This window comes from Streptomyces sp. CA-288835 (assembly GCF_050936385.1).
Taxonomy (GTDB): Bacteria; Actinomycetota; Actinomycetes; order Streptomycetales; family Streptomycetaceae; genus Streptomyces.
Genome location: NZ_JBNJMW010000001.1, coordinates 2515501 through 2571564, shown reverse-complemented (window position 1 = coordinate 2571564; position 56064 = coordinate 2515501). Strand labels below are relative to the sequence as shown.

The window sequence follows — 56064 nt, the reverse complement described above, 5'->3', positions numbered from 1 at the left end:
GTAGGCGTACGGGGCTGGGTCGCGCCCTTCAGGGACGCGGGGCTGTGTCCTATCTGCGGCTCCGCCGCGATGGGGGTCCCCCCGCTCTGGGGCCCCCAGGCCCTTAAGGCACTGGGGGAGCAGCCGAGAGTGGGGGAGCGCCAAGCCGCGACGGACCGCAGTCTCCAATGCGCAGTAACAAGACTCGCATAGAAATGCGAAGTCTCGTATAGACTTCCAGATGTCCTTGTAACCGCATGTCTGGAGCGCCCCCATGGCGACAGCCCCGACCGCCCTCGCCGGCCGCCACTTCCTCAAGGAGCTGGACTTCACGGCGGAGGAGCTCCGCGGTCTGATCGAGCTGGCCGCCGAGCTGAAGGCTGCCAAGAAGGCCGGGGCCGAGAGCCAGTACCTGCGGGGGAAGAACATCGCGCTGATCTTCGAGAAGACCTCGACGCGCACCCGGTGCGCGTTCGAGGTGGCGGCCGCGGATCAGGGGGCGTCGACCACATATCTCGATCCGTCCGGCTCCCAGATAGGGCACAAGGAGTCCGTGAAGGACACCGCGCGGGTGCTCGGGCGGATGTACGACGGGATCCAGTACCGCGGGGACAGTCAGGCGAACGTCGAGGAGCTGGCCGCGTACGCCGGTGTGCCCGTCTACAACGGACTCACCGACGCCTGGCACCCGACGCAGATGCTCGCCGACGTGCTGACCATGACCGAGCACACGGACAAGCCCCTGTCGGAGATCGCCTTCGCGTATCTCGGTGACGCCCGCTTCAACATGGGCAACTCCTACCTGATCACCGGCGCGATCCTCGGTATGGACGTCCGCATCGTGGCCCCGCAGGCCTACTGGCCCGCCAAGGACGTCATCGCCGAGGCCCACAGGATCGCCGAGACCAGCGGCGCCCGTATCGCCTTCACCGAGACCGTCGCCGAGGGCGTTGCGGGCGTCGACTTCGTCGCCACCGACGTCTGGGTGTCCATGGGTGAGCCCAAGGAGGTCTGGGACGAGCGGATCGCCGCCCTCGTTCCGTACGCCGTGACGATGGACGTGCTGCGCGCCACCGGCAACGCGGACGTCAAGTTCCTGCACTGCCTGCCCGCCTTCCACGACCTGGGTACGAAGGTCGGGCGCGAGATCCACGAGCGGCACGGCCTGGACTCGCTCGAGGTCACCGACGAGGTCTTCGAGTCGGCGCACTCGGTCGTCTTCGACGAGGCGGAGAACCGGCTGCACACGATCAAGGCGGTCCTGGTGGCGACGCTCGCCTGAGCTCTGCGTCGTTACTCGCTGGGTCCGCGCTGCTGCGGCACCGCCGGCAGCCGGAACCAGACCGCCTTGCCGGACTCCGTGGGCCGGTGCCCGCAAGACGAGCTGAGGGCGCGGATCAGCAGCAGGCCGCGGCCGTGCTCCTGCCACGGGTCCGGGTGGTCCGGGCCGGGGCGGGTGAGACTGCCGGGCGGGGCCGGGTCGGGATCGTGCACCTCGACCTGGCAGCCGGTCGGCAACAGCTGTACGACCAGCTCTATGGGGGCGTCGCCTTTGGTGTGCTCCACGGCGTTGGCCACGAGTTCGGCGGTGAGCAGCTCGGCCGTGTCGCAGTCGGCGGCCTGCTCGATCTCGGCCAGTGCGGTACGGACCAGTGCGCGGGCGACGGGCACGGCCGCGGCGGAGTGCGGCAGCGCGACGCGCCAGGAGGCTGGGGCTGAGGGCTCGTGCAAGGCGGGTCCGTTCATGGAGCAGGAATTCCTGCTTTCAACTATCTGAATAGTACTGCGGTGCCGGCGGTAACGCCCGGCGGGTGTCTTTCTGGACGTTCGGTCTGCTTTCGGGCTGTACGGGCTGTACCCAGATCAACGGCCCGGCTCGCGCGGGAAGTCCCGCTGTTACTGCGCTGTCGCGCACCCGTGACTCCGTGACTGTTGTGTCGAGGCTGCGTCTTGTGGCGTACCAAAACTCACGTATCGAACTTCATGTCGGTTCACGTGCGGAAGCGCGCATACCGACATCCTGGGTTGCCCCGGCCGCCCGCGCTTATTGCGCAGTCCTGACGACAGTCAAAGATGAGTGATAGATTCATGGGTAGTGCTAGCAGCGCTGATCGCCGCCCCCGTCCGAGGAGGCCGCACCTCATGAGTCCCTTCACCGGCTCCGCGACCCGCACGCCCGACTGGCAGCACCTGCGCTGCGAGTACGTCGACGGGGTCGCCACCGTCACCCTGGCCCGCCCCGAGAAGCTGAACGCCCTCACCTTCGGCGCCTACGCCGATCTGCGCGACCTGCTCGCCGAGCTGTCCCGCGAGAAGTCCGTACGGGCCCTGGTGCTGGCCGGCGAGGGCCGCGGCTTCTGCTCCGGCGGTGACGTCGACGAGATTATCGGGGCCACGCTCTCGATGAACACGTCCCAGCTGCTCGACTTCAACCGCATGACCGGGCAGGTCGTCAGGGCCGTACGCGAATGCCCGTTCCCCGTGATCGCGGCCGTGCACGGTGTCGCGGCCGGCGCGGGCGCGGTCCTCGCCCTGGCCGCCGACTTCCGGGTGGCCGACCCGAGCGCGCGCTTCGCCTTTCTCTTCACCCGCGTCGGCCTGTCGGGCGGAGACATGGGCGCCGCCTATCTGCTGCCGCGCGTCGTCGGTCTCGGCCACGCCACCCGCCTGCTGATGCTGGGCGAGCCGGTGCGCGCACCGGAAGCCGAGCGGATCGGCCTCATCAGCGAGCTGACGGAGGAGGGCCACGCCAACGAGGCCGCCCAGGCCCTGGCCCACCGCCTCGCCGAGGGCCCGGCCCTCGCGTACGCCCAGACGAAGGCCCTCCTGACCGCCGAGCTGGACATGCCCCTGTCCGCGTCGGTGGAGCTGGACGCCTCGACCCAGGCCCTGCTGATGAACGGCGAGGACTACGCCGAGTTCCATGCGGCGTTCACCGAGAAGCGGCCCCCGAAGTGGCGGGGGCGGTGACGGTGGCTCCGCCACCCAGAGGGCCCCTCCGGGTCGCCGTCGTCGGCGGAGGCCCCGGCGGCCTCTACGCGGCGGCTCTGCTGAAGCGCCTCGACCCGTCCCGCGAGATCGTGGTCTGGGAGCGGAACGCTCCCAATGACACCTTCGGCTTCGGTGTCGTCCTCTCCGACGAGACCCTCGGCGGTATCGAGCACGCCGACCCCGTTGTGTACGAGGCGCTGCGGGACGAGTTCGTGCGCTGGGACGACATCGATATCGTCCACCGGAACATCCGCCACACCTCCGGAGGACACGGTTTCGCGGCGCTCGGGCGGCGGAGGCTGCTGGAGATCCTGCATGAGCGGTGCCGTTCGCTCGGCGTCGAGCTGCGCTTTCGTACGCCGGCGCCGGACGTGGCGCGGCTTTCGGAGTCGTACGACCTCGTCGTCGCGGCGGACGGAGTGCACAGCGCCACGCGTGAGGCGTACGCGGAGGTCTTCCGGCCGCGGGTGACCACGCACCGCTGCCGCTATATCTGGCTCGCGGCCGACCTCCCGTTCGAGGCGTTCCGCTTCGAGATCGCGGAGACCGAGCACGGGGTTATGCAGCTGCACGGATACCCGTATGCGGCTGACGCCTCGACCGTCATCGTCGAGATGCGCGAGGAGGTGTGGGAGGCGGCCGGGTTCGCGGAGTCGGAGGTGCAGGAGTCCGTCGAACGGTGCGCCAAGATCTTCGCGGACGCGCTCGGCGGGCGGGCGCTGCGGTCCAACAAGTCGGCGTGGACGGCGTTCCGTACCGTCGTCAACGAGCGCTGGTCTCACGGCAACGTGGTCCTGCTCGGCGACGCCGCGCACACCGCGCATTTCTCCATCGGCTCCGGTACGAAGCTCGCCGTCGAGGATGCGCTGGCCCTGGCCGCCTGCCTGGAGGAACAGCCTTCGCTGGGCGCCGCGTTGAGTGCCTACGAGGAGGAACGGCGGCCCGTCGTCGCCTCCACGCAGCGGGCGGCGCGGGCCAGTCTGGAGTGGTTCGAGAACCTGGGGCTCTATCTCGACCAGCCTGCGCGGCAGTTCGCGTTCAATTTGCTCACCCGTAGCCGCCGGGTCACGCACGACAATCTTCGGCTGCGCGACGCTCGCTTCACCGAGAGCGTGGAGCGCGAGTTCGGCTGCCCGGCCGGTACGCCGCCGATGTTCACGCCGTTCCAGCTGCGCGGACTGACCCTGCGCAACCGGGTCGTGGTCTCGCCGATGGACATGTACTCGGCCGTGGACGGCGTACCCGGCGACTTCCACCTCGTCCACCTGGGCGCGCGGGCGCTCGGCGGCGCCGGGCTGGTGATGACGGAGATGGTGTGCGTGAGCCCGGAGGGGCGGATCACGCCGGGGTGCGCCGGTCTCTACACCGGGCAGCAGGCCGAATCCTGGCGGCGGGTCGTCGACTTCGTGCACGCGCAGGCGCCGGGGGCGGCGATCGGCGTACAGCTCGGCCACTCGGGCCGTAAGGGCTCCACCAAGGTGATGTGGGAGGGCATCGACGAGCCGCTGGACGAGGGCAACTGGCCGCTTGTGGCGGCGTCTCCGCTCCGCTATAAGCCGGAGAACCAGGTCCCGCGCGAGCTGACTCGCGCTCAATTGGCCGATGTACGCGAGCAGTTCGCGTCCGCCGTGCGGCGGGCCGCTCGCTGCGGGTTCGATCTGCTCGAACTCCACTGCGCGCACGGCTACTTGTTGTCCGGTTTCCTCTCGCCGCTGACCAATCGGCGTACGGATGCCTACGGCGGGACTCTGGAGAACCGTTTGCGCTTCCCGCTGGAGGTCTTCGATGCGGTGCGCGCCGTGTGGCCCGCGGAGCGCCCGATGACCGTGCGTATCTCGGCCACCGACTGGGCTGACGGCGGCACCACGGCGGATGATGCCGTCGCCATCGCGCGGGCCTTCGCCGCGCATGGCGCCGATGCGATCGACGTCTCTACCGGCCAGGTGGTGGCGGAGGAGCAGCCGGAGTACGGGCGCTCCTATCAGACGCCGTACGCCGACCGGATCCGTAACGAGACGGGGATTCCCGTGATCGCGGTGGGTGCCATCTCGTCATGGGATGACGTCAACTCTCTGATTCTGGCGGGGCGTACGGACCTTTGCGCGCTGGCCCGCCCTCACTTGTACGACCCGCACTGGACGTTGCACGCGGCGGCGGAGCAGGGCTATACGGGGCCCGGCGTCAGCTGGCCTGCCCCGTACAGGGCGGGCAGCCGACGCCCGCAGACGGGGCGTACGGATGCGCCTAAGCAGCGGCTCACGTTGGGGAGTTGAGGGTAACTCCCCAACGTGAGCCCTCCGGGCGGAGGGTTCGACTTCGTTGGCGAGTGCAGGTTGAGTGGGGCTGGTCGCGCCCACGCGGCGGAGCCGCAAATTGATACAGCCCCGCGCCCCCAAAATGCGCCCCACGGGGTGGGGGGTTTCTCTTCGTTGGCGAGTGCGGGTTCGTTGTGGCTTGTCGCGCAGTTCCCCGCGCCCCTGAAAGGGGCGCTCCACCGCACGTGGGTTAGCAGGGCGCCCTATCTGCTGTTGAGCTCGACCACACCTGCCGTCAGCGTCGCGTCTAAAGGGGCGCCCCCGGCACGTGGGCCAGGACGGTGTCCTACTGGAGCTCCACCATCCCCGCCGTCAGCGTCGCCCCATCCTCCGGGTCCATCAGCAGAAACGCCCCCGTCCTACGCGAAACCGCATAGTCGTCCAACGCCAGTGGCTCCGCCGTGCGCAACTTGACCTGACCCAAGTCGTTCGCGGCCAACTCAGCCGCCCCGCCCAGGTCCTTGACGATCGCCTTCACCGTCCGTGTCGTATGCCGGACCAGCACACGGTCGCCCACCCGCAACGGCCGGTCGGCGAGATGGCAGACGTTCGCCGAGACATCCTGCCTCAGCGCGGGTGCGTCCGACCCGGCGGTGAGCATGTCGCCGCGTGACACGTCGAGTTGGTCGGCCAGGCGCACCGTCAGTGACTGCGGGGCGTACGCGACGGGCGCGTCCTCGCCGAGTACGTCCAGGCCCGTGATCGTGGACGTCTCGCCGGAGGGATGTACCGTCACGCGGTCGCCGACACGCAGCGCGCCGGACGCCAACTGGCCTGCGTAGTAGCGGACTTCGTCGTGGCGGATCACGTACTGGACGGGGAACCGGGCCGGTTCGCGCGTCACGTCGCCGCCGACCGGGACCGTTTCCAGGTGCTCCAGGAGTGCCGGGCCCGCGTACCAGCCCATCTGCCTCGAACGGTCCACCACGTTGTCGCCGACCAGGGCCGACACCGGGATCGGAGTGAAGCCAGGCAGGACCAACTCGTCGGCGTGACCAGCGAAGTCAGCGACGATCCGGTCGAACTCCTTCTCCTCGTAGCCGACGAGATCCATCTTGTTGACCGCCAGCACCACGTGCGGCACCCGGAGAAGAGCCGCGATCGCGGCGTGCCGGCGGGTCTGCTCGACGACGCCGTTGCGGGCGTCGACCAGGATGACCGTCAGCTCGGCGGTGGAGGCACCCGTCACCATGTTGCGGGTGTACTGCACATGGCCGGGCGTGTCGGCGAGGATGAACCGTCGGCGGGGCGTGGCGAAGTAGCGGTACGCCACGTCGATGGTGATGCCCTGTTCGCGCTCGGCGCGCAGGCCGTCCGTGAGGAGGGCGAGGTCGGGCGCCTGCTGCCCCCGGCTCTGGGAGAAGCGCTCCACCGCCTCCAACTGGTCCGCGAGAACGGACTTGGAGTCGTGCAGCAGCCGGCCGACGAGCGTGGACTTGCCGTCGTCGACGGACCCCGCGGTCGCGAACCGCAGCGTGTCGATGGCGGCCGCGGCCACCGGATCGGTGAGGCCGGCCAAAGGATCGATGGTGCTGGTCACGGCTAGAAGTACCCCTCGCGCTTACGGTCTTCCATCGCGGCCTCGGACAGCTTGTCGTCCGCGCGCGTCGCGCCTCGCTCGGTGAGTCGGGAGGCGGCGATCTCCGCGATGACGTCCTTCAGGGTCACCGCGTCCGAATCCACCGCACCCGTACAGGACATGTCGCCCACCGTGCGGTAACGGACCTGCCGCTTCTCGACCTTCTCGTCCTCGCGGGGCCCGCCCCAGTCACCGGCGGTTAGCCACATGCCGTTCCGCTGGAAGACCTCACGGTGGTGCGCGAAGTAGATGGACGGCAGGGCGATCGCTTCTCGCGCGATGTACTGCCAGACGTCCAGTTCGGTCCAGTTGCTGAGCGGGAAGACCCGTACGTGCTCGCCGGGCGCGTGACGGCCGTTGTACAGGTTCCACAGCTCGGGCCGCTGCCGTCGCGGGTCCCACTGCGAGAATTCGTCCCGCAGCGAGAACACCCGCTCCTTGGCCCGGGCCTTCTCCTCGTCCCGGCGCCCTCCGCCGAACACCGCGTCGAACCGCTCGCTCTGGATCTTCTCCGTCAGCGGCACTGTCTGCAGCGGATTGCGCGTCCCGTCCGGCCGCTCCCGCAGCTTGCCCGCGTCGATGTACTCCTGCACGGAGGCCACATGCAGCCGCAGCCCGTGCTCGGCCACCACCCGGTCCCGGTACTCGATGACCTCGGGGAAGTTGTGCCCGGTGTCCACATGCAGCAGCGAGAAGGGAATCGCCGCCGGAGCGAACGCCTTCAGCGCCAGATGCAGCATGACAATCGAGTCCTTGCCGCCGGAGAACAGGATCACCGGCCGCTCGAACTCGCCCGCCACCTCACGGAAGATGTGCACACCCTCCGACTCCAGGGCGTCCAGATGGGACAGCGTGTACGCCCGCTCGGGGCTCACGGACGTCACACGAGCCCCCTCTCGGCCAGCACCGCGTATACGGCGTTCGCGGACTCCTCGGGCGTTTCCCCCTGGGTCTTCAGCGCGATGGCCGGGTCCAGCGGCGGCTCGTACGGGTCGTCGACGCCGGTGAGGCCGGTCAGCTGACCCGCGGCCTGACGGGCGTACAGGCCCTTGACGTCGCGCTCGGCGCACACCTCGACCGGAGTGGCGACATGCACCTCGATATACGGCGTCCCGCTCGCCTCGTGCCGTTTGCGCACCGCCTCGCGGCTGTCGGCGTACGGCGCGATGACCGGCACCACCGCCAGCACGCCGTTGCGGGCGAGGACTTCGGCGACCAGGCCGATGCGCTGCACGTTCGTGTTGCGGTCCTCGCGGGAGAAGCCGAGGCCCGCGGAGAGGAAGCGGCGGATCTCGTCGCCGTCGAGCACCTCCACGCGGTGGTTCTCGGAGCGCAGCCGGCCGGCGAGAATGCGGGCGATCGTGGTCTTGCCCGCGCTCGGCAGCCCGGTGAGCCAGATCGTGGCTCCCTGAGCCTTTGCCGTGTGGGTCATACGCGCAGTCCTTTCGGGGCGTCGGCGGTGCCGAGCCGTTGTTCGTGTAGTTCGGTGAACAGGGCTTCCCAGCGCGGGTGTACGGCGTCCGGGCCGTACGAGGCGGCCGTCATCACGGCCGCGACGCCCATCTCCGAACGCAGCGACTCGTCGGCCATCAACTTGGCCATGGCCTGGGCGAGCGCGTCCGGGTCCTCCGGCGGAACCAGCAGCCCGTCCACTCCGTGCGTGAGCACATCGGAGGGCCCGGTCGGGCAGTCGAAGCTCACCACGGGCAGTGCGTGGCTCATCGCCTCGATCATCACCATGGGCAGACCCTCGAAGCGTGAACTGAGCACGTAGAACGAGGCCTTGGCGAGTTCGTCGTCCAGCCGGTCCGTGTGGCCCATCAGGAACACATGGTTGTAGAGGTGGTGCTCCTCGATGAGGGCCCTCAGCTCGGCCTTCTTCTCACCGCTGCCGTAGATCCTCAACTGCCAGTCGGGGTACGTCTCGACGAGCTTCGACCAGGCCTCGATGAGCATGTCGAAGCCCTTCTGCGGGAAGAGCCGCCCGGCCGCCACGGCGATCTTCGCGTGATGGTCGGAGGGGACCTGGTCGAGCGAGTGCACGGCATTGGGGATGCGTACGACCCTGGTGCCGGGCAGCAGTTGCTCGTACTCCTGGCGGTCCCGCTCCGTCAGGACGGCGACCGCGTCGAAGCTCGGATAGGTCTCCCGGATGCGCTGTTGCACATCACGCTTGTGCGTGCCGTGGTTCATGTGCTCCTGGGCGATACGGACCACGCCGCCCGTCGCGTGCCGCGCGGCCAGGAAGTTGAGCGCGGGCCGGGTGGTCACCAGGACGCCGTCGTGCAGCGTGGACAGGTAGGCGATGAGCTGCTCCTCGACGTACCGGTTGAAGTACCGGTAGCCGAACTCGCCCGTGGGGATGTGCTTCCCGGGCCGCTCGAGCAGCCTGCTCCGGCGCCAGTCCTGCCAGCGGCCCGCGACCCCGGGCGGCGGGGTGTACGCGCCCTCCCGCAGGTCGACGACCGTGGAGACCGTCACCCGGGGGTCGAGCGGGAACTGGATGTCCTCGCGGCGGCGCAGCGCACTCACCAGCTCGACGTCCCAGCCCGCTCGCACAAGGGAGTTGGCCTGGTTCATCACCGTGCGGATGGTGCCGCCGCGGCCGTATGCGTGCAAGAGCAGATAGCGGACCTTCGGACGCTTTGGGGCCTCGTGCGCCGTAAGTCGGGGCGCCTGATTCCGGACGTTCATATCGCCTCTCCCGCAAGGGATTCCGGACGGCATTCCAGCGACAGGTTGTCCTTGACCGTGTAGTACGGACGGACACTCAGGCCGCTCACCCGCTGCTCGGGGAACACCATGATCTTCTTCTTGCCGCGGATGTCGTCGAGCTGCCGCCCGACCCGCAACTCCGCCTCGCCATCGGTGAGATGGAGGTCCCACTCCTCAACGTCCCCGCCGGCTTCCGCGTCACGGTCGGCGAGTTCGGAGCGGTCGGCGAGGTCGGCTATGGGCAGCTCGCTCTCGAAGCGGTCGCCCTTCACACGTGCGTCGTAGCGCAGCCGATGGTCGGTCCCGCGCAGCACGAGCAGCAGCCGCCAGCCGTCGGCGCTGTCGACGGCCCGGCCGTGAATGCGGCCCACGAGGCGTATCCGGCCGTCACGCGGCCAGACCTCGTCCACCTCGGCGTGCGGCCTCATGACAGATAACCCCAGGACGTACACATGGGGCGCAGCAGCTCCGGGATCTCGTCGTCCTTCGGCAGCGCACGTCCGGCCTGCACCTGACCGGACTTGATCTTGTCGCGCCAGTCGCCGAGCCCCTTGACCACCTGCGAGTCGTCCTTCTTGCCGTACTCGAGCATCGACGGCTCGAAGTCCACATCGAGGAACCCGCACAGGCTCCGCATCTCCTTCTCGGGATCGGCGGTGATGTCCTCGTAGCGCACGGTGTGGCCGCCGGTGATGCCCTTACGGGCCTTCTCCACGGCCTTCATATAGCGCAGCGCGTCGGCCGCCGCCTCGTCGTAGGTGCGCTTCTCGGGGTCGCCCTCGTGCCAGGACTTGGCGATGGACACCGGGTGGCGGAGCAGGAAGACGAAGCGAGCGTCGGGCCAGCAGTCCTGGATGCGCTGGTAGACGAAGGCGTTGCTCGGCGTCTTCTCGACCAGGAAGTCCTTGCCCGATTTGACCAGTTCACGGTGCAGCACCCGGTCCCACAGCAGATGCTCCAGGTCACCGAGCTCCAGGTCGAGGGCGCTCATGGCGCGCTGCGACAGCTTGCTGCCGTAGTCGACCTCGAGCCGGCGGATGTGCGTCTCGTGCGGGGAGTGCAGTCGTGAGTGCGCGTTCAGGAGCATGCGTAGGAGAGTCGAGCCGGAGCGCACGGGCGACATGATGAAGACCGGCTTCCGCAGCAGTCGGTCCGTCTCCAGGTCCTCGGCCGTGGGGCGTCGGTACACCGGCGTGGGCCGCTTGGCGGATTTCGCCGGTGCGGCCTTCGGCTGCTTCGGTGCGGCGGGGGCGGTGGGCGCCCTGTGCACCTGGAGGCCGGTGGTGGCGGTGAGCGCCCGGTTGAGATTGCGCATCAGACTCATGCGTCGCAAACCTAGGTAAGAAATATGAGAAGAGGCTAGGAGAGCGCTGAGCGTTGCCCGAGCTGAGGTTAATGTGACGCAACTCATGTTGCTGCACGTTTGGTTCAGATTTCGGACAGCCCAGCCGGTACTCCCGCAAAGGCGGCGCCGGCGTCCCGCAACCGCTCGTGCAGCGCCCGGAAGACGGCCGCCGAGCGGGCCCCCGGCCAGTCCGCCGGCAGCAGCGCGGGCGGCAGCCCGGGATCGGCGTACGGGAGATGGCGCCAGGAGTCGAGGGCGAGCAGATAGTCCCGGTATGCCTCCTGGGGCGGAGTGTCCGGCCGTGCCTCCCAGTCGTGCAGCACGCGCGCGTGGCGGTCCAGAAACTCCTCGTGCTGCTTGGCGATCGACGCCAGGTCCCACCAGCGCGCGACCGCTTCGGCCGTCGCCGCGAAGCCCAGGTGCCGGCCGCGGAACAGCTCCACATACGCGTCGAGACGTAGCCGTTCCAACGTATGACGGGTCTCTTCGTAGAGGCGGGCCGGCGCGAGCCACACCCCGGGAGCGGCCGTTCCGAAGCCGAGGCCCGCGAGGCGGGAGCGCAGCACATGCCGCTTCTGCCGCTCGGACTCCGGCACGGAGAACACCGCTAGCACCCAGTCGTCGTCCTCGGGGGGCGCCGCCGCGTAGACCCGCCGATCGCCGTCGTCGAGCAACTGCCGTGCGTCCGGCGACAGTTCGTACCCGGCCGCACCCGTCGCCGTACGCGCCGACAGAAGCAGCCCGCGGCGTTTGAGCCGGGACACGGACGACCGTACGGAGGGCGCGTCCACGCCGGCCGCGGCCAGCAGCCGGATCAGCTCGGCGACCGGTACGGGACCGGGCACGAAGCGCCCGTACGCGCCATAGAAGGTGACGATGAGGGACCGGGGAGTGTGCTGCTCGGACACGTTGATCATTCTAGGTGGTCGGCATCATGCCTGGTCACCATGCGTGGACTGGAGATCGCTTTCCGTGCCCCCGGAACTGTGTTCCGTGTGGCCCGGGTTGACGCCCGTACGCAATCGGTAGCGCTGCAGCTTCCCCGTCGCCGTCCGCGGCAGCGCGTCCATGAAGACGATCCGGCGCGGGCATTTGTACGGCGCCAACTCGGCCTTGACGAAGGCACGCAGCGCCTCGGGGTCCCGGCGCGCTCCGGCCCGCAGCACCGCGTACGCCACCACGGCCTGGCCGCGGCTCTCGTCGGGCAGCCCGACGACCGCTGTCTCCACCACGTCCGGGTGACGCAGCAGCGCGTCCTCGACCTCCGGGCCCGCGATGTTGTACCCGGCGGAAATGATCATGTCGTCCGCGCGCGCGACATAGCGGAAGTAGCCGTCGGTCTCCCGGACATATGTGTCGCCGGTGATGTTCCAGCCGTCGCGTACGTACTCCGACTGCCGTGGGTCGGCGAGATAGCGGCAGCCGACCGGACCGCGCACGGCCAGCAGTCCGGGCTCCCCGTCGGGCACGGGCTCGCCGTTCTCGTCCTGCACGCGCGCGTGCCACCCCGGTACGGGAACGCCCGTGGTCCCCGGACGGATGTCGTCGTCGGCCGCGGAGATGAAGATGTGAAGCAGCTCGGTGGCGCCTATGCCGTTGATGAGGCGCAGTCCGGTGCGCTCGTGCCAGGACTGCCAGGTTGCGGCGGGCAGGTTCTCGCCCGCGGACACACAGCGCCTGAGCGAGGAGATGTCGTACGAGTCCAGCTCCTGCAGCATCGCGCGGTACGCGGTCGGCGCGGTGAACAGCACGGACACGCGGTGCTCGGCGATCGCGGGCAACAGCTGCTTGGGGCCCGCCTGTTCGAGCAGCAGCGCGCTGGCGCCCGCGCGCATCGGGAAGACGACCAGTCCGCCGAGCCCGAAGGTGAAGCCGAGCGGGGGACTGCCGGCGAAGACGTCGTCGGCGTGCGGCCGCAGCACGTGCTCGGAGAAGGTGTCCGCTATCGCCAGGACGTCACGGTGGAAGTGCATACAGCCCTTGGGGCGGCCCGTGGTGCCGGACGTGAACGCGATGAGGGCGACGTCGTCGGCGGCGGTGTCCACGGCGGGGTACGGCTCGTCGGGGGTTCCGGGGCTCACCCGGCGCCGTATTCGGTGCAGGAGGTCGTCGGGGGCGTCCCCGCCGTACGTCGTGATCCGCAGCCCGGGGATCTCCGCCTTCGCGAGGTCGTCCACGGACCGGATGTCGCACAGCGCGTGCCCGACCCGCGCGATCTCGCACATGGTGGCCAGCTCGTGGGGGCGCTGCTGGGCGAGCACGGTGACGGCGACCGCGCCCGCCTTCAGGACGGCCAGCCAGCACGCGGCCAGCCAGGGCGTGGTGGGCCCGCGCAGCAGGACGCGGTTGCCGGGCACCACGCCGAGCTCGGAGGTCAGTACGTGCGCGATCCGGTCGACTCGGGTGCGCAGATCGCCGTACGTCCATGAGTCGCCGGACGGCGTACGGAAGATCGTGCGGTCCGGCGCGGCCTGGTCGAGGAGCTCGGCGGCACAGTTCAGCCGTTCGGGGTAATGAAGCCCTGGGAGGTCGAAGCGGAGCTCGGGCCACTGGCCGGGGGGTGGGAGATGGTCGCGGGCGAAGGTGTCGACGTGGGCCGAGGTCGTCGGCCGCCCGGTGTCGATGGCGTCCCTGGAGTCCGTGTGTTCCATGGCGGTTCGCCCCCTGTGTCGTGGTGGGCTCGCGCATCGAGCGTATCGTGTTGGTGACGACAGTCAACGGCCCGCGATAGCCTTGCGGTATGGCCCGACTGGGGCCCGTCCGGGATGACCCACCGGGCAGGCCCTGGGGGAGAAGGGACCCGCGTAATGACCGCATTCTCGCTCGATCCGGAACAATCCGCCTGGTGCGCGAAGCTATGGGCCGTCGCCGCCGACTGTCTGCGTCCTCTGGCCGAGAAGGGCGAGCCGGGCCACGTCAATCGCCCCCTCCTCGCGGAACTGGCCCAACTCGGCCTCCTGAAGCGCCTGTTCACCTCCGGCGCGCTCGACCTGTGCCTGATGCGCGAGTCCCTCGCCTACGCCTGCACGGAAGCGGAGACGGCCCTGGCTCTCCAGGGCCTGGGCGCCCACCCGGTCCACGCGTACGGAACCCCGGCCCAGCGCGACCGCTGGCTGCCCCGCGTCGCCGAGGGCACGGCGGTGGCGGCCTTCGCCCTGAGCGAGCCGGGCGCGGGCTCGGACGCCGCGGCGCTGGCGCTGCGGGCGGAACCGGACACGTCGCCGCAGGCCGAACCCGACGGCGCGCACCAGTGGCGCCTCACCGGCGAGAAGTGCTGGATCTCCAACGCACCCGAAGCCGACTTCTACACCGTCTTCGCCCGCACCACACCCGACGCCGGCGCCCGCGGAGTGACCGCCTTCCTCGTCCCCGCCGACCGCCCCGGCCTCACCGGCACCCCCCTCGACATGCTCTCCCCGCATCCCATCGGCAGCCTCGCCTTCGACGCCGTACCGGTGAACGCGGGCGACATCCTCGGCGAACCCGACCGCGGCTTCCGCGTCGCGATGAACACCCTCAACCTGTTCCGCCCGAGCGTCGGCGCCTTCGCGGTCGGCATGGCCCAGGCCGCGCTGGACGCCACCCTCACCCACACCGCGGGACGCGAAGCGTTCGGCGGCAAGCTGAGCGATCTCCAGGCGATCGCTCATCAAGTGGCCGAGATGGCCCAGCGGACGGAGGCGGCTCGCCTGATGGTCTACGCGGCGGCAGCGGCGTACGACGCAGGCGCCCCCGATGTCCCGAAACGCGCCGCGATGGCGAAGCTCCTCGCCACCGAGACCGCCCAGTACGTGGTCGACGCGGCCGTCCAACTGCACGGCGCCCGCGCCCTGCGCCGCGGCCACCTCCTGGAACACCTCTACCGCGAGGTACGCGCCCCACGGATCTACGAGGGGGCGAGCGAGGTCCAACGGACGGTCATCGCAAAGGAGTTGTACAGGGAGCTGGCCACCAGGGACCCGCAGGCGGAGGAGGACAGCGCATGACCACCGAGCGCATCAACCCACCCGAACTCTCCCCACCCACCGGCTTCTCCCACGCCGTCACCGCCACCGGCTCCCGCGTCGTCTACCTCGCCGGCCAGACCGCCCTGGACACCGAGGGCAAGGTCGTCGGCACCACACTCCCCGACCAGTTCGAGCACGCCCTGACGAACCTCCTCACGGCCCTGCGCGCAGCCGGAGGCACCCCCACCGACCTGGCCCGCGTCACCGTCTACACCACGGACGTGGCCGAGTACCGCAAGCACGCCCCCGAACTGGGCCGCATCTGGCGCAAGTTGGCAGGCTCCGACTATCCGGCGATGGCGGTCCTCGGAGTCGTACGCCTCTGGGACACCCAGGCGCTGGTGGAACTGGACGGGGTCGCGGTCCTGCCGTAGATGCCCGGGGCTACGCGCCGAGGTCGGATCTGGCACTGCGCCCCTTAAAGGAGGCCGCAGGCCTTCCTTTAAGGGGCGCGGGGAACTGCGCGACCAGCCACAACGGACCCGCAGCCTGAAACCGCGCAACCCAGCGGAGCGGACCGTCGCCGGAACGGGCGACATGGACTCGCCACCGAAGGAGTGACGGTCACGGCCATCGCGACGAGTGCCGGGTACCTCTGGGAATCCCAGCCTAGGAGGTATTCCGATGTTCCTACGCAAGATGGTCGGCGTGGCCGCCGGTGCGGCGCTGCTGATGCTCGCCGCCCCGGTCGCCACCGCTCTCGGTGAGCCGGCCGGCCCCGAGCCCACCGAGCCCCCCACCGCCAGCAGCACCACCACGGCCACCGCCGAGGTGGTGACCGTCGACGAGACCGGCCGGATCGCGGCGGACGGCACCGTCACCCTCTCCGGCACCTACCGCTGCACCGACGCCTCCGGCCCGGTGTACGTGGGCTCGTCGCTGGCGCCGCGGGAGACCAGCTATGTGCGGTACGGCATCGGCGGCACCCGCGCGGTCTGCGACGGAGAGCTGCACGCCTGGACGAACACCGGGCGGACGCCCCTGGACCGTCTCCAGCCCGGACCGGCCTATGTCGAGGCCACGTTGATGGAATTGCGTGGCAGCGGCGGCATCCTCAACCTGCCCCAGCCGCGGCTCCACGCGACCGAAGAGCAGGAGATCACGCTCGTCCGGACCTGACACCCCGCACAGACCTCGTCCACGGAACATCCGGCCCGGAGACGCCCTATGTCTCCGGGCCAGAAGCAAGGAGCGCGGGATGTTGTCAGTCGTGGTGCCCTGCTTCAACGAGGAGCAGGTACTTGAGGCGTTCAACGACGAACTCCACGCGCGGCTCGACGAACTCGGGGAGCCGTACGAGGTGGTGTTCGTCGACGACGGGTCCACCGACGGCACGCTCTCCCTGCTGCGCGCCTTCGCCTTCCGTGACCCTCGCGTCCGCTACCTGTCCCTGTCACGGAACTTCGGCAAGGAGGCCGGACTGCTCGCCGGCCTGCGCGAGGCCACCGGGGACCACATCGCCCTCATGGACGCCGACCTCCAGCACCCGCCCGCCCTGCTCGGCAAGATGCTCGACCTGCGGCGCGAAGGCTTCGACCAGGTCGTAGCCCGCCGCTCGCGCAACCACGACGGCCGGCTGCGGACCCTGCTGAGCCGTGGCTACTACCGGCTCCTCAACCACTGGGCGGACGTCGAACTCGTCGACGGCGCCGGTGACTTCCGCCTCCTCTCGCGCCGCGCCGTGGACGCGCTCGTGGAACTGGGCGAGCGCAACCGCTTCTCCAAGGGCCTGTTCTCCTGGATCGGCTTCAGCACCGTCTTCTTCGACTACCAGGACACTCCGCGCGCCGGAGGCGACAGCAAGTGGAGCTACCCCAAGCTCCTCAACTACGCGGTGGACGGCCTGGTCTCTTTCAACAGCCGCCCCCTGCGACTGGCCCTCCACCTCGGGCTCCTGCTCTCCGGACTGGCCCTGACCTACGCCGCATGGACGGTCGGCGCCGTGCTCATCGGCGGTGTCACGGCACCCGGGTATGTCACCCTGCTCGTCGCGATCACCGGCTTCGGCGGTATGCAGATGGTGCTGCTCGGTCTGATCGGCGAGTACATCGGCCGGGTCTACTACGAGTGCAAGCAGCGCCCGCACTACCTGGTGAGCGAGCGCCAGCCCGCGGACGTCGGCCGTTCGCCCGCTCTGCGGACCCGCTCCTCGTGAAGGGGCAGCTCCTGCGGTTCGCGCTGGTCGGGGCCGTCAACACCGGGACGTACTACGCCCTTTACCGGCTGCTGTGCCTGTGGACGCCGTATCTGGCCGGGCATGTCCTGGCGACCCTGCTGAGCATGATCGGCTCCTTCTTCATGAACGTCCGCTTCACCTACCGCACCAACCCGAGCTGGCAGAAGTTCGTGCTGTTCCCGCTCACGAACGCCGCGAACCTCCTGCTGACCACGGTCGGGGTGTACGCGCTGGTCTCCGGCCTCGGCATGGACGCGCGGATCGCCCCGCTGATCGCCGCCGTCGGCGCGATCCCCGTCACCTTCCTGATCGCCCGCCGCATCCTGGTGCCGGCATGAAGACCCGCCTCGCCGGACCCGGCCTTGCCGCGGCGATCGCCATGGCCGCCTTCGTCCTCTCGGGCGCGGTGCGCGGAACGTATCCCTTCGGGGACCGCTCTCGCGCCGTCAACGACCTCGGCAACCAGTTCGTGCCCTTCCACGCCCACCTGTGGGACCTGCTGCACGGCACCGCGTCCGGCGACCTCTTCTTCAACTGGAACAGCGCCTTCGGAGTGCCGTACTGGGCGGACTTCGTCAGCTTCCTCGGCAACCCCTTCTCGCTGCTGGTCGCGGCCTTCCCGCGCCGCCAGGTCGACCTGGGCGTGTACGTGGGTGAGTGCCTGAGCATCGGGCTCGGCGCGGCCGTCATGACGCTGTGGCTGCGGCGGCTGCAGCCCGGCCCCTGGTGGCAGTCGGGCCTGCTCGGCGTCGCGTACGGACTCTCGGGCTGGACGCTCAACGACGGCGCGTTCGACCCGATGTGGCTGTGGGGCCTGACGGCGTTCCCGCTGATGCTGCTCGCACTCGACCGCTGCACGCGCGAGCGCGGCTGGCTGTGGGCCGCGCCGATGGTGGGTGTGGCCTGGGCGGGGAACTTCTACACAGGGTTGATGGCCGCCGTGGGGACCGTCGTGGTCGGTGCCGTGCTGCTGGCCACGCGCGAGTGGAGCCGGACGGGGCTTCTGCGGTTCCTCGGCCGTACGGCCCTCACCTTCGCGCTCGGTACGTTGCTCGCCGCGCCCGTGATCTGGCCCGCGTATCTGGCCGCCGCGGGGGCCCAGCCGATTCCCGCGCTGCCTTACAGCCGTCCGCCCGCGTTGGAGTATCTGCTCCAACTGCTGCCCACCCAGCGGGGGTTCGGCAGCCTGCCCCGGTTCTTCGTGGGCATGCTCGCACTGCTGCTGGTGCTCGCCTTCCCGCTCTGCCGGCACATCCCCGTGCGTACGCGGGTGGCGTGGTGCGTGGCGCTGCTCGCCGTCGTCGCCTCCTTCTGCTCGCTGCCCACGGTCAGGCTCTGGTACGGGCTCTCGCTGCCCAACGGCAGTCCGTACCGTGCGACGTTCGTGCTCTCCGGCCTGCTGGTCTCGGTCGCGTGGCTGTGCCTCGCCCACCGGCCACGGTTCGGGCCGCTGCTCGCCGCGGGTGCGGCCGTCTGCGTTCTCGCCGCCGCGTCCGTGCGCAACGAGAACGGTGTGAGTCATCTGACCTGGTTCGTGGTTCTCGGCTCGGGCGGGCTCACGCTCGGGCTCCTGTTGCTGCTCGTTCGGAGGCGAGGTGGTCGGCTGGTCGCCGCCGCGCTCGCTGTGCTCGTACTCGCCGAGTCCGCGGCCAGCGGTGTCGCCGTCGACCAACAGCGCCACAAGCTGGCCTTCTATACCCCCAAGCCCACCTGGGGCGCCCGGCACGACGCGGTACGCGAGGCCGTCACGAGGGTCGCCGACTGGCCCGCTCACCGCACCGACACCGGCCCGCCCGAGATCGTCAACAACGACCCCCAGCTCCTGGGCAGCGAGGGCCCCGCCTACTACAGCAGCTACGTGCCGAAGCAGACCGCCCGCCTGCTGCGGCGCCTCGGCTACTCCTGGACCATGTACGGCCGCCATCTGATCCCCCAGGACAACCCGGTCGCCGACGCGGTCTTCTCCGTCGGCGCCCGCATCCGGCACACGGACGGTCCGGGACCGGTACGCGTCGAACGCGTTCCCGCGCCTCCGCTGGTGACCGTCCACCCACGCCGGGCACCCCAACTCCCGCCCGGTTCCTCGGCGTTCGCTTACCAGCAAGCGGCGCTGGGACATCAGGTGTACGAGCAGCCGCGGATCTCCTTCGCCGGTGCGCACGGCCCGGCATCGCGGCGCGCGACAGGCCCGTACAGGCTGACCGCCGCGGGAGCCCCGTACCGGATCACCGCCCGCTGCCGCCCCGGCAGCCGCCTGTACGTCGACGGCTCCTGGACCGACGCGATGCTCGCGGGGCCCGGCGGCAGATCCGTACGCCTGTGGGGTGAGCGCCCAGAGAAGGCGGTGGCCACCAAGCCGCTCGGCACTGTCCCGGCGGACGGCCGCGTCACGGTCACGATCTCCACGGTGTTCCGGGACACCGAACTGCCGCGCTCGCCTCTAGCCTGCCTGGATCCGGCCGCACTCCGGCAGGCGATCACGGACCTGCGCGCCCGGGGCGCCACGCACGTCGCGGCGGGCGGTCACAGCGTGCGGGCCACACTCCCGGCAGGCTCTGCGGGCATGGCCGTCATCGCCACCGCGCGCGTGCCGGGCTGGCGCTGCGCGGTCGACGACGGCCCGATGCGTGCCCCGCAGAGCCGACTGGGCCTGATCGCGGTCCCACTGCCGAAGAACGCTGCCTCCGAGCACCAACTCCGTTGCTTCTTCCGCCCACCCGGCCTGCGCGTGGCGTCGGCGGCGAGCGCGGGAGCGGTGGTGGTGCTGGTGGGGCTGACCGCACTACTTCGCCGAAGGACGGGGCGTGCGCCCGATCTCAGCAGGTCCGGCGGTAAGGCAGTCCGGGAAGGAAGCGCTGCCACTCCTCTCGGGTGAGGTTCTGGTCGAGGGTGGCGCAGAGTTGCGTCGTCACTCGGCGTGGGGCGGTGGTCCAGAGGCAGGCCGTGTGGTCGTCGGCCGCGGTGGCGAGGGTGCGGCCGTCCGGGGCGAAGGCTACGGCCAGTTGCTCAAGGGTCGTTGACAGCCGTTCAGCGGTTGGTGACCAGCAGGCCGCGGCTGCGCAGCACCCGCCGCTCGAGCGGGCTGAAGATCAGCAGATCGATGGCGATACCGACCAGGAGGATCAGGAAGATGGCCAGGAACACCTGCGACATGCTGGAGTTGGTCCGCCCGTTCTCCAGCAACTGGCCGAGGCCGACGCCCAGATCAGGCGAGGAGGCGATGATCTCGGCGGCCATCAGCGAACGCCAGGAGAACGCCCAGCCCTGCTTCAGCCCCGCCAGATAGCCGGGGAGGGCCCCGGGCATCACGATGTGCCGGGCCTCGAGCAGCCCCGTCGCGCCTAGTGTCCGCCCGGCCCGCAGGAACAGCGGCGGGATCTGGTCGATGCCGGCGACGAGGCCGTTGGCGATGGACGGGACCGCGCCGAGCAGGATCACGGCGTACATCATCGAGTCGTTCAGGCCCAGCCAGAGTACGGCGGGCGGCACCCAGGCCACCGACGGCAGCGACTGCAGACCGGACAGGATGGGGCCGATGGCCGCCCGGACGAACCTCACCCGGGCGACCAACAGGCCGAGCGGCGTACCGATGGCGAGCGCCATCAGGAAGCCGAGCAGACCGCGCGAGACGCTGGTCCAGATGTAGTCGAGAAGCGTGCCCTGCAGCCAGGCCGCGGACACCTCGTCCCACACCGCGGACGGTGAGGGCAGCTTGTAGGCGGGGACGACCGCCGCCCACACCAGCAGCTGCCAGACCACGAGCACCAGCGCGACCGCGGTGACCGGCGGCAGCACCTTGCGTACCAGGGTCTCGCGCAGTGGCGTACGGCTGACCTGCACCGTGTCCAGCGCGTCGAGCCCGGCCTCAAGTCCCGCCAGATCGTGCGAGTTGTCCTGGGGCTCCCCGGCTGCCGGAGAGCCCTCTTTCTTGCTCTCGGCGCCGGTGTCAGTGCTGGCCATGGCGGCGGATCTCCCTGCGTAGTTCTTCGGTGATGTCGGCGGCCAGCTCGGCCACCGCGCTGTCCTCGATGCGGCGCGGCTGCGGGATGCCGACCTTCCACTCCCGGGCGATCCGCCCCGGCCGCGAGGACAGCAGCACCACCCGCTGCGCCAGCCGCACCGCCTCCCGCACGTTGTGCGTCACGAACAGCACCGAGAGTCCCGTCTCGCGCCAGATGCGGGTCAGCTCGTCGTGCAGCACGTCACGGGTGATCGCGTCCAGCGCCGCGAACGGCTCATCCATCAGCAGCAGTCGGCTGTCCTGCGCCAGCGCACGGGCCAGGGCCACCCGCTGGCGCATACCGCCCGACAGCTCGTGTACCCGCTTGCCGTACGAGCCCTTCAGCCGTACGAGTTCCAGCAGCCGTTCCGTCTCCTGACGGCGCTCCGGCTTCGCGACCCCGCGCAGCTTCAGGGCGAGCTCGATGTTCTTGCCCGCGGTCAGCCACGGGAACAGTGCGTGCTCCTGGAACAACAGGGCGGGTCGGCCTTCCGTGCCGATCGAGCCGGCGGACGGCAGGTCAAGCCCCGCGACCAGGTTCAGCAGCGTCGACTTGCCGCAGCCGGAGGCCCCCAGGAGGGTGACGAACTCGCCGGGCGCGACATCGAGCGTGATGTCGTCCAGTACGAGCTGCTGTCCGCCGGGCGTGCCCGGCGCGGGGAAGGACTTCGAGACATGCTCGATACGGGCGGCGTACGTCACCGCCGTGGCGTCCTCGGCAGCCTTGGCGAACGTGGTGGCCATGGTCGTCACCTCCTGGGAACTCATCGGGCCTGTTTGTCGGTTACTCGTTACTCGGCGCCGAGACCGGCGTCGTCGACCTCGTCCTGGCCCTCGGCCTTGAGGACCTTGTTGAGCGGTGCGAGGTCGTAGATGCCCTTCAGATCGGGCTTCTCCAGCAGACCGGCCTTCACCGCGTGCTCCGCCTCGGTGTTGAGGGTGGCGGCCAGCGGGTCGTCGAGGAAGGCGATGGACTTCCAGGCCGGGTCGATGACTTCGGCGGGCAGCGCCTTGCCGGACTCCTCCTTCAGCGCCTCGTTGGCGGCGGCCTTCGCCTTCTCCGGGTTGGCGTTGATCCAGGCGTTGGTCTTCACCGAGCCACGCAGCACGGCCTCGACGACGTCCGGGTGCTCCTTGAGGAACTTCTGCGACACGATGATGTTCGTGATCACGAACTTCTTGTCCGGCCACAGATCGGCCTCGTCCAGCAGCACCTTGCCGCCCTCGGCGACCAGCTTGGACGCGGTCGGCTCCGGCACCCAGGCGCCGTCGATGGAACCGGACTTGTAGGCGTCGGGGGTGATCTTGTTGTCCGTGCGGACCACGGACACATCGCCCCCGCCGCTCTGCGGGTCGACCTTCCAGCCCTTCTCCGCGATCCAGTTGAGGAACGCGACGTCCTGCGTGTTGCCGAGCTGCGGCGTGGCGATCTTCTTGCCCTTGACGTCGTCCAGGGACTTGATCTTGTCCGGGTTGACGACGAGCTTCACGCCACCGGAGGCGGAACCGCTGATGATGCGCAGGCTCTTGCCGTTCGACTTGGTGTAGCCGTTGATGGCGGGGGAGGGGCCGATCCAGCCGATGTCGATGGACCCGGCGTTCAGCGCCTCGATTTCGGAGGGGCCGGCGTTGAAGGTCGACGGCTTGATCTTGGTGCCGCCGAGCTCCTTCTGGAGCAGGCCCTCCTGGACGCCGACCAGGGCGGTGGCGTGGGTGAGGTTGGGGAAGTAGCCGATCTTCACCTCGTCGAGGCCGTCGATCTTCTTGGCGTTCGCCGCGACCTCCGTCTGCTTGTCGTCGTCAGCGGAATCGGCGCCGTAGCCGCAGGCGGTGAGCAGAAGAGGCAGCGCGGCGATGACGGCGATGGTGCGCAGGGCGGTGAGCGGTCTTGCGGCAGACACGGAGGTGTCCTCTCAGGGATGGGCGATCAGGGGGTACGAAAACGAGGCGTACTGATGTGTTGTCGGTACGCACCAGCACTCCACTCCTCGGCCTCGGCGGCACGCATGCCGTCGCGGGCTGAGAGCGGAACGTGGGGGGAGTGGTCCGCGGAGGCTGTCCGATCCGAAGGCGGAGGCGGAGGCGGAGGCGGAGCGGGAACGGGAGCGGGCGGGGAGGCAGTCCTGGTTCGGGCGGAGTCAGGTTCTGCGAGTCAGACGGGCCGACAGATGGCGCTGGACGTACGACCGAGGTCGATATGACGGCGCGAGGTCAGGAGGGGCAACAACTCGCCTGTGCGGTCGAGCGTTCGCATGGCCACCCCCGTATTTCCCTAGTTTTCCTACCCGGTTGCTAGGGATCGTGGCAGAAGGAGGCGCCTACCCCAAGGGGGTGTTCGTATGGTGGACAATGTCATCTCGGATTATGGGATCGACCGTGAGTGGCCCAGCGTGTCCGGGGTTTCGCCCAGGAGCCCGGGGCTGGTCAACACAGCTACCTCGGCGAGGAGTTGGGCCGATGCGACGTCACCGAGCCGCCGGGCAGGGCGCGTGCCGCTGCCCGGCGGCCGCTGTGCAGGGCTCAGGCCGCGGCGGGCGTGTAGTGGGCGGCTTCGTCGCCCTCGACGACGTGACTGAGGGTGCCGTCGACACCGGCCGGGACGTCTCCCGCGACGGTCACCCTGTGCAGCAGGCGCGGCAGGTCGCCGTAATCGTCGGGGGCGTAGTGCTGGGTGATGCGGTTGTCGAACAGGACGAGGTCGCCCGGCGCCCAGGCCACCCGCACGATGTTCTCCGGGCGGGTGACGTACGACTGGAAGATGCGCAGCAGGTCGCGGGATTCGGAGGAGCCGAGGCCGACGATGCTCTGGGCGAAGCCGCCGATGAACAGCCCGCGCTCCCCGGTCTCGGGGTGGACCCGGACGACCGGGTGCGCGGTGCGGTACTTCCGGGAGACGAACCGCCTGCGGTGTTCGGCCGCCTTCTCGCTCTTCGGGGCGGCGTAGTCGTAATCGTTGGTGTGCACCGCCCACAGCTTGTCCGCCAGCTCGCGCAGCGGCTCCGGCAGATCCCGGTACGCGGCGGCCGAGTTGGCGATCAGGGTGTTGCCGCCGTAGGGCGGGATCACGATGCTGCGCAGCGTGGACGCCTTCGGGGGCGTACGGACGAAGGTGACGTCCGTGTGCCATTGGTTGGCGCGGATGCCCTCGTCGCCGTCGACGGGCAGGATGTGGGGCTGGCCGTCGACGGAGGGGACGGTCGGGTGCGCGGTGGTGAGTTCGCCGAAGAGGGCGGCGAAGCGGAGCTGGCCCGCGTCGTCGAGGTGCTGGTTGCGGAAGACCAGCGCCTTGTGTTCCAGGAGAGCGGAGTTGATCTCGGTGACGACGGCGGGGTCGAGGTCGGTGGACAGGTCCACGCCGAGGATCTCGGCGCCGATACGGCCGCCGATCCGGCGGATGTCGAAGCCGGTGCTGATGGTCATTGCAGGTGTTCCTTTCAGGAGGTGATCAGCGGGTGATCAACGGGGAGTTGATCAGCCGGGAGGTCGTCAGGAGGTGATGGGCAGGGAGGTGCTCGGCTGCGGGGCCGCCGCCGGCCACCAGGACGTTCGTGGTGAGGTCCAGCCCGGTCATGCGGGCCGCCCTTCTGCTGCGGCTGCGGCTGTGGCTGCCGCGGCCAGGCGGTTGGCGGGGCGGGTCAGGCCGTAGTGCTCGCGCAGGGTGCGGCCGGTGTACTCGGTGCGGAAGAGGCCGCGCCGCTGCAGGATCGGGACGACGTGGTCGACGAAGTCCTCCAGGCCGCCCGGCAGATGGGGCGGCATGATGTTGAAACCGTCGGCGGCACCCTGGGTGAACCACTCCTCGAGCTGGTCGGCTATCTGCTCGGGGGTGCCGGCGAAGACGCGGTGGCCGCGTCCGGCACCGAGGCGGGCGATGAGTTCGCGCAGGGTGAGGCCGTCGCGGCGGGCGAGTTCGGCGACGAGCGTGAAGCGGCTCTTGTTGCCGTTGATGTCCCGCTCCTCGGGGAGTTCGGGCAGCGGCCCGTCCAGCGGCAGCCCGGTCAGGTCGGTGCCGAGCATGCCGGACAACTGGGTGAGCCCGTACTCGGGGACCTGGAGGTCCGTCAGTTCCTGTTCGAGCGCGAGGGCTTCTGCCTCGGTCGAGCCGATCACGGGGGCGATGCCGGGCAGAACCAGCAACTGGTCCTCGGTGCGGCCGTAGCGGACGAGCCGTGACTTGAGGTCCTTGTAGAAGGCCTGGCCGTCGGCGAGGGTCTGCTGGGCGGTGAAGACGGCCTCGGCGTACTGGGCGGCGAACTCCTTGCCGTCCTCCGACGAACCGGCCTGCACCAGCAGCGGGTATCCCTGCGGGGTGCGCGGCACGTTCAGCGGGCCCTGCACCCCGAAGTACGTTCCTCGATGGTTGATCTCCCGCACCTTGTCGGTGTCCGCGTAGACGCCACGCTCCCGGTCGAGCAGGATCGCGTCGTCCTCCCAGCTGTCCCACAGCTTGGTCGCGACCTCGACGAACTCCCGCGCCCGCTCGTAGCGCAGCCCGTGCTCCAGGTGGTCGTCCTGCCCGAAGTTGCGGGCCTCGTTCACGGTGCCGGAGGTGACGATGTTCCAGCCGGCCCGGCCGCCGCTGATGTGGTCCAGGGAGGCGAACTTGCGGGCGGTGTGGAAGGGCTCGTTGAAGGTGGTGGAGACGGTGGCGATCAGGCCGACGTGCTCGGTGACCGCCGCCAGGGCGGACAGCAGGGTGAGCGGCTCGAAGCCGCCGAGCGCGTTGTGCCGGACCTTGCCCCACAGGGCGAGCCCGTCGGCGAGGAAGACCGAGTCGAGCAGGCCGCGTTCGGCGGTCTGTACGAGCTGCTGGAAGTAGCGCAGGTCGGTGACCCGTTCGGGCTGGGTACGCGGATGGCGCCAGGCGGCGTCGTGATGGCCGGCGTTCATCAGGAAGGCATTGAGATGCAGTCGACGGGGGCTGGTCGCGGTCATGGGGTTCCTCGGATCGGGGGCGGTGAGACGCGAAGAGCAAGGAGACGAGCGGGGCAGGAGACGAGCGGGGGCAGGAGACGAGCGGCGCGGTGCGACGTGACCGGGTGGCAGCGGGACGAGAGGGCGGCCGAGTCAGCCGTCAGCCGGTACGCATCAGCCGTCGGCCGGTGCGCGCCAGGAGCTGAGCCGCCGCTCCACGGTGACCAGGAGCTGGTTGAAGGCCACGCCGATCGCGGAGATCGTGATGATGCCCGCGTACATCTGCGGGATCGCGAAGTTGTACTGCGAGGCGTTGATCAGATAGCCGAGTCCCGCCTTGGCGCCGATCATCTCGGCGGCGACCAGCACCAGGATGGACACCGCTCCTGCCAGCCGGATGCCGGTGAACATCACCGGTACCGAGGCCGGCAGGATGACCTTCTGGAACAGCCGGGGCGCGGAGAGGTTCATCGACTTCGCCAGCTTCAGCAGGGTCGGGTCGACGTTGCGGACCGCGCTGATGGTGTTGAGCAGGATCGGCCAGGTGCACGCGTACACCACGATGGAGATCTTCGAGGTCTCGCCGATGCCCAGCAGCAGTACGAACACCGGCAGCAGGGCCAGCGCCGCGGTGTTGCGGAACACCTCGAGCAGCGGTCCCAGGAGGTCGGCGACCGGCCGGTACCAGCCGATCAGCAGGCCGAGCGGCACGGCGACGGCCACGGCGAGACCGAATCCACTGAACGAACGCGTCAGGCTGGCACGCGCGTTGTCGGCGAGCTGACCGTCGGCGGCCAGCCCCCACCAGGCGTCGGCGACCTCGCTGAACGGCGGCAGGAAGGTTCGGTCGACCAGGCCGAGTCGCGGTGCGGTCTCCCACAGCAGGAGCAGAGCCACGATCGCAACGGACTTGGTCGCCCCCTTGACCAGCAGGTACGGCAGACGGCGGACCGCATGGCGGAACCGGGCCGCCGTGGAGCGGACCTGGCGCACGCCGGCCGGCGATGCGTCATGTGGCGTCGGCACAGCGGACACCGTGGATGTAGTGGACGTAGCGGGGGAAACGGCCGGGACGGGCTCGGCGGCGCTCACCACGCCCGGCGCCGTGGTCTTCTTCTCGGTGGCCGTGCCGGTTGTGGGGCTCATACGGAAGCCTCCTCCTTCTCCAACTGCTGGGCCCTGGCCACCTCGTCGTGCAGCAGCGACCAGATCTCGTGCCGGTGGCGCGCGAACTCGGGACTGGAGCGGAGGTCGTCCGTCGCCGTACGGGAGTCGAAGGCGACCGGCACGATCTGCTTGATGCGGCCCGGCCGGGACGTCATGACGGCGACGCGCTGTCCCAGGTAGACGGCCTCGTCGATGCCGTGCGTGATGAAGACGACGGTCTTGCCGGTGCGCTGCCAGATGCGCAGCAGTTCGTCCTGCAGCGACTCCCGGGTCTGGGCGTCCAGCGCGGCGAACGGCTCGTCCATCAGGAGCACATCGGGGTCGTAGGCGAGGCTGCGAGCGATCGCCACCCGCTGCCGCATCCCGCCCGACAACTCGTGCGGATGGCGGTCCTCGAACCCGGTCAGGCCGACCAGATCCAGGAACTCCCTGGCTCGAGCGGCACGTTGACGTCGTGGGACGCCGGTGGCCTCCAGGCCGAACTCGACATTGCCCTGGGCCGTCCGCCACGGCAGCAGCGCGTACTGCTGAAACACGACGCCCCGGTCCAGGCCCGGGCCGGTGACGGGTGTGCCGTCCAGCAGGATCCGTCCGCCGGTGGGTTGGGTGAGGCCGCCGAGCAGATCCAGCAGCGTGGACTTCCCGCAGCCGCTGGGACCGACCAGGACGACGAACTCGCCGGCGGCTATCTCCAGATCGATGCCGTCGAGGGCGGTGAACCGGGTTGCCCGCCGGGCCCTCGTCCGGTCCTTGACGGTGAAGTCCTTCCGTACGTCCTCGAACACGATCTTGGGGGTGGTGGGTTCCGTGGTGGATTCCGGCATGGGATCAGCTCCCGCTCTTCGAGGCGGAGGACGACTTCTGGTTGCGGTTGAACTCATTGGTGTAGAGGTCCGACAGCGTGACCTGGCCCTTCTTGATGTCACCGCGGTCGGCCAGCCAGTCGATCCACAGCTGGAGTTCCTTGCCGGTGATCAGGCCCGCCTTCTCGGCGACGCCGTAGGAGCGCCAGTACTTCAGGGGTGCGGTGTCCTCGTTGCGGCGGCGCTTCTTCACGATGTCCGTCATCCGGGCGATGACCTCTTCGTGTGGAGTGGAACGGGACCACTCGATGGCCCGCCCCACGGCGGTGACGAAGATCCGGGCCGTGTCGGAGTTCTGCTTCAGGAAGCGGTCCGTCATCACATACGTGCCGGCGCTGAACGCGCCGAGCAGTTGGTAGTCCGTGAACAGTGGGCGGATGCCGCCGGCTGCCAGAGCTTTGTCGCGCAGGATGCCGCCGAGTACGGCCACGTCGATTTGCTTCTGCCGCAGCGTCTGTTCGGTGTTGACCGGAGGCACCACGAGGGGCTCGACCTTGTCGATGTCCGCCCGGGACACACCGCCTCGCTGCAGGTAGATGTCGAGCATGGCCTCGGAGTGGGCTCCGAGGGTATTCATCCCGACCTTCTTGCCGAGCAGGTCCCGGGCCGAGCGGATGGGGCTGTCCTTGAGGACGTAGAAGCCGTTGTAGGCGTACTTGTCGGCGCCGTAGTAGCTGATGACGGCCTTGATGGGGGCGTTGTTCGCGGCCAGTTTGACGACCGCGCCGTTGAACGCGCCGCCGAAGTCGACCTGGCCCGTGGCCGCGGACTGGATGTCCTGCGGCCCGCTGATCGTGTTGCCGACCCACTTCAGCTTCACGTCCTCCAGATAGCCGAGATCCTCGGCCAGCTCCGGCAAGGTCACTTGGCCCGCCGAGCCCTGGTACCGGAGCGTCTTGGTCTGGCCCTTGCCGGAAGTGGCCCCGGCGGTCGTGCCGCAGCTCACAGCCACCGCAGAAAGACCGAGCAGGGAGAGGAACTGGCGTCGGGTCGATGCCGTAGTGGCCATGGAAAGGTCCTGTTCACGGGAATGGGGACTGAGGCGGAATTGATGGCATGAAGAAGCCATAGCCGAGAGGGGTGCTCGGTAATTGGGCACAAGCAAGGCGGATTCCGAAAGGGGCGTGAGACCCATCAGGAATGCCTCAAGAGGCCCATCAGGAATGCCTGCTGAAAATCAGTCGTCTACGCCGACAACGGTCGTGGTGGCCGACTGTGAAATTGGAGCGGGAGAGCGGCGCCTGTCAGGGCGTTCAGCGGCCGACGGCACAGATGGCGCTGGCCTGACGTCGCAGATCGACGTGCAGGCGCGCGGCGAGATTCTCGGACTTGCTCACACCCAAGACAGTTGCAGCGAAATCCGGCCAAGTCAATGCTGCCTGCGTGGTCGTCTCGTATTCTGAACCGCCCGACATATGAGTGAAGTACGGCGTTCACAATTGTCTGGATGCCGGGGCGCGTGATGAATGACGATCATGTCGAGTTCGCCGGAGAAAAGCCGCGTGGCAGCGCAAGCAAGAAGGTCAGACAGGCAGGACGAACGGAGGGTGCGCGCCGTTGAGGAAATAGTCTCCGATATCGCGGAGCCGGTGAGTGGCGGGCTCGTACAGGGTGTGAGTCCGGGCATTGCGCCAGAAGCGGTCGAAGCCCAGCCGCGAGGACGCGGAGCGGGTGCCGATGATGTCGAGGGCGCGGGAGGTCGACTCCTGTACGGCCCTGGATGCGGCGGCTTCGGCCATGGCCACGAGGACGGAGATCTCCGCGTACTCGTCGTAGGTGAGGTCTTCACCGCGTGCCAGCCCGCCCTGCACGGCTGCCAGTGCTTGATCGGCGAGCGCGGACGCTGAGCGGGTGAGAAGTGTGAGTTCTCCGTAGACGCTCAGCACATGGGGGTCCTGGGGAGAGCCGACGGGCCAGGCGGGGTGCCAGGGTGAGTGGCCGGCCCTGCTGTACTCCCGGGCTTCGGCGAGCACTCCCTCGGCCATGCCGAGACAGAGCTGGACGGAGAGAAGACGCCCGACCGGCGATACCAGAGCTGCCAGGGGCGACAGGACGTCCTCGTCCGCGGACAGGGAACCGAGTACGTCGTCGGCACGGACCCGGACGGCGTCGAACTCCACGCTGCCGCCGGCCGCGAGCCGTTGGCCGAAAGTGTCGGTGTCGCCGTCGATCACGACGCCGTGACGGGCGGGATCGACAGCGATGGCGAGTGGTTCGCCGGTGTCGGCCCGTACGGCCCGCACGGCGAGGCGGTCGGCGACCAGGACCCCGGTTGCGTAGGTCTGCCGGCCATTCAGCACAAAGCCACCGGCAGTCTTGGCCAGCGTCAGAGGCGGTTCCTGATGGGCGAAGCCGCCGCCCCAGCACCACTGCTCCGCCGCGGACCGCTGCGCGACCTGAGTGGCGAGGGAGGGCTCGGCGAAGAACCGGGCGCTCCACGACAGGAAGTAGTGACAGCCGAGCAGTTGACCGATCGCTCCGTCGGCCGCGGCGACCTCCCGGACGACGGCGTAGGCCGTGGGCCAGTCCGCACCGCCTCCCCCGAACTCGGCCGGTACGAGGAGCGTCAGCAGTCCCGACTCACGCAGCCGGGACACCTCGTCGAACGGGACCTTGCCCGCCTGCTCCCTGGCCACCGCGTCCGTGGCCAGGTCGTCCGCCGCCTCGCGTGCCACGCGCAGCCAGTGCGCACGGCCGGGCCCGGTCCGGTCGGATTCCGAGGCGGGGCCGGACGGAGCAGTGGCAACGCCCATGGCGGTGGTCCCTCAAGGTCGGTGGCAAGGTGCGGAGTTGGGGCTCTGCTGGTCGGGCACGTACTTGTAGCCCATGCGCCGTACGGTGATGATCCGGTGCCGGTGAGCCTTGCCCAGCTTGCGGCGCAGCCGCGCGATGTGGACATCCACGGTGCGGCCGTCACCGATGTGGCCGTAGCCCCAGATGCCGGCCATCAACTGCTCTCGCGAATGCACCTGGTGGGGATGCTGTACGAGATGGGCCAGCAGCCCGAACTCCAGGTAGGTCAGGTCGAGTTCGCGTCCGTCTACTTCTGCGACATGTCGCGCCGAATCGATACTGATGACACCGCCTCCTGTCTGCTGCACGGGAGGTGAGTCCGTGTAGGCGACCCGTCGGATCTCCGGCCGCGTCACGTCCTTGGCGAAGAGCCGGGTGGGATCGGTGCCCTCGGGGACGAGGATGAGATAGCCGACGAGGGGAGCGGAGCCGTTTCCCTCGTCGCCGTCCTGTGCGGTGTCGTCCACGAGGCGGAGATGGCGCATGTCGGGGAGTAGCGAATCCGGGGGAGCGGCCTGGGCCGGAGCTGCCGTGGTCATGGCGGTCGTCCTTCAGAAGTACGTCGGCGCGGTGGGTGGTGGCGCCTGATCACCTGGGATGAGAGAGAAGGAGCGGATGCGGCACACGCGCGAGGTGCGCGCCGCGTGCCTTACACGCGACAGCAGGCGGCGCTGACGACGTGACCAAAGTCGACATGCCGACGACTGACGAGTCGTTGCTGCGTGTGGGACATGTGCATCATCCTGCGCGCCCACCGGACGGGGCGTCAATACTTCCCTAGTAAATCGATAGGAAATGTAGGGTACGTAACACCGCGGGTGGGCTCACCGGTCACTCCAACCGCCGGGATCCGGCGTCATCAAGGCCGGTCCGGCATACGAGCGCTGGTTGACGAAGTGCGAGATGTACTGCTCAATTAGTCGCATGGATGCCCATCAGCGCTTGGTCTCGCGCGACCACATCGACTTCGGTCGGGTGTGGTCTGCGGCGTGTTGCGCCTGACGCGGCAGCGGGCCGTCTGACCGGCCCTTTCCCTCCCTCGGCGACCCCCTCGCGGGCCGAGTTCTCCCTTCGCATCACCGACGCACGCGGGTGCTGATCCCGCGTACGGACACGGTCCTGCGAGCCCTGGCGCGCGCTGCCGCCGCCTCGATGTCCCGACGCCCCGGCGTCGTCTCGCACCCGAAAGTCCCCTGACTTCCCGTCACATACAGCCCTGCCAGAGGGCTGTTCCGTTCTGCCCGCGTGCGGCCACAGGCCCATAGCCCTGCCCTGGCCCCGCCCCAGCCCGTATGAAAGGCATACCCATGCCCGTGGAGTTCCTCGGCATCGCCGCGACCAACAACGGCTCCGAAACCACCCCGCGCTCCGGCGCCGCCTTCGACAAGGAGTACACGCTCCGGCTCGCCCGGGCGCACGAGGACCACGGCTGGGACCGGGTGCTGTTCGCGTACGGCTCCGGATCGCCGGACCCCGCGCCGGCCGCCGCGTACATCGCGAGCAGGCTGGACCGCCTCCAGATCCTGCTCGCCCACCGGCCCAACGTCTCGTATCCGACCTACGCCGCGAAGACCTTCGCCACCCTCGACCAGATCAGCGAGGGCCGCCTGACCGTGCACTTCATCACCGGCGGGAACGATCACGAACAGGGCCGCGAGGGCGACACCCTCACCAAGGACGAGCGTTACACCCGCACCCGCGAGTACATCCGGATCGTCAAGAAGATCTGGACCACCCACGAGCCCTTCGACCACGAGGGCGAGCACTACCGCTTCCACGACTTCGTCAGCGATGTCTTCCCCGTCCAACAGCCCCGCCCGAACGTGTCGTTCGGCGGTTCGTCGGCCGCCGCGTACGCCGCGGGAGGCGCCGAGGCCGACATCTACTGCCTGTGGGGCGAGCCCCTCGCGAAGACCGCCGAGCAGATCGAGCAGGTTAAGGCCGCCGCGAAGGCCGCGGGCCGTACCGACGTTCCGCGTATCCAGGTGGCGTTCCGCCCGATCATCGCCCCGACCGAAGAGCTGGCCTGGGAGAAGGCCCACCGCACGGTCGGCGCGATCAAAGCCCGCAAGGAGAAGGGCGAGGCGATCACCAAGCGCCACAACGGGTCGGCACAGCCTCAAAACACCGGCTCACAGCGGCTGATCGCCATCGCCGAGGCGGGGGAGCGCTACGACCGCGCCCTGTGGACCCCGACCGCTGCCGCCACCGGGGGAGCGGGCAACTCCAACGCCCTCGTCGGAACCCCGGAGACCGTCGCCCAGGCGCTGCTCGATTACTACGACCTCGGTGCCGACATCCTCTCCGCCCGCGGCTACGACCTGCTGGACGACGCGATCGACTTCGGCCGGTACGTGATCCCGATCGTGCGCGAGGAGGTCGCCAGGCGCGACGCCGAGCGGGCGGCCCGTGGCACACAGACCCTCACGGCGGTGAACGGATGACCTCGGTCGCACAACCGCCGTCGCCAGCCACCGAGTTGACGTTCGTGCACGTGACCGTGGCCGACCGACGCGTCGAACCACTGCTCCGCGAACTCGGCGACGAGTACTCCTCCCGATACGGAAGGGACGCACACGCCGAACTCGCCCGCTATCCCGACGAGGAGTTCACCCCACCGCACGGCGGCGTACTCCTCCTGCTCCTGGAGCACGGTGAGCCGGTCGCGGGCGGCGCCTTCCGCCGGTACGACGCGACCACTGCCGAACTGAAGAGGATCTGGACGCACTCCGCCCACCGTCGGCGCGGCCTGGCCCGACGCGTCGTAGCCGAACTGGAGCGGGAGGCGACCGCCCGCGGCTACCGGCGCATCTACCTGACGACCGGTCCGCGCCAGCCCGAGGCCCGCGGTCTGTATCTGGCCGGCGGCTACACCCCGCTGTTCGACACAGAGGCCGACCCGGAGGCCATCGGCCCGCTGCCCTTCGAGAAGCACCTGCCGGCCGAAGCACGCACGTCGCAGATCAACCCGCCCGAGTACACCGAGAGTTGAGCAGGAACACCGCGATGGGACTCACCACCGATTCCACCTCCGCGCCACCCGGCGCGGACTCCCCGGGCACCGGCATCGAAGCCCTGCCCGCCCCCGACGATCCGGCTTCGCTCAAGGTCGTCCCCGCCCGCCACTACGCCCGGTGGGTGGCGGCCGTCGCCGTGATCGTGCTGGTCGCCCAGTTCGTGCACGGGCTGGCCACCAACCCCGTATGGGAGTGGCACGTATTCCGCGACTACGTCCTGTCCGAGACGATCGTCCAGGCGGTGTGGGTGACCCTCCAGCTCACCGCCTACGCCACCGTGCTGGGCTTCCTCCTGGGGACGGTCCTCGCCTTCATGCGGCTGTCACGCAGTCCCGTGCTGCAGACCGTCGCCTGGACCTACATCTGGATCTTCCGGTCCATCCCGATGATCGTCCAGCTGGTGTTCTGGTTCAACCTGAGCGCGCTGTACGAGTCGTTGGGCGTCGGCATCCCCTTCGGCCCGGTGTTCTGGTCCGTCGACAGCAACAGCCTCATCGGCACCATCGGCGCCGCCATCATCGGGCTGACGCTGCACCAGGCCGCGTACGCCGCCGAGATCGTCCGCGGTGGCGTCATCGCCGTCGACCAAGGACAGCTGGAGGCCGCCGCGGCGCTGGGCATCCCCCGGCTGCGGCAGATCCGCCGGATCGTGCTGCCGCAGGCCATGCGCGCCATCCTGCCCACGGCCGGCAACGAGATCATCGGCCTGCTCAAGGGCACCTCGGTGGTCTACGTCATGGCGATCGGCGAGCTGTTCTACCAGGTGACGGTCATCTACGGCCGTAACGGCCGGGTGATCCCGCTGCTGCTGGTCGCCACCGCCTGGTACGTGGTCCTCACCTCGCTGCTGTCGGTCGCGCAGTACTACGTGGAGCGGCGTTACGCACGAGGGGCCAAGCGTGCGCTGCCGCCCACCCCGTTCCAGCGCGCCCGTCGCTTCGTGACCACCCAACGACTCCTGGCCGCCCGGCAATTGACGGAGAAGACATGAATGACGTCATGGTCGACGTCCAAGGCGTCCACAAGAGCTTCGGCCCGCTGGCAGTGCTGCGCGGCGTCGACCTTCGGGTCCGGGCCGGCGAGGTCACCGTGATCCTCGGTCCGTCCGGCTCCGGAAAGTCCACCCTGCTGCGGACCATCAACCACCTGGAGAAGGTCAACCGCGGCTGGATCAGCATCGACGGCGAGCTCATCGGCTACCGCCGCTCGGGCGGGAAGCTGCACGAGCTGAAGGAGAAGGACGTTCTGAAGCAGCGCACCCATATCGGGTTCGTCTTCCAGAACTTCAACCTCTTCCCGCACCTGACCGTGCTGGAGAACCTCGTCGAGGCACCGGTCTCCGCGCTGTGCCGCCCGCGCAAGGAGGCGGAGGAAACCGCCCGTCGGCTGCTCGACCGGGTGGGACTCGCCGACAAGACCGACGCCTATCCACGGCAGTTGTCCGGGGGCCAGCAGCAGCGCGTCGCCATCGCCCGGGCCCTCGCCCTCGAACCCAAGGTGCTGCTCTTCGACGAGCCCACTTCGGCGCTCGACCCGGAGCTGGTCGGTGAAGTCCTCGATGTCATCAAGGACTTGGCCCGCACCGGAACCACCATGATCGTCGTGAGCCACGAGATCGGCTTCGCCCGCGAGGTCGCCGACACCGTGGTGTTCATGGACGGCGGTGTCGTCGTGGAGCAGGGCCCGCCCGCCGCCGTACTGGACGCCCCGCGGCACGAGCGCACCCGCGCCTTCCTCTCCAAGGTCCTCTGACCACCCCTCAATCCCTTTCGGCACCTCAATCCCCTTTCTGTGCAAGGAGTACGACCGTGTCCCTCAACCTCACCCGCCGATCCACCGCAGTCGCGCTCGGACTCGTCTCCGCCCTGGTCCTCGCCGCCTGCGGCAACCCCTCGGACGGCGGAACCACCGAGGTCGCGGACAAGACCGGCTCGAAGACGAAGATCAACCTGAGCCCGGACCAGAACCGCGTCACCACCGGCAAGGTCGACTCCATCGCCGCCGAGCTCCCGGAGAAGATCCGTAAGAGAGGAACGCTGGAGCTCGTTCAGTCGTCCGGGAGCGCGGCGCCGCTGAACTTCCACGCCACCGACAACAAGACCCTCATCGGCGTCGAGCCCGACATCGCCCACCTCGTCGCCGATGTGCTCGGCCTCAAGCCGAAGTTCAACGCCGTCTCCTGGGAGAACATCTTCGTCGGCCTCGACAGCGCCAAGTACGACGCCGGCTTCAGCAACATCACCGTCACCGAGGAGCGCAAGGAGAAGTACGACTTCGCCACCTACCGCGAGGACAACCTGGGCTTCGAGGCGAAGACGGGCAGCGGCCTGAAGGTCACCGGGCCCAAGGACGTGGCCGGAAAGACCGTCGCCGTCCAGAGCGGCACCAACCAGGAGAAGCTGCTCGTCGAGTGGAGCAAGGAGAACGAGCGGGCCGGCCGGAAGCCGGTGGACATCAAGTACTACCAGAACGACAGCGACACCTACCTCGCCCTCCAGTCCGGCCGTATCGAGCTCTACCTCGGCCCCAACCCGACCGCCGCCTACCACGCGGCCACCACCGGGAAGACGGAGGTCGTCGGCACCTACTCCGGTGCCGGCTCGACCCTCCAGGGCCTCATCGCGGCCACCACGAAGAAGGACAGCGGCCTGGTCGAGCCGCTCGCCGCCGCGCTCGACGAAATCATCGACAACGGCACGTACGCCAAGGTGCTGAAGCGCTGGGGCCTGTCCGACGAGGCCGTGACCAAGTCCGAGATCAACCCGCCCGGCCTGCCCGACACCACCAAGTGACAGGACACGAGGTCATGCCCCGCGAACTCCACCTCGCCATCGAACTCAACGGGACCGGCGAACTCAACGGGACCGGCCACCACCCCGCCGACGCCGATCCCAGCGCAGCCCTGACAGCCGCCCACTGGACGGACCTGGTTCGTCTCGCCGAGCAGGGCGCCCTGGACTTCGTCACCGTCGGCGACCGCCTTGCGCCGCCACCTGACGGCGGGGGCGACCGCATTGCGCCGCCCCTCGACGGCAGCGGCGGCCGGCTCGACGCGGTGGCCGTACTGGCCCAAGTCGCCCTCGTGACCAGCCGGATCGGCCTTGTCCCGACCGTGAACACCACCCACACCGAGCCCTTCCGCACCTCCACCGCCCTCGCCGGCCTGGACATCGTCAGCGCGGGCCGGGCCGGCTGGCAGGCCGACGTCTCCACCACCGGCGCCCGCGCTGTGGGCCGCGTCTCCCGGGCATCCGCCGCCGAACTGTGGGCCGAGGCGGCCGACATCGCCGAGTTCGCCGCCCGGCTGTGGGACAGCTGGGCGGACGACGCGGAGGTACGGGACGCCACCACCGGCCGTTTCACCGACCCCGACCGGCTCCACCAAGTGGACGGCGACGGCCCGCACTTCGCGGCCCGCGGGCCGTCCATGGTTCCCCGCCCGCCGCAGGGACGGCCGCCCCTCGCCGTCGCCCTCGACGTGCACGACTCGGACGGGCAGTGGGAGTTGGCCGCAGGTCACGCCGACGTCGTACTGCTGGACGCCGACGAGCCGGTCACCGCCAGGCTTGCCCGCTCGGCGCTCCTGCACCGGACGGCGGAGGCCGGGCGTGATCCGGACGCGCTGCGGGTGCTGGTACGCGTCGCGGTCGATCTCGGCGGTGGAGCCGGGCCGCGACCACACTCACTCCCACCCGCCGACACGGTGCGCTTCACCGGCGCCGCCGCGGACCTCGCCGGACTGCTCGCCGACTGGCACGCGGCCGGCGGCGCCGACGGCTTCCACCTCCTTCCGGCCTCGGCCCCGGCCGATCTCCCCGCCGTGGTCCACGAACTCCTGCCGCCGCTGCGCGAGCGCGGAATCTTCCGCACCGGCTACACCGGCCGCACCCTCCGCGACCACCTCGGCCTGCCCCACCCTGCTGACCGTGTCGCGCTCCGGCCGGACACAGCCCGATGACGCGCACGGCCCACTCGTACTCCTGAAAGGTCTCCCCATGTCCACCGTCCTCTCCGTCTCAGGAAGCCCCTCCGCCACCTCCCGCACCGCACGACTGCTGCGTCATCTGGACGACCGGCTCGTCGCGCAGGGGCACGAGGTGATCCCCCTGGACGTCCGTACCCTCCCCGCCGAGGCGCTGCTCGGGGCCGACTTCCGGCATCCGGCGATCGTCGAGGCCACGGCTTTGTTCGAGCGGGCGGACGGGGTGGTGATCGGCACCCCCGTCTACAAGGCCGCCTACTCCGGGCTGCTGAAGTCGCTGCTCGACCTGCTCCCGCAGTACGCGCTGGTGGGCAAGACCGTTCTTCCCCTGGCCACCGGCGGTACCACCGCCCATGTCCTGGCCATCGACTACGCCCTGCGCCCCGTGCTGAGTTCCATGGGGGCCGCGCACATCGTCCCGGGCTGGTTCACGCTCGACAAGGACATCGCGGTGGGCGACGACGGCACGCTGACCGTCGCGCCGGACTCGGCCGAGGCCCTGGCCCAGGTCACGGATCAGTTCTCCGCCGCGCTGGGCGGTCGTACGACGCTGCTGGCGGCCACCGGATGAGTTCCGCGGCCGTGTTCGGCGGCGCCGCCGAGGTCGTCGCAGGCGTCGCCGAACCGGCCGTGGACTTCCGGCACGGCCCGCTCTGACAAACGATCCCGACGCTCCTGATCGGAGACCCCACGTGTCCCTCACCTTCCACTGGTTCCTGCCCACCAACGGCGACAGCCGCCACGTCGTCGGCGGCGGCCACGGCACCCCGGCCACCGCCTTCGGACGGAACCGGCCGCCGACCGTCGCCTACCTGAGCCAGATCGCCCGCGCCGCCGAGGACCTCGGCTTCGTCGGGGCGCTCACCCCGACCGGCGCCTGGTGCGAGGACGCCTGGCTGACGACGGCGATGGTCTCCCAGGCGAGCGAACGCCTGAAGTTCCTGGTCGCCTTCCGGCCCGGCTTCGTCTCGCCCACGCTCGCCGCCCAGATGGCGTCCACCTTCCAGCGGCAGAGCGGCGGACGGCTCCTGCTCAACGTCGTCACCGGCGGCGAGAGCCACGAGCAGCGCGCCTACGGCGACTTCCTCGACAAGGATGCCCGCTACCGTCGTACCGGCGAATTCCTGCAGATCGTCCGGGAGTTGTGGCAGGGCAAGACCGTCGACCTGTCGGGCGAGCACCTCCAGGTCGAGGACGCCACGCTGGCCCGGTTGCCCGACCCGGTCCCCGAGGTGTACTTCGGTGGCTCCTCGCCCATCGCCGGCGAGGTCGCCGCGCGGCATGCGGACGTCTACCTCACCTGGGGCGAGCCCCCTGCCGCCGTCGCCGAGAAGATCGCCTGGATCCGGGCACTGGCCGAGAAGGAGGGCCGCAGTATCCGCTTCGGCATCCGCCTGCACGTCATCACCCGCGACACCGCCGAGCAGGCGTGGGCCGAGGCCCGGCGGCTGCTGGACGGCTTCGACGCGGAGACCGTACGGGCCGTGCAGGCGGGTCTGGCCCGCAGCGCGTCCGAGGGACAGCGGCGCATGCTGGCCCTGCATGGCGGCAGCCGGGACGACCTGGAGGTCTATCCCAACCTGTGGGCCGGGATCGGCCTTGTGCGGGGCGGCGCCGGCACGGCACTGGTCGGCAGCCATGACGAGGTCGCCGAGCGGATCGTCGAGTACCACCGGCTCGGCATCGACGAGTTCGTGCTCTCCGGCTACCCGCACCTGGAAGAGGCGTACTGGTTCGGCGAGGGCGTGCTGCCCCGGCTGGCCGAGCAGGGCCTGTGGACCCACCCGGTCCAACCGGCGCCGGGAAAGACGGCAAGGCCCTCTTGACGTGGCACGCAGGCCGCCTGAAACTCCAATCAGGTATCCCTAGTGGATTGGTAGGAAATGATGGAGTGTCCGGGGCCGCCCGCCGACCGTGCCGTACGCGCGGCTCGGCCGTCTCTCCTTCTGACCTCCCGCCGTCACATCGATCTCCTGCGTGTCTGCAGCGCGGCAAGCCCTCTCCCGACGCACCTCTGAGAACCAGAAGCCGGATCCGGACCCAGGGAGACACATGTCCGCCGCACCCTCGACCACCGTCCCGTCCCTCCCCTCTCCGCCGTCGTTCCGGGGCAGGATCGGCTGTGACGCGAGCAGTGGCTACTACGCCGTGTCGCGCCGCTACCGCCTCCACCTCTCGCTGTCCTGCCCCCACTGTCTGCGGATCGCCATCACCCACAGCCTGCTCGGTCTGGAAGAGACCCTCCCGGTGGCACTGTTGCCGGCCGTGCCCGAAAGCCCCGACGGCGGGCACTCCGCTCTGCGCCCGTTGTACGAGGCCAGCTCGCACCGGCATCCCGGACCGGCCACCGCGCCCGTGCTGAGCGACGACTGGACAGGACGGATCGTCAGCACGCACACGCCGGACATCCTCCGGGACCTGGCCCGGCACTTCGGTGGTGACGGCTCCGACCGGCCCGCCCTCTACCCGCACGGAGAGGAGGAGGAGATCGAGGCCGTCGGACACCTCTGCGAGTACCGCATCAACGAAGCCGCACAGCACGCCGGGCAGGCCGACGCCGACGTCACGGTGCGCCGGACCGCCCTCGGTTCCCTGCTCCGTGTGCTGGGCTCACTGGAGTGGCGGCTCGCCCACCAGGACTTCATCCTGGGCGACGAAATGACCGCCGCCGACGTGCAGTTGTGGGTGACCCTGGTGCAACTCGACACCGTTCACCGTCTGCACCTGGACGCCGCCGCGGTCCACCGCATCGCCGACCATCCGCACCTGTGGGCCTACGCCCGGCGACTGGCCGCCCACCCCGCCTTCGGCTCCCACCTCGACCTGGACGGCATCGCCCGCAGGCATCATGCGCACTGCCACGGGCTGGAGGCCGCCGGGGCGGCGGTGCAGATCCTGGACTGGGCCGGGTTGATCCCCGCCGATCGAATCGGGCTGCACAAGGCTGCAACAGACCAGCAATACAGCGGCTGTTGACGAACGGTGGCCGATGCACCGAGCATCGGTTGTAAGGAATACAAGGAATGCAATGCAACGAGTCGGCGGAGCCATCCGCGGAGAACTGAGGGGAGTCGCGATGCAGCGCCGTCGGCCGGTGTACGCCTACGACCCGGCCCTCGTTCCGCTCCGCGCCCCGCGCTGGATCGTGCGTCTTCACGTGGATCTGCGCCGCGTCAGCAGCGCCATCTGTCACGCCTGACCGCTCCGGCCGCCCGCACACCGCGTGCGGTCAACGCCATGTTTCCGCGCCCCTCTTCGCGCTTCTCCACGCTTTTTCGCGTGCCTTGGCGCGTTCTGAATTCCTCTTGAATTCGTCGTCGTTTTCTCGCTCTCCACGGCCAGGCTCACCCACGGCCCGGCTCACCCATGGCCTCGCATCCACGGCCGTACATACGGCCATGACCCACGGGAGATCACCGCATGCCCGTCCCCGTCGAAAACACGCTCACCGTCCGCCCTGTCGCGAGCCACGGCCGCGAGTCCGAGCTGATATCGGGCAGGCCGTTCACGGCGGACCACCGGGTTGTGGTCAGCGCCTGATGTTCACCGTCACAGCCATGCGTACCGCACCACTCCAGGCGGCCACAGCGGCCGCGACCGTGTCTCTGCTGCTGGCCGGCTGCTCGAACTCCGGCGCCACCGCCGGAGGCACGGACACCGCCCCCATCAAGACCAGGATTCCGAAGACCGTGTCAGCCGATACGTCCATCACCGTGGGAGCACCCGATCTCAAGGTGGCACTGAAGCTGTCCGGACAGCTCGACAAGCTGCCCTTCACGGTCAAATGGGCCAATCTCTCGGGCGGCCCGCAGTGCTCCGAGGCGTTTCGCGCCGGCTCTCTCGATCTGTGCTCGGCCGCGGAGATCCCCTCCATCCACGCCCACTGGACCGGACTGGACACCAGGCTGGTGGCGGCCAGGTTCCGCAAGGACCCGCTCAACCACCCCACCTACGAGCTCGGCATCGCGCCCGGCGCGAACATCGACACCCTCAAGGACCTGCGCGGCAAGAAGATCGCGTACAGCCCGGGACAGGCGCAGGGCGCCCTCGTCCTGCGCATCCTGGCCAAGGCCGGACTCACCAAGGAGGACGTACAGCTGGTCGAACTGCCCAGCACCGGGGACGTCTATCCGACCGCGCTGAGCAGCCGTCAGGTGGACGCGGCGCCGATCGGCGACGTCAACATCAGGCGCTATCCGGCGAAGTACGGCAAGGACGGGGCCCGAACCATCCAGCACGGGCTGCGCGACGACCCCGAACATCTGTGGACGCCGGCCGAGTCCGTGAAGGACCCGCAGAAGGCGGCCGCCATCAGAGAGCTGGTCAAGGTCTGGGCACGGGCGCAGATCTGGATCGACAAGCACCCGAAGGAATGGATCGAGGGCTACTACGTGAAGGACCAGGGCCTGACCCACGAGGACGGCGCGTATCTGGTCGAGCAGAGCGGTCATCCGGACATCCCGGCGGACTGGACGCCGGCCATCGGCCGCCAGCAGAAGACGGTCGACCTGTTGGCCGAGGAGACGGGCCAGGAGAAGTTCGACGCCTCGATTCTCTTCGACCGGCGGTACGAGTCGGTCGCGGCCCGTGCGATTGCGGCTGAGGCGCCGACAGAGCGGGAGCGCCCATGAGTACCGGACTTTCCAAAGAGAGGCTGGCACCGGCCAAGCCCGCGGGTCCGACTGATCCGGCCGCCGAGCCGTCGCCGGAGAGGGAGACTCCGGTGCCCGTGGCCCGGTTGCGCCCCCGTCGGCGGCTCGGTCCCGGCCGCCCCATCCCGTACGGCTGGGCTCTCGGCCCCTTGCTGCTGCTCGCCGTCTGGTCGGCCGGCTCGGCCGCCGGTCTCATCGATCCGCGGAACATATCCGAACCGTGGACGGTGGTCACCACGGCGAACGACCTCATCGCCCAGGGCAGGCTGCAGTCCAGCCTGTGGACATCGGCCCAACGCGTCCTGATCGGGCTGCTGTCCGGCGTGGCGGCCGGGCTCGTCCTGGCCTTGGTCTCCGGACTCAGCAGGCTCGGTGAAGCGGTGATCGACGGCCCTGTTCAGATCAAGCGAGCCATTCCCTCGCTGGCACTGATCCCGTTGTTGATCCTGTGGTTCGGCATCGGGGAGTCCATGAAGATCATCACGATCGCGCTGGCGGTCCTCGTCCCCGTCTACATCCACACCCACAACGGGCTGCGCACCATCGACAGCCGGTACGTCGAGCTTGCCGAGACCGTACGGCTGCGGCGGCATCAGTTCCTGCGCCATGTGGTGCTCCCCGGGGCGCTGCCCGGCTTCCTGCTCGGCATGCGCTTCGCCGTCACCAACGCCTGGCTGGCCCTGGTCGTCGTCGAGCAGGTCAACGCCACGAGCGGCATCGGCTACATGATGGAGCTGGCGCGAACGTACGGCCAGACCGAGATCATCATCGTCGGCCTGGTCGTGTACGGGCTCCTCGGCCTCGTATCGGACGGAGCGGTGCGGCTGGCCGAGAGGAGGGCGCTGTCATGGCGACGCACACTGGCCGGCTGACCGGGACGAACGCGGCAACCGTCGCGGAGGAGCGGCCGGCGGTCCGTATCGAAGGGCTGGTACGCGCCTTCGGGGACCGGAGGGTGCTCGACGGGCTCGATCTGACCATCCGTCCGGGGGAGTTCGTGGCCCTGCTCGGCCGCAGCGGCTCCGGCAAGAGCACCTTGCTGCGGGCGCTGGCCGGACTTGATCACGCGCTCACCGGGGCCGGCGAGCTGAGCGTGCCCGACCACGCCTCGGTGGTGTTCCAGGACGCCCGGCTGCTGCCGTGGAAACGCGTCCTGGGCAATGTCGTACTGGGACTTGACGGGCCGGACGCCGTCGAGCGCGGAACGGCGGCACTCGCGGAGGTCGGTCTCGCCGGCCGGGAGGGGGCCTGGCCCGTCGAACTGTCCGGCGGCGAGCAGCAACGGGTCTCCCTGGCGCGTTCCCTGGTACGCGAACCCCAACTCCTCCTCGCCGACGAGCCGTTCGGCGCACTCGACGCGCTGACCCGGATCCGGATGCACACACTGCTGCGGCGGCTGTGCGAGCGGCACCGGCCGGCGGTGCTGCTGGTGACCCATGACGTGGACGAGGCGATCGTGCTCGCCGACCGGGTCGCCGTACTGGACGAGGGCCGGATCGCGGCCGACCTCCCCGTGGACCTCCCGCCACCGCGCCACCACGGCGGCCCCGAATACACCGCCCTCCGTGACCGCCTGCTCGGCCTGCTCGGCGTCGACCAGCTGGACCAGATCGATCAGCCCGATCAGCCCGAGCCGGACGAGACCGTGCGATGACCCGCCGGCCCATCAACAACCAACCCACCCGCAAAGGAACTCACGTGAGACCGCTCCGCCTCCGCCCCGCCCTGATCACGCTCTCCTCGGCGGCCCTGTTGGCCACCGCGACGGCGGCCCCTCCCGCTGCCGCCTCGCCCGCCCCGGCGCGCACCTCGGTGGCTCTCGACTGGTACGACACCACGGCGGAGACCATTACGGCAGCCGGTGCACCGACCCAGGTCACCAACAGCCGTACCTGGGCTATCAGTTGGCTCGCGGCGGCGCGGGCCGCCCGGCAGGTGCCCGCGGGGGTCGACCGCGGTGACCGCGGCGACTTCCAGGACGCCGCGCTCGCCTCGGCGGTGCACCACTCCCTGACCGCGCTGGCGCCCGGCCGTACCGAGCAGCTGGACACCGCGCTGCGTCAGACCCTGGAGACAATCCCCGACGGCCCCGCCGAGGACCAGGGCGTGGCGGCCGGCGAACGGCAGGCCCGGCTCGCGCTGACGTCCCGGGAGGGCGACGGCCTCGACCCGGCATCGGTGAACGCGCCCTTCCCGGTGCCGCAGCCCGCGCCGGGCGTGTGGCAGCCGACGCCGCCCTCGAACGCCCCGGCCGCGCAGTACGGCAACCGACTCGCGCGACCCTTCGTGCTGGAGCGCGCCGACCAGTTCCGCCTGGGCCCGCCGCCTGCGCTGAACTCGGGCCGCTACCGGTCCGAACTGGCCGAGGTGCGCGCGTACGGAGCGAAGGACAGCACGCGACGCACTGCACAGCAGACGGAGACGGCCACCTTCTGGCTGGGTTCCTCACTGACTCTCTACACCGAACCGCTGCGCGTCGCGCTGGCCCGGTCCTCCGCCTCCACCGCACAGCGGGCGGAGCTGGTGGCCCTGTTCCACACCGCCCTGGTCGACACCCAGATCGCCACCTCCGACACCAAGTACGCCTACCTGCGCTGGCGTCCGGTCACCGCGCTCCGCACCGGGGAAATCGACCCCGACTCGGCATGGACCCCGCTGCACGACACACCGGCCCATCCCGACTACCCCAGCGGTCACAACACCTACTCGGGAGCGGCGGAGGCGGTGCTCACCGCGCTCGTCGGGCCGCGTACCGCACCGTTCGACCTGACCAGCCCCACCGCGCCGGGCGTGACCCGCACCTACACGAGCTGGCACCGGCTGACGGCAGAGAACGTGGACGCCCGGGTCTACTCGGGCATCCACACCCGCTCCGCCGACGAGGCCGGAGTCAGGCTCGGCACAGAGGTGGCCCGATACGTCCTGCGCCACGCCGAACGGCTGCTCAGTACGGGGTGAGTCGCGTGCTGCATCTGCACGCGGACGCCAGCGGATTGACGGACAGGCAGCACCGCATCTCGCTGGAACTGTTCCAGTCCGAGGTCGCCCCGGTGCTGCGCCGCGCGATCCCCGACCCGCCGTTCACTTGGGGCCCCGTGCTCCCCGTACCACCGATCCCTGAGGAGCCCGCCCATGTCTGACATCCGCCTCGGCGTACTCGACCTGGTCCCCATCTCGTCCGGCTCGTCGGCGGCCGACGCCCTGCGCAACTCGATCGACCTCGCGCAGCAGGCCGAGCGCTTCGGATACGCCCGCTACTGGTTCGCCGAACATCACCTGAATCCGGGTGTGGCCGGTACGTCCCCTGCAGTCGTCCTGGCGCTGACCGCCTCCGCCACCTCCACGATCAGGATCGGCTCCGGAGCCGTACAACTCGGTCACCGCACCGCCCTCTCCACCGTCGAGGAGTTCGGACTGATCGACGCCCTCCACCCCGGGCGACTCGACCTGGGCCTCGGCCGCTCCGGCGGACGTCCTCCCGGACAGACGGCGGAGCCGCGGCCGACCACGACGCCCGTCGTCGACGGGCACGCACCCAACGGCCTGAAGATCCCGCCGCGGTTCTCGCCGAAGCACCTGCTCGATTCGCCCCGATTCCTGCTCCAGCAGCGGCTGTTGCACCAGCCTGGCGCCCGCCCCGAGGACTACGGCGAGCAGGTCGACGACATCCTCGCGCTGCTGCGCGGCGACTACCGCTCGGCGGACGGGATCGAAGCGCATGCCGTACCCGGTGAGGGCGCCGAGGTGCAGGTGTGGATCCTCGGCAGCAGCGGCGGGCAGAGTGCCGATGTCGCGGGGCGCAACGGCCTGCGGTTCGCCGCGAATTACCACGTCAGCCCGGCCACCGTACTGGAGGCGGCCGAGGGTTACCGGGCCGCGTTCCAGCCGTCCGACCACCTCGACAAGCCCTACGTCAGCGTCTCCGCCGACGTAGTCGTCGCCGAGGACGATGCGACCGCCCGTGAACTGGCCACCGGCTACGGCCCGTGGGTCCGCAGCATCCGCTCCGCCGAGGGCGCCATCCCTTTCCCGACACCGGAGGAGGCCCGCGCCCACGTCTGGACGGAGGCGGACCGGGCACTGGTGGCCGACCGCGTCGACACCCAGTTCGTCGGCTCCCCGGGGCGCGTCGCCGACCAGCTCGAACAACTGCAGGAGGCCACCGGAGCCGACGAGTTGATCATCACCACCATCACCCACGGACACGCCGACCGGGTGCGGTCCTACCAACTCCTCGCAGAGGAATGGCAACGCCGATAGCCGGTCGCGGACTTCGACGACCGGCGGAGGAGCGGGAGACGCCGTCCTCTTGAGGGAGTGACCCCCGCCGGCCTACGGGGCCGGCGGGGGTCACTCCCTCAGTGGTCCGTGCGCCTTGGTCAGTCGTTCGTGCGGTCCGCGGTGACCTTGCCGGAGCTGGGGTTCACGCGCCAGTCGCTGCCCGTGCCGTCGGCGGCCGTGGTGTCGATCTCCCAGGCCTGGTCCTTGCTCTCCTCGTCGAGGCCGACGGAGGTCACCGTGCCCTTGGCGGCGGCGGCCTCGGCGGCCTCGGCGGCGGTTACGGAGCTGCCCTTCAGGGCGGCGCGGATCTGCGCGGTCTCGGCGGCGTCGTCGCCGTCTTCGTCCTTCTCGGTGTGCGAGCCGAGGACCTTGCCCTTGGCGGGGTCGATCTGGATGCTGTGCCAGGCGCCGCCCTTGGTCAGCACGTCGACGTCCCACACGTGGGCCGTGCCCTCGTCGTCCAGGTCGGCCGAGACCGCCGTACCCTTCGTGTGCTTCAGCGCCGCCTTGATCGCGTCGGCGGCGGTGATCTGCCCGGCCTTCGCGTCGGCGGCGTTCTCGGCCTTGTCCTCGGCGTCCTGGTCCTTGTCGCGGGCGGCCTGGTCCTCGGCCCTGTCCTGGGCCTTGTCGCCGGTGTCGTTGGCGTCGCCGCGGTCGTTGTCGTCGTTCGACACCGACACGGTCTTCTTCGCCGGCGCCTCGTCGTCGGCCGTGACCGCGATGGCGGTCGCGGTGCCGCCGCCGATCAGGGCGACGGCCGAGATGGTGGCGATCACGACGTTGCGCTTCATGGGATTCCTCCGGGATACGGCTGGTCATCTGCTGGTCGTCTGCTTTCGACGGGAACCAATCTGGCCGACCGACGCTGAAGCGAACCTGAAGCGTCCTGAAGGCCGCTTCAGGTTCGGTTTGCCAAGCTGCACGTATGCACCCATCCGTCTCCCCGCGCTCAACGCGATCCAGAGTGGAGGCCCGCCCGTGAAGCGCCGACTCGCCTCCGTGAGGGCCCGCGCCACCCTCGCCGCGACGCTCGTCGTCGCCATAGCCTTGGTCGCCGCGGGCACCGCCGTACTGATGTCGCTGCGGTTCAGCCTCACCGACAAGGCGGATGCCGAGGCTGACTCCGTGGCCCGCAACGCCGCTTCGGCGCTGGCGAACGGCTTCGCGTACGACGAGCTGAATCTGCCGGACGGCGACGAGAACCCCGTAGAGGTCCTGGACCGGAACGAGAAGCCCGTCGCGGCCGGCGAGGACGTCGAGGCCATGAATGTCACCGCCGTCGCCTCGAAGCGGCTGAACTCCGAGACCAACGACGACGCCGACGACAAGGCGGAGGGCGATCGCGAGGCGGAGGACGGCGGCACTCTCTCCGCCGGGGAGATCACCGACGAGACCTGGTACGGAGAGGGCACCGCCACCGTCGAGGGCACGACCGCGGACTACCGGTTCGCCGCCGTCGACCTGATCACGCCGGGAGGCGTCCTGCTCACCGTCTACGCGGGCGCCCCGCTCTCCACCGAGGAAGAGGCCGTCGACACCGCGTTGACGACGATGCTCATAGGGCTGCCTCTGCTGCTGCTGACGGTCGGCAGCGTGACCTACGTCGTCACCAGGCGGGCGCTGCGCCCGGTCGAGGGCATCCGCGCCGAGATGGCCGCCATCACGGCCTCCGAGGACCTGTCACGGCGCGTCCCCGAGCCGGACACCCACGACGAGATCGCCCGCCTGGCCCGCACGACGAACGAGACCCTCGCCGCCCTGGAGACCTCGGTCGAGCGGCAGCGCGCGTTCGTCGCCGACGCCTCGCACGAGTTGCGCAGCCCCATCGCGTCCCTGCGCACCCAGCTCGAAGTGGGCGCCGCACACCCGGAGTTGCTGGACCTGGACGGCGCCGTCGAGGACACCGTACGACTGCAGAGCCTCGCCGCCGACCTGTTGCTGCTCGCCCGGCTGGACGCGGGAGAGCGGCCACCGCCGGACGCGCGCTTCGACCTGGCGAAGGCCGTGGCGGAGGAGGTGTCCTCCCGGGACTCCCGGGACGGAGTGACCCTCGACAGCGTCAAGTCCGCGGAGGTACGCGGCTCCCGCAACCAGATCTGCCGTGTCCTCGGCAACCTCCTGGACAACGCCCACCGCCACGCCCGCGACCGCGTCGCCGTCACCCTGCGCACCGACGCCGGCCAGGCGGTCCTCCAGGTCGCCGACGACGGCTCGGGCGTCCCCCTCGCCGACCGCGACCGCATCTTCGAACGCTTCGTCCGCCTCGACGAATCCCGAGCTCGAGACGACGGCGGCGCAGGCCTGGGCCTCGCCATCGCCAAGGACATCGCCACCCGCCACGGAGGCACCCTGACCGTCACCGACGCCCCAGGCGGAGGCGCCTTGTTCGAACTGAGGCTGCCGCTCACCGGCCGGGCGGCTCACCAGGATGACTGACGACTGAGCCGTACTCAGATGTCCCCTCAGTTTTCCTCTCAGATGTCGCGGAAGATCTCGATCTGAGCCCCCACCGTGTTGAGCCGCTCCGCCAGGTCCTCGTACCCCCGGTTGATGACGTACACGTTCCGCAGCACCGACGTGCCCTCGGCCGCCATCATCGCCAGCAGCACGACCACGGCCGGGCGCAGCGCGGGTGGGCACATCATCTCGGCGGCGCGCCAGCGGGTCGGGCCCTCTACCAACACCCGGTGGGGGTCGAGGAGTTGGAGGCGGCCGCCCAGGCGGTTCAGATCCGTCAGGTAGATCGCGCGGTTGTCGTAGACCCAGTCGTGGATAAGGGTCTTGCCTTGCGCGGAGGCCGCGATGGCGGCGAAGAAGGGGACGTTGTCGATGTTCAGGCCCGGGAACGGCATCGGGTGGATTTTGTCGATCGGCGCCTCCAGTTTGGAGGGGCGGACCAGCAGGTCGACCAGTCGCGTACGGCCGTTGTCCGCGAAATATTCCGGCGTACGGTCGTGATCGAGGCCCATCTCCTCCAGGACCGCCAGCTCGATCTCCAGGAACTCGATCGGTACACGACGCACCGTCAGCTCGGACTCGGTGACGACGGCGGCGGCCAGCAGGCTCATCGCCTCGACCGGGTCCTCCGAGGGCGAGTAGTCCACGTCCACGTCGATGTTCGGCACGCCGTGCACGGTCAGCGTCGTCGTACCGATGCCTTCCACCCGTACGCCCAGGGCTTCCAGGAAGAAGCACAGGTCCTGGACCATGTAGTTGGACGAGGCGTTGCGGATGACGGTCACGCCGTCGTGGCGTGCGGCGGCGAGCAGCGCGTTCTCGGTCACCGTGTCGCCGCGCTCGGTCAGCACGATCGGTCGGCCGGGAGTGACGGACCGGTCCACCTGTGCGTGGTAGAGCCCCTCGGTGGCGGTGATCTCCAGACCGAAGCGGCGCAGCGCGATCATGTGCGGTTCGATCGTGCGGGTACCGAGGTCGCAACCGCCCGCGTACGGCAGCTTGAACTGGTCCATACGGTGCAGCAACGGGCCGAGGAACATGATGATCGAGCGCGTACGGCGGGCCGCCTCCGCGTCGATGGTGCCCAGGTCCAGGTCCGCCGGCGGCACGATCTCCAGGTCCACCCCGTCGTTGATCCAGCGGGTGCGTACGCCGATGGAGCCGAGCACCTCGAGAAGGCGGTACACCTCCTCGATGCGGGCCACCCGGCGCAGCACCGTGCGCCCCTTGTTCAGGAGGGTCGCGCACAGCAGCGCCACGCACGCGTTCTTGCTCGTCTTCACGTCGATGGAGCCGGAGAGCCGACGGCCGCCGACCACTCGCAGATGCATCGGACCCGCGTATCCGAGCGAGACGATCTCGCTGTCCAGGGCTTCACCGATGCGGGCGATCATCTCAAGACTGATGTTCTGGTTCCCGCGTTCGATGCGGTTCACGGCGCTCTGACTGGTGCTGAGCGCTACGGCCAGCTGTGTCTGTGTCCAGCCACGGTGCTGACGGGCGTCACGGATGAGCTTGCCGATGCGTACGAGGTAGTCGTCTGCCATGCCGGAAGGCTATCTCGGATATGAGATGTCGCCTTCCCGGGGGGTCCATTCGGGTGACGGGTCCTCAGGCCCGGCCGCGAAGACGCCTGGTGAGGGCGGCACCGCGACGACGCCGGGTTTCTGTGCTTGTCCTGCGCCACCCGAAGGGCCCGGGCAGATCGAACGATGTGGTACGCCGCCCGGTGCTGCTGCGCGTGTGCCGAGGCCCGTGCCGCCCGCCCGTGGTGATGGACCAGGAACGCCGGTTGATGTTCAACCGCACTCCCGGCAGGATCCGGAAACTCTTACGGAATGTGAGGGGCATGACTGCCTCCTTTCCTCCCCGGATGGGTACCCGGGATTCTCATCCCGGGATGGGTACCCGGGATCGGGGACGACACGCCGCACCGCACGGCCACCGGCTGCTTGTGGAGGTACGGTGCGGCCCCGCGCCCCTTCGTCGAAGGGGCGCGGGGTTGTGGCTGCGGGAGTCTCACTGCCCGGCCGTTATCCCAAACGGACCCCGGCCTTCTCCGGCAATTCCAGGCGCTCGCCCCGGAACCGTGTCCGCAGTGCGCGATCATGCGTGACCAGGACGATCGCGCCCGGGTAGCCGGCCAGCGCCGCCTCCAGTTCCTCGACCAGCGCCGGGGACAGGTGGTTCGTCGGCTCGTCGAGCAGCAGGAGGTCCGCGGGTTCCGAAACCAGCCGTGCCAGGTCCACGCGGCGGAGCTGACCGTACGACAACTCGCCGATGCGCAGCCGAAGTTCCGCCGGGCGGAACAGGCCGAGGGCCAGCAGCGCGTCCGCGTGCTCGTCGGTGGAGCCCACGCGGCCCAGCGCGAACGCCTCCGCCACCGTCAGGTCCGGCGGCCACGGCGTCTCGTCCTGGCGCAGATGGCCCACCCGGCCCGGTACCTCCACCGAGCCCTCGTCGGGCCGCAGTTCACCGGCGAGGAGCTTCAGCAGCGTGGTCTTGCCCGCGCCGTTGGGGCCGGTGACCAGCAGCCGGCCGGAGCGGCCGAGGACGAGGGAGTCCAGGCGGAGGCGGTCTCCCACGCGTACGTCCGACAGCTGGACGGAGGGGAGTTCCGCCGCCGACGCATCCGCGCCGTTCCCGGCCGTACCGACCTGCGCGGTGAACGTCAGCGGCTCCGGGGGCGGCGCCACCGGGTTCGACGTCAGCCGGTCGACGCGCTCGCGGGCGTTGCGGATCCGGGCCATCACGCCGTGCGCCCGGCCGCGGGCCCGGAAACCGCCGTGGCCGAAGTTGGCCAGCGGCGCCTTGCGCGGGATGCCGTCGAGGCGGACCGCATGGCCGACGGCCAGCCGCTCGTTGCGGGCCAACTCGGCCCGCCAGTCCTCGTACTCCTGGAGCCGGCTGCGGCGTTCCGCGGCCTTGGCGGTGCGGTAGCCGGCGTAGCCGTCTCCGTACCGGGTGACCTTTCCCGCCTCGGCCTCCAGGATCGTGGAGGTCAGGCGTTCCAGGAAGACGCGGTCGTGGGTGACCGCGAGCACCGTGCCGCGGTGGGCCCGCAGTTGCTCCTCCAGCCACTGAACGGCCTGGTCGTCCAGGTCGTTCGTCGGCTCGTCCAGGAGCAGCAGCTCAGGACGGCCGGCGAGGACGGCGGCCAGGGCCAGCCGGGAGCGTTCGCCGCCGGAGAGGGTGCCGAGTCGTCGGTCGCGGGGGAGGGCGGGCAGGCCGAGATGGTGCAGGGCGAGGTCGACGCGGTGGTCGGCGTCGTAGCCGCCGCGTGCCTCGTAGCGTTCGAGGAGGGCGGCGTACGCGGCGAGTGCTGCCGGGTCCGCACCGTCGCCGAGCGCCTGCTCGGCCCGGCGCAGCTCCGCCTCCAGTGCGCGCAGGTCCGCGAGGGCCAGGTCGACGGCGTCCTGGACGGTGTCGGTCGGAGGCAGGGGGATGGTCTGCGGCAGGTAACCGATGCCGCCGGCGGCGGTCACGGTCAACTCGCCGCTGTCCGGGCGCTCTTGGCCCGCGATGAGCTTGAGGAGGGTGGACTTGCCGGAGCCGTTGTCGCCGATCAGCCCGGCCTTCTCGCCCGGCTTCAGCGTGAAGGAGACCTGGTCGAGGACGGTGCGGCCGGGATAGCGCTTGGTGACGTGGTGAAGGGTGAGTTGTGAGCCGCGCATGTGCGGTTCCCTCCTGGCCGCGGGCTTCGGCCCGGGCCGGATCGGGTGGATGAGAGGGCACGACGGGGCGCGGCGACGGCGGAGCGGTGCTCTACGCCATCGGCGCCGGCTTTCTCACAGGGAACCCATGCGGAGGACCGTACGGCATGGCGGAGGGTTTGGCAAGACGATACGTCTCGTCGCGCAAGTGGGTGCGTGCGGGGCCGGGCGCATCGCGACCCGACCCGGCCCGGCTCGGCCCCCGACCATGGGCGCATGCGGGACTCTCGGCCCGGGCCAGTTCACCTGCCCTGTTGGACAGGCGCTGTCAGGGCTCGCAGAACTCGGTCTCGACGGCCGCGTCCTCCAGTCGCTGCTCGCCCCAGTCGCCGTTGCGGTTCATGGTCATGACGCGTCGGCCGTCCGCCGAAGCGAGCGTCCGGGTCGCGGAGCCGGGGATCATGCCGCCGTGGCCCCATGCCCAGCAGTCCTCCTTGAGCTTGAAGTGCCGTATGCCGAGGCCGTAGCGGTCCTGTGGGCCACCGTGTCCCTTGTCCCCGTCGACGTGGACCGCGTCGAGCAGCTGCCGTTGCTGGGCGGGCGGCAGCAGCTCACCGGCCAGCAGCTTGGACAGGAACGTGTTCACGTCTCCGACGGTCGAGATCATCTGTCCGGCGGAGAAGGCGACGGTGGGGCTGAACTCGGTGACGTCGCGCACTTTCGCCTCCGGCCCGTCCTCGAACAGCGTGGAGTAGTGCCTCGCGTGCGGTGCGGGCAGTCGGGGCGAGGTGCCCGGCACACTCGTGTCGCGCAGGCCGAGCGGCCGGATGACGAGACGCTCGACCGCCTGCGCGTAGGTGCCGCCGGTGGCCTTCTCGATGACCATGCCGGCGAGGATGTAGTTGGTGTCGGAGTAGTCCCACCTGCCTGGCCTGCCGGGCTTGCTGCCCTGCTCCGGCTGGAAGTTGGGCGGGTGGGCGAGCGCGATGTCCACCAGCTCTTCCGGGGACCACCTGTTGTGGCGGTTCCGGTCGAACTCGTCCCCCGCGTACAGGGCGCGGAAGCCTTCGTCCATGTTGTAGTCGAAGATGCCGCTCGTGTGGTTGAGCAGGTGCCGCACGGTGATGCTCCCGGGCCGGTAGCCCTTGCCGCGCACCACCCCGGGCAGCCATTCCTCCACGCTGTCGTCCAGCGAAAGCCTGCCCTCGGCTTCGAGCCGGAGCAGCACCGTGGCGGTGAAGGTCTTGGTCACGCTGGCGATACGGAACTTCTCGCTGGTGCTCCTCGGCCGCTCGGCGACCAGGTCACCGACACCGGCCCGGCCATCCCACACACCGCGCGCGTCACGTACCCGGGCGATGACGCCTGGAGTGCCTTGCGCGACGATCTCGTCCAGTACGGCCTGGGTCTTCGCGTGCGCGGCCTGGTCGCTCGAGGGTAATCGGGGCGGAGCATCGTGGGGTGGCACAGCCGGTGCGCCGGTGGCGGCGGCGATCGTTCCCAGGGTGACGGCTGCGACGGCAAGGGCGATGGGGAGTCCACGAGAGGACCGTTGACGGCTCATGAGAACAGCTCACCAGGCGCCCCATCCCCACACCATCGGGAATGTCCCGGAACGGGATCGGGGACCCCACCTAGGGACCCCAAGAGGGGACCTAGGGGTTGCCGCCCGCACGAGGGTCGCGAACGTCCCGTTGAGACGAGACAAAGGACACCGGGCATGACCGAACAGCGGTCATGTACTAGAGTTATCTCGACATCGAGATATCTGCCGAGGCGTACCTCAGCCGCACGGACCGGTAAGGGTCACCTAACTTAGCCTTACCTTAGCTGATCGGCCAACCGGCGTGGCGGCAGGATGCGGTGGTACGCGCACATGAATGAAGGAGACTGTCGTGTCGGCGAACAGCTTCGACGCCCGCGCCACACTGAACGTGGGCGACGAGTCGTACGAGATCTTCCGGCTGGACAAGGTGGAAGGCTCGGCTCGCCTTCCGTACAGCCTGAAGGTGCTGCTGGAGAACCTGCTCCGGACCGAGGACGGCGCGAACATCACCGCCGACCACATCCGGGCCTTGGGCGGCTGGGACTCGCAGGCCCAGCCCAGCCAGGAGATCCAGTTCACCCCCGCCCGTGTGATCATGCAGGACTTCACCGGCGTGCCCTGTGTCGTCGACCTCGCCACCATGCGTGAGGCCGTCAAGGAGCTCGGCGGCGACCCGGCGAAGGTCAATCCGCTCTCCCCGGCCGAGCTGGTCATCGACCACTCCGTCATCGCCGACAAGTTCGGCACCAACGAGGCCTTCGCGCAGAACGTCGAGCTGGAGTACGGCCGCAACCGCGAGCGCTACCAGTTCCTGCGCTGGGGCCAGACCGCCTTCGACGACTTCAAGGTCGTCCCGCCCGGCACCGGCATCGTCCACCAGGTCAACATCGAGCACCTGGCCCGTACGGTCATGGTCCGCAACGGCCAGGCGTACCCCGACACCCTCGTCGGCACCGACTCGCACACCACCATGGTCAACGGCCTTGGTGTGCTGGGCTGGGGCGTCGGCGGTATCGAGGCCGAGGCCGCGATGCTCGGCCAGCCCGTCTCGATGCTCATCCCGCGTGTCGTCGGCTTCAAGCTCACCGGTGAGCTCAAGCCCGGCACGACCGCCACCGACCTCGTGCTGACCATCACCGAGATGCTCCGCAAGCACGGCGTCGTCGGCAAGTTCGTCGAGTTCTACGGAGAGGGCGTCGCCGCCACCTCCCTCGCGAACCGCGCCACCATCGGCAACATGTCGCCGGAGTTCGGCTCCACCGCCGCGATCTTCCCGATCGACGACGAGACCATCAAGTACCTGAAGCTGACCGGCCGTTCGCAGCAGCAGCTCGCGCTCGTCGAGTCGTACGCCAAGGAGCAGGGCCTCTGGCTCGACCCGGCCGCCGAGCCCGACTTCTCCGAGAAGCTGGAGCTCGACCTTTCCACGGTCGTCCCGTCGATCGCCGGCCCGAAGCGCCCGCAGGACCGCATCGTCCTCGCGAACGCCGCCGAGCAGTTCAAGAGCGACGTACGCAACTACGTCGACGACGTGGACGAGGCTGGCCAGGAGTCCTTCCCGGCCTCCGACGCCCCGGCCGTCGCCCCCAACGGCGCCCCGAGCCGCCCGACCACCGTCACCGCCCCCGACGG

53 protein-coding genes and 1 pseudogene (2 of these 54 cut by a window edge) are annotated in these 56064 nt (G+C 69.7%); 28 read left to right on the top strand and 26 right to left on the bottom strand.

Annotated features, from left to right (window positions below; genetic code table 11):
• Together ACQEVY_RS11615 and argF are read left to right on the top strand one after the other, a co-directional pair.
• On the top strand, positions 1–4 hold the end of the coding sequence (locus ACQEVY_RS11615; protein WP_432947516.1) for an arginine deiminase. It extends 1220 nt beyond the left edge of the window; the window shows 4 of its 1224 coding nt (coding positions 1221–1224); its start codon lies beyond the left edge, outside the window; the stop codon is at positions 2–4.
• A gap of 249 nt (positions 5–253) precedes the next feature.
• Complete coding sequence (gene argF, locus ACQEVY_RS11610) at positions 254–1261, top strand: ornithine carbamoyltransferase (protein ID WP_432947514.1); 1008 nt, start codon at positions 254–256, stop codon at positions 1259–1261.
• Positions 1262–1272: 11 nt separating this feature from the next.
• Here the strand turns inward: argF and ACQEVY_RS11605 are convergent, their stop codons facing one another.
• The gene (locus tag ACQEVY_RS11605) at positions 1273–1725 is read right to left on the bottom strand and encodes an ATP-binding protein (RefSeq protein ID WP_328768090.1); all 453 of its coding nucleotides are present in this window, start codon (positions 1723–1725) and stop codon (positions 1273–1275) included.
• 396 nt (positions 1726–2121) lie between these two features.
• Between ACQEVY_RS11605 and ACQEVY_RS11600 the strand changes: the two genes are divergently transcribed.
• On the top strand, positions 2122–2949 hold the full coding sequence (locus ACQEVY_RS11600; RefSeq protein ID WP_432947511.1) for an enoyl-CoA hydratase family protein: 828 nt from the start codon (positions 2122–2124) through the stop codon (positions 2947–2949).
• A complete protein-coding gene (locus tag ACQEVY_RS11595) occupies positions 2946–5243 on the top strand; it encodes a bifunctional salicylyl-CoA 5-hydroxylase/oxidoreductase (RefSeq protein WP_432955175.1) in 2298 nt (765 codons plus the stop codon). The genes ACQEVY_RS11600 and ACQEVY_RS11595 overlap by 4 nt, the downstream gene beginning before the upstream one ends.
• 328 nt (positions 5244–5571) lie before the next feature.
• Here ACQEVY_RS11595 and ACQEVY_RS11590 read toward each other — a convergent pair whose 3' ends face one another.
• The 8 genes from ACQEVY_RS11590 to ACQEVY_RS11555 form a co-directional block, all read right to left on the bottom strand.
• Positions 5572–6825, bottom strand: a complete 1254-nt coding sequence (locus ACQEVY_RS11590; RefSeq protein WP_432947509.1) for a sulfate adenylyltransferase subunit 1 — start codon at positions 6823–6825, stop codon at positions 5572–5574.
• Between the two features lie 2 nt (positions 6826–6827).
• Entirely contained in the window at positions 6828–7748 is a 921-nt protein-coding gene (cysD, locus tag ACQEVY_RS11585; protein ID WP_432947507.1) for a sulfate adenylyltransferase subunit CysD, read from the bottom strand.
• Positions 7745–8296 carry an adenylyl-sulfate kinase gene (gene cysC / locus ACQEVY_RS11580; protein ID WP_432947505.1) on the bottom strand — a complete coding sequence of 184 codons (552 nt, stop codon included), beginning with the start codon at positions 8294–8296 and terminating at the stop codon, positions 7745–7747. The genes cysD and cysC overlap by 4 nt, the downstream gene beginning before the upstream one ends.
• A complete protein-coding gene (locus ACQEVY_RS11575; protein ID WP_432947503.1) occupies positions 8293–9558 on the bottom strand; it encodes a glycosyltransferase family 4 protein in 1266 nt (421 codons plus the stop codon). The genes cysC and ACQEVY_RS11575 overlap by 4 nt, the downstream gene beginning before the upstream one ends.
• Positions 9555–10007: a hypothetical protein gene (locus ACQEVY_RS11570; RefSeq protein ID WP_432947501.1), complete on the bottom strand. Its 453-nt coding sequence runs from the start codon at positions 10005–10007 to the stop codon at positions 9555–9557. The genes ACQEVY_RS11575 and ACQEVY_RS11570 overlap by 4 nt, the downstream gene beginning before the upstream one ends.
• Entirely contained in the window at positions 10004–10903 is a 900-nt protein-coding gene (locus ACQEVY_RS11565) for a sulfotransferase family protein (protein WP_432947499.1), read from the bottom strand. The genes ACQEVY_RS11570 and ACQEVY_RS11565 overlap by 4 nt, the downstream gene beginning before the upstream one ends.
• A 104-nt stretch (positions 10904–11007) precedes the next feature.
• Positions 11008–11841, bottom strand: coding sequence for a PaaX family transcriptional regulator (locus ACQEVY_RS11560; protein WP_432947497.1), 834 nt, complete (start codon positions 11839–11841; stop codon positions 11008–11010).
• A 15-nt stretch (positions 11842–11856) separates the two neighbouring features.
• Positions 11857–13575 (bottom strand): AMP-binding protein, encoded by a 1719-nt coding sequence (locus tag ACQEVY_RS11555; protein ID WP_432947495.1) that lies wholly within the window; start codon positions 13573–13575, stop codon positions 11857–11859.
• Between the two features lie 156 nt (positions 13576–13731).
• On the opposite strand from ACQEVY_RS11555, the gene ACQEVY_RS11550 reads away from it, so the two are divergent.
• From ACQEVY_RS11550 to ACQEVY_RS11525, 6 genes are all read left to right on the top strand, one after another.
• Complete coding sequence (locus ACQEVY_RS11550; RefSeq protein WP_432947493.1) at positions 13732–14910, top strand: acyl-CoA dehydrogenase family protein; 1179 nt, start codon at positions 13732–13734, stop codon at positions 14908–14910.
• The gene (locus ACQEVY_RS11545; RefSeq protein WP_432947491.1) at positions 14907–15305 is read left to right on the top strand and encodes a RidA family protein; all 399 of its coding nucleotides are present in this window, start codon (positions 14907–14909) and stop codon (positions 15303–15305) included. The genes ACQEVY_RS11550 and ACQEVY_RS11545 overlap by 4 nt, the downstream gene beginning before the upstream one ends.
• Before the next feature lie 250 nt (positions 15306–15555).
• A complete protein-coding gene (locus tag ACQEVY_RS11540) occupies positions 15556–16050 on the top strand; it encodes a DUF6299 family protein (protein WP_432947489.1) in 495 nt (164 codons plus the stop codon).
• Between the two features lie 79 nt (positions 16051–16129).
• Positions 16130–17086: a glycosyltransferase family 2 protein gene (locus ACQEVY_RS11535; RefSeq protein ID WP_432947487.1), complete on the top strand. Its 957-nt coding sequence runs from the start codon at positions 16130–16132 to the stop codon at positions 17084–17086.
• Positions 17083–17445: a GtrA family protein gene (locus ACQEVY_RS11530; protein WP_432947485.1), complete on the top strand. Its 363-nt coding sequence runs from the start codon at positions 17083–17085 to the stop codon at positions 17443–17445. Before ACQEVY_RS11535 ends, ACQEVY_RS11530 begins: the two co-directional genes overlap by 4 nt.
• A complete protein-coding gene (locus ACQEVY_RS11525) occupies positions 17442–19982 on the top strand; it encodes a YfhO family protein (RefSeq protein ID WP_432947483.1) in 2541 nt (846 codons plus the stop codon). The genes ACQEVY_RS11530 and ACQEVY_RS11525 overlap by 4 nt, the downstream gene beginning before the upstream one ends.
• A 152-nt stretch (positions 19983–20134) precedes the next feature.
• Here the strand turns inward: ACQEVY_RS11525 and ACQEVY_RS11520 are convergent, their stop codons facing one another.
• The 12 genes from ACQEVY_RS11520 to ACQEVY_RS11465 all read right to left on the bottom strand — a co-directional run bounded on the left by ACQEVY_RS11520 (position 20135) and on the right by ACQEVY_RS11465 (position 31383).
• Entirely contained in the window at positions 20135–21067 is a 933-nt protein-coding gene (locus ACQEVY_RS11520; RefSeq protein WP_432947481.1) for an ABC transporter permease, read from the bottom strand.
• Entirely contained in the window at positions 21054–21851 is a 798-nt protein-coding gene (locus ACQEVY_RS11515) for an ABC transporter ATP-binding protein (RefSeq protein WP_432947479.1), read from the bottom strand. Before ACQEVY_RS11515 ends, ACQEVY_RS11520 begins: the two co-directional genes overlap by 14 nt.
• Before the next feature lie 47 nt (positions 21852–21898).
• The gene (locus ACQEVY_RS11510) at positions 21899–23008 is read right to left on the bottom strand and encodes an ABC transporter substrate-binding protein (protein WP_432947477.1); all 1110 of its coding nucleotides are present in this window, start codon (positions 23006–23008) and stop codon (positions 21899–21901) included.
• A gap of 251 nt (positions 23009–23259) precedes the next feature.
• On the bottom strand, positions 23260–23361 hold the full coding sequence (locus ACQEVY_RS11505; RefSeq protein ID WP_432947475.1) for a putative leader peptide: 102 nt from the start codon (positions 23359–23361) through the stop codon (positions 23260–23262).
• 266 nt (positions 23362–23627) lie between these two features.
• Positions 23628–24527 (bottom strand): TauD/TfdA dioxygenase family protein, encoded by a 900-nt coding sequence (locus tag ACQEVY_RS11500; RefSeq protein WP_432947473.1) that lies wholly within the window; start codon positions 24525–24527, stop codon positions 23628–23630.
• 25 nt (positions 24528–24552) lie between these two features.
• On the bottom strand, positions 24553–24678 hold the full coding sequence (locus tag ACQEVY_RS11495; RefSeq protein ID WP_432947471.1) for a hypothetical protein: 126 nt from the start codon (positions 24676–24678) through the stop codon (positions 24553–24555).
• Positions 24675–26042: an LLM class flavin-dependent oxidoreductase gene (locus tag ACQEVY_RS11490; protein ID WP_432947469.1), complete on the bottom strand. Its 1368-nt coding sequence runs from the start codon at positions 26040–26042 to the stop codon at positions 24675–24677. The genes ACQEVY_RS11495 and ACQEVY_RS11490 overlap by 4 nt, the downstream gene beginning before the upstream one ends.
• A 153-nt stretch (positions 26043–26195) precedes the next feature.
• Complete coding sequence (locus tag ACQEVY_RS11485) at positions 26196–27167, bottom strand: ABC transporter permease (protein WP_432947467.1); 972 nt, start codon at positions 27165–27167, stop codon at positions 26196–26198.
• Positions 27164–28012, bottom strand: coding sequence for an ABC transporter ATP-binding protein (locus ACQEVY_RS11480; protein ID WP_432947465.1), 849 nt, complete (start codon positions 28010–28012; stop codon positions 27164–27166). Before ACQEVY_RS11480 ends, ACQEVY_RS11485 begins: the two co-directional genes overlap by 4 nt.
• 4 nt (positions 28013–28016) lie before the next feature.
• The gene (locus tag ACQEVY_RS11475; protein WP_432947463.1) at positions 28017–29060 is read right to left on the bottom strand and encodes an ABC transporter substrate-binding protein; all 1044 of its coding nucleotides are present in this window, start codon (positions 29058–29060) and stop codon (positions 28017–28019) included.
• Positions 29061–29574: 514 nt separating this feature from the next.
• Positions 29575–30804 carry an acyl-CoA dehydrogenase family protein gene (locus tag ACQEVY_RS11470; RefSeq protein WP_432947461.1) on the bottom strand — a complete coding sequence of 410 codons (1230 nt, stop codon included), beginning with the start codon at positions 30802–30804 and terminating at the stop codon, positions 29575–29577.
• A gap of 12 nt (positions 30805–30816) precedes the next feature.
• Positions 30817–31383: a winged helix-turn-helix domain-containing protein gene (locus ACQEVY_RS11465; protein WP_432947459.1), complete on the bottom strand. Its 567-nt coding sequence runs from the start codon at positions 31381–31383 to the stop codon at positions 30817–30819.
• A gap of 768 nt (positions 31384–32151) precedes the next feature.
• Between ACQEVY_RS11465 and ACQEVY_RS11460 the strand changes: the two genes are divergently transcribed.
• The 16 genes and pseudogenes from ACQEVY_RS11460 to ACQEVY_RS11385 all read left to right on the top strand — a co-directional run bounded on the left by ACQEVY_RS11460 (position 32152) and on the right by ACQEVY_RS11385 (position 46755).
• Complete coding sequence (locus tag ACQEVY_RS11460; protein WP_432947457.1) at positions 32152–33288, top strand: LLM class flavin-dependent oxidoreductase; 1137 nt, start codon at positions 32152–32154, stop codon at positions 33286–33288.
• Positions 33285–33836, top strand: coding sequence for a GNAT family N-acetyltransferase (locus ACQEVY_RS11455; protein ID WP_432947455.1), 552 nt, complete (start codon positions 33285–33287; stop codon positions 33834–33836). Before ACQEVY_RS11460 ends, ACQEVY_RS11455 begins: the two co-directional genes overlap by 4 nt.
• A 14-nt stretch (positions 33837–33850) precedes the next feature.
• On the top strand, positions 33851–34852 hold the full coding sequence (locus ACQEVY_RS11450; RefSeq protein ID WP_432947453.1) for an amino acid ABC transporter permease: 1002 nt from the start codon (positions 33851–33853) through the stop codon (positions 34850–34852).
• Complete coding sequence (locus tag ACQEVY_RS11445) at positions 34849–35613, top strand: amino acid ABC transporter ATP-binding protein (RefSeq protein WP_432947451.1); 765 nt, start codon at positions 34849–34851, stop codon at positions 35611–35613. The genes ACQEVY_RS11450 and ACQEVY_RS11445 overlap by 4 nt, the downstream gene beginning before the upstream one ends.
• Positions 35614–35669: 56 nt before the next feature.
• Positions 35670–36653 (top strand): ABC transporter substrate-binding protein, encoded by a 984-nt coding sequence (locus tag ACQEVY_RS11440; RefSeq protein WP_432947449.1) that lies wholly within the window; start codon positions 35670–35672, stop codon positions 36651–36653.
• A gap of 14 nt (positions 36654–36667) precedes the next feature.
• Positions 36668–37819 (top strand): LLM class flavin-dependent oxidoreductase, encoded by a 1152-nt coding sequence (locus ACQEVY_RS11435; RefSeq protein ID WP_432947447.1) that lies wholly within the window; start codon positions 36668–36670, stop codon positions 37817–37819.
• A gap of 37 nt (positions 37820–37856) precedes the next feature.
• A complete protein-coding gene (gene ssuE, locus ACQEVY_RS11430) occupies positions 37857–38414 on the top strand; it encodes an NADPH-dependent FMN reductase (protein ID WP_432947445.1) in 558 nt (185 codons plus the stop codon).
• Positions 38415–38535: 121 nt separating this feature from the next.
• Positions 38536–39669: an LLM class flavin-dependent oxidoreductase gene (locus ACQEVY_RS11425; RefSeq protein ID WP_432947443.1), complete on the top strand. Its 1134-nt coding sequence runs from the start codon at positions 38536–38538 to the stop codon at positions 39667–39669.
• Positions 39670–39895: 226 nt separating this feature from the next.
• A complete protein-coding gene (locus tag ACQEVY_RS11420; protein ID WP_432947441.1) occupies positions 39896–40819 on the top strand; it encodes a glutathione S-transferase C-terminal domain-containing protein in 924 nt (307 codons plus the stop codon).
• Between the two features lie 52 nt (positions 40820–40871).
• Positions 40872–41042, top strand: coding sequence for a putative leader peptide (locus ACQEVY_RS11415; RefSeq protein ID WP_432947439.1), 171 nt, complete (start codon positions 40872–40874; stop codon positions 41040–41042).
• A 358-nt stretch (positions 41043–41400) separates the two neighbouring features.
• Complete coding sequence (locus ACQEVY_RS11410; RefSeq protein ID WP_432947437.1) at positions 41401–42474, top strand: ABC transporter substrate-binding protein; 1074 nt, start codon at positions 41401–41403, stop codon at positions 42472–42474.
• On the top strand, positions 42471–43367 hold the full coding sequence (locus ACQEVY_RS11405; protein WP_432947435.1) for an ABC transporter permease: 897 nt from the start codon (positions 42471–42473) through the stop codon (positions 43365–43367). Before ACQEVY_RS11410 ends, ACQEVY_RS11405 begins: the two co-directional genes overlap by 4 nt.
• Positions 43343–44149, top strand: a complete 807-nt coding sequence (locus ACQEVY_RS11400) for an ABC transporter ATP-binding protein (protein WP_432947433.1) — start codon at positions 43343–43345, stop codon at positions 44147–44149. The genes ACQEVY_RS11405 and ACQEVY_RS11400 overlap by 25 nt, the downstream gene beginning before the upstream one ends.
• A 44-nt stretch (positions 44150–44193) precedes the next feature.
• Positions 44194–45453: a vanadium-dependent haloperoxidase gene (locus tag ACQEVY_RS11395; RefSeq protein ID WP_432947431.1), complete on the top strand. Its 1260-nt coding sequence runs from the start codon at positions 44194–44196 to the stop codon at positions 45451–45453.
• Positions 45454–45458: 5 nt separating this feature from the next.
• Positions 45459–45635: pseudogene (locus ACQEVY_RS11390) on the top strand (LLM class flavin-dependent oxidoreductase); the annotation flags it as partial.
• Positions 45628–46755 (top strand): LLM class flavin-dependent oxidoreductase, encoded by a 1128-nt coding sequence (locus ACQEVY_RS11385; RefSeq protein ID WP_432947429.1) that lies wholly within the window; start codon positions 45628–45630, stop codon positions 46753–46755. The pseudogene ACQEVY_RS11390 and the gene ACQEVY_RS11385, both read left to right, overlap by 8 nt.
• Positions 46756–46874: 119 nt before the next feature.
• On the opposite strand, the gene ACQEVY_RS11380 is transcribed toward ACQEVY_RS11385, so the two are convergent.
• Positions 46875–47567, bottom strand: coding sequence for a PepSY domain-containing protein (locus ACQEVY_RS11380; protein ID WP_432947427.1), 693 nt, complete (start codon positions 47565–47567; stop codon positions 46875–46877).
• A gap of 187 nt (positions 47568–47754) precedes the next feature.
• On the opposite strand from ACQEVY_RS11380, the gene ACQEVY_RS11375 reads away from it, so the two are divergent.
• Positions 47755–49212, top strand: a complete 1458-nt coding sequence (locus tag ACQEVY_RS11375; RefSeq protein WP_432947425.1) for an ATP-binding protein — start codon at positions 47755–47757, stop codon at positions 49210–49212.
• Between the two features lie 38 nt (positions 49213–49250).
• Here ACQEVY_RS11375 and ACQEVY_RS11370 read toward each other — a convergent pair whose 3' ends face one another.
• The 4 genes from ACQEVY_RS11370 to ACQEVY_RS11355 form a co-directional block, all read right to left on the bottom strand.
• Complete coding sequence (locus ACQEVY_RS11370; RefSeq protein ID WP_432947423.1) at positions 49251–50780, bottom strand: UDP-N-acetylglucosamine 1-carboxyvinyltransferase; 1530 nt, start codon at positions 50778–50780, stop codon at positions 49251–49253.
• Positions 50781–50844: 64 nt separating this feature from the next.
• Complete coding sequence (locus ACQEVY_RS11365; protein ID WP_432947421.1) at positions 50845–51084, bottom strand: DUF4236 domain-containing protein; 240 nt, start codon at positions 51082–51084, stop codon at positions 50845–50847.
• A 182-nt stretch (positions 51085–51266) separates the two neighbouring features.
• A complete protein-coding gene (locus ACQEVY_RS11360) occupies positions 51267–52907 on the bottom strand; it encodes a TlrC/CarA/OleB/SrmB family ABC-F type ribosomal protection protein (protein ID WP_432947419.1) in 1641 nt (546 codons plus the stop codon).
• 307 nt (positions 52908–53214) lie between these two features.
• The gene (locus ACQEVY_RS11355) at positions 53215–54450 is read right to left on the bottom strand and encodes a serine hydrolase domain-containing protein (protein WP_432947417.1); all 1236 of its coding nucleotides are present in this window, start codon (positions 54448–54450) and stop codon (positions 53215–53217) included.
• A gap of 331 nt (positions 54451–54781) precedes the next feature.
• On the opposite strand from ACQEVY_RS11355, the gene acnA reads away from it, so the two are divergent.
• Positions 54782–56064 carry the 5' portion of an aconitate hydratase AcnA gene (gene acnA, locus ACQEVY_RS11350; RefSeq protein WP_432947415.1) on the top strand. It continues 1432 nt past the right edge of the window, so 1283 of the gene's 2715 nt are visible here — the first part of the coding sequence; its start codon is at positions 54782–54784; its stop codon lies off the right edge, out of view.

Bases quoted from the DNA above. Each gene is read 5' to 3' on its own strand.
- ACQEVY_RS11470 (WP_432947461.1), bottom strand. From the start codon at position 30,804: ATGGGCGTTGCCACTGCTCCGTCCGGCCCCGCCTCGGAATCCGACCGG.
- ACQEVY_RS11410 (WP_432947437.1), top strand. From the start codon at position 41,401: ATGCGTACCGCACCACTCCAGGCGGCCACAGCGGCCGCGACCGTGTCT.
- ACQEVY_RS11535 (WP_432947487.1), top strand. From the start codon at position 16,130: ATGTTGTCAGTCGTGGTGCCCTGCTTCAACGAGGAGCAGGTACTTGAG.
- ACQEVY_RS11565 (WP_432947499.1), bottom strand. From the start codon at position 10,903: ATGAGTCTGATGCGCAATCTCAACCGGGCGCTCACCGCCACCACCGGC.
- ACQEVY_RS11380 (WP_432947427.1), bottom strand. From the start codon at position 47,567: ATGAAGCGCAACGTCGTGATCGCCACCATCTCGGCCGTCGCCCTGATC.
- ACQEVY_RS11555 (WP_432947495.1), bottom strand. From the start codon at position 13,575: ATGGAACACACGGACTCCAGGGACGCCATCGACACCGGGCGGCCGACG.
- ACQEVY_RS11420 (WP_432947441.1), top strand. From the start codon at position 39,896: ATGTCCGCCGCACCCTCGACCACCGTCCCGTCCCTCCCCTCTCCGCCG.
- ACQEVY_RS11505 (WP_432947475.1), bottom strand. From the start codon at position 23,361: ATGCGAACGCTCGACCGCACAGGCGAGTTGTTGCCCCTCCTGACCTCG.
- ssuE (WP_432947445.1), top strand. From the start codon at position 37,857: ATGTCCACCGTCCTCTCCGTCTCAGGAAGCCCCTCCGCCACCTCCCGC.
- ACQEVY_RS11545 (WP_432947491.1), top strand. From the start codon at position 14,907: ATGACCACCGAGCGCATCAACCCACCCGAACTCTCCCCACCCACCGGC.
- ACQEVY_RS11485 (WP_432947467.1), bottom strand. From the start codon at position 27,167: ATGAGCCCCACAACCGGCACGGCCACCGAGAAGAAGACCACGGCGCCG.
- ACQEVY_RS11550 (WP_432947493.1), top strand. From the start codon at position 13,732: ATGACCGCATTCTCGCTCGATCCGGAACAATCCGCCTGGTGCGCGAAG.
- ACQEVY_RS11415 (WP_432947439.1), top strand. From the start codon at position 40,872: ATGCAACGAGTCGGCGGAGCCATCCGCGGAGAACTGAGGGGAGTCGCG.
- ACQEVY_RS11600 (WP_432947511.1), top strand. From the start codon at position 2,122: ATGAGTCCCTTCACCGGCTCCGCGACCCGCACGCCCGACTGGCAGCAC.
- ACQEVY_RS11475 (WP_432947463.1), bottom strand. From the start codon at position 29,060: ATGGCCACTACGGCATCGACCCGACGCCAGTTCCTCTCCCTGCTCGGT.
- ACQEVY_RS11515 (WP_432947479.1), bottom strand. From the start codon at position 21,851: ATGGCCACCACGTTCGCCAAGGCTGCCGAGGACGCCACGGCGGTGACG.
- ACQEVY_RS11370 (WP_432947423.1), bottom strand. From the start codon at position 50,780: ATGGCAGACGACTACCTCGTACGCATCGGCAAGCTCATCCGTGACGCC.
- ACQEVY_RS11460 (WP_432947457.1), top strand. From the start codon at position 32,152: ATGCCCGTGGAGTTCCTCGGCATCGCCGCGACCAACAACGGCTCCGAA.
- ACQEVY_RS11365 (WP_432947421.1), bottom strand. From the start codon at position 51,084: ATGCCCCTCACATTCCGTAAGAGTTTCCGGATCCTGCCGGGAGTGCGG.
- ACQEVY_RS11500 (WP_432947473.1), bottom strand. From the start codon at position 24,527: ATGACCATCAGCACCGGCTTCGACATCCGCCGGATCGGCGGCCGTATC.
- ACQEVY_RS11400 (WP_432947433.1), top strand. From the start codon at position 43,343: ATGGCGACGCACACTGGCCGGCTGACCGGGACGAACGCGGCAACCGTC.
- ACQEVY_RS11435 (WP_432947447.1), top strand. From the start codon at position 36,668: ATGCCCCGCGAACTCCACCTCGCCATCGAACTCAACGGGACCGGCGAA.
- cysC (WP_432947505.1), bottom strand. From the start codon at position 8,296: ATGACCCACACGGCAAAGGCTCAGGGAGCCACGATCTGGCTCACCGGG.
- ACQEVY_RS11495 (WP_432947471.1), bottom strand. From the start codon at position 24,678: ATGACCGGGCTGGACCTCACCACGAACGTCCTGGTGGCCGGCGGCGGC.
- ACQEVY_RS11385 (WP_432947429.1), top strand. From the start codon at position 45,628: ATGTCTGACATCCGCCTCGGCGTACTCGACCTGGTCCCCATCTCGTCC.
- ACQEVY_RS11605 (WP_328768090.1), bottom strand. From the start codon at position 1,725: ATGAACGGACCCGCCTTGCACGAGCCCTCAGCCCCAGCCTCCTGGCGC.
- ACQEVY_RS11560 (WP_432947497.1), bottom strand. From the start codon at position 11,841: ATGATCAACGTGTCCGAGCAGCACACTCCCCGGTCCCTCATCGTCACC.
- ACQEVY_RS11480 (WP_432947465.1), bottom strand. From the start codon at position 28,012: ATGCCGGAATCCACCACGGAACCCACCACCCCCAAGATCGTGTTCGAG.
- ACQEVY_RS11455 (WP_432947455.1), top strand. From the start codon at position 33,285: ATGACCTCGGTCGCACAACCGCCGTCGCCAGCCACCGAGTTGACGTTC.
- ACQEVY_RS11450 (WP_432947453.1), top strand. From the start codon at position 33,851: ATGGGACTCACCACCGATTCCACCTCCGCGCCACCCGGCGCGGACTCC.
- ACQEVY_RS11465 (WP_432947459.1), bottom strand. From the start codon at position 31,383: ATGACCACGGCAGCTCCGGCCCAGGCCGCTCCCCCGGATTCGCTACTC.
- ACQEVY_RS11360 (WP_432947419.1), bottom strand. From the start codon at position 52,907: ATGCGCGGCTCACAACTCACCCTTCACCACGTCACCAAGCGCTATCCC.
- ACQEVY_RS11540 (WP_432947489.1), top strand. From the start codon at position 15,556: ATGTTCCTACGCAAGATGGTCGGCGTGGCCGCCGGTGCGGCGCTGCTG.
- ACQEVY_RS11520 (WP_432947481.1), bottom strand. From the start codon at position 21,067: ATGGCCAGCACTGACACCGGCGCCGAGAGCAAGAAAGAGGGCTCTCCG.
- ACQEVY_RS11405 (WP_432947435.1), top strand. From the start codon at position 42,471: ATGAGTACCGGACTTTCCAAAGAGAGGCTGGCACCGGCCAAGCCCGCG.
- ACQEVY_RS11525 (WP_432947483.1), top strand. From the start codon at position 17,442: ATGAAGACCCGCCTCGCCGGACCCGGCCTTGCCGCGGCGATCGCCATG.
- ACQEVY_RS11355 (WP_432947417.1), bottom strand. From the start codon at position 54,450: ATGAGCCGTCAACGGTCCTCTCGTGGACTCCCCATCGCCCTTGCCGTC.
- ACQEVY_RS11575 (WP_432947503.1), bottom strand. From the start codon at position 9,558: ATGAACGTCCGGAATCAGGCGCCCCGACTTACGGCGCACGAGGCCCCA.
- ACQEVY_RS11445 (WP_432947451.1), top strand. From the start codon at position 34,849: ATGAATGACGTCATGGTCGACGTCCAAGGCGTCCACAAGAGCTTCGGC.
- ACQEVY_RS11570 (WP_432947501.1), bottom strand. From the start codon at position 10,007: ATGAGGCCGCACGCCGAGGTGGACGAGGTCTGGCCGCGTGACGGCCGG.
- ACQEVY_RS11490 (WP_432947469.1), bottom strand. From the start codon at position 26,042: ATGACCGCGACCAGCCCCCGTCGACTGCATCTCAATGCCTTCCTGATG.
- argF (WP_432947514.1), top strand. From the start codon at position 254: ATGGCGACAGCCCCGACCGCCCTCGCCGGCCGCCACTTCCTCAAGGAG.